60 protein-coding genes (1 of these 60 only partly in view) are annotated in these 57,303 nt (G+C 43.2%); 45 read left to right on the top strand and 15 right to left on the bottom strand.

Annotation, left to right across the window (positions count from 1 at the left end; all coding sequences use genetic code 11):
• The 3 genes from BLP85_RS12510 to BLP85_RS12500 all read left to right on the top strand — a co-directional run.
• A protein-coding gene (locus tag BLP85_RS12510) for a glucose/quinate/shikimate family membrane-bound PQQ-dependent dehydrogenase (protein WP_092820406.1) crosses the window boundary here: on the top strand, nucleotides 1-925 show its 3' end. 1,478 nt of this gene lie to the left of the window's left edge; only the last 925 of its 2,403 coding nucleotides appear in the window; its start codon lies beyond the left edge, outside the window; the stop codon is at nucleotides 923-925.
• Between the two features lie 254 nt (nucleotides 926-1,179).
• Complete coding sequence (locus BLP85_RS12505) at nucleotides 1,180-2,823, top strand: nitrite/sulfite reductase (RefSeq protein ID WP_092820405.1); 1,644 nt, start codon at nucleotides 1,180-1,182, stop codon at nucleotides 2,821-2,823.
• Complete coding sequence (locus BLP85_RS12500) at nucleotides 2,816-3,301, top strand: DUF934 domain-containing protein (RefSeq protein ID WP_092820404.1); 486 nt, start codon at nucleotides 2,816-2,818, stop codon at nucleotides 3,299-3,301. Before BLP85_RS12505 ends, BLP85_RS12500 begins: the two co-directional genes overlap by 8 nt.
• Before the next feature lie 74 nt (nucleotides 3,302-3,375).
• On the opposite strand, the gene BLP85_RS12495 is transcribed toward BLP85_RS12500, so the two are convergent.
• The 3 genes from BLP85_RS12495 to BLP85_RS12485 form a co-directional block, all read right to left on the bottom strand.
• Nucleotides 3,376-3,825: a VOC family protein gene (locus BLP85_RS12495; protein WP_092820403.1), complete on the bottom strand. Its 450-nt coding sequence runs from the start codon at nucleotides 3,823-3,825 to the stop codon at nucleotides 3,376-3,378.
• Between the two features lie 169 nt (nucleotides 3,826-3,994).
• The gene (locus BLP85_RS12490; protein ID WP_092820402.1) at nucleotides 3,995-5,170 is read right to left on the bottom strand and encodes a thiolase family protein; all 1,176 of its coding nucleotides are present in this window, start codon (nucleotides 5,168-5,170) and stop codon (nucleotides 3,995-3,997) included.
• Between the two features lie 117 nt (nucleotides 5,171-5,287).
• Nucleotides 5,288-5,809 carry a GspH/FimT family pseudopilin gene (locus BLP85_RS12485; protein WP_092820401.1) on the bottom strand — a complete coding sequence of 174 codons (522 nt, stop codon included), beginning with the start codon at nucleotides 5,807-5,809 and terminating at the stop codon, nucleotides 5,288-5,290.
• Between the two features lie 382 nt (nucleotides 5,810-6,191).
• On the opposite strand from BLP85_RS12485, the gene omp38 reads away from it, so the two are divergent.
• A complete protein-coding gene (gene omp38 / locus BLP85_RS12480) occupies nucleotides 6,192-7,247 on the top strand; it encodes an outer membrane protein Omp38 (protein ID WP_092820400.1) in 1,056 nt (351 codons plus the stop codon).
• A gap of 142 nt (nucleotides 7,248-7,389) precedes the next feature.
• Nucleotides 7,390-8,217, top strand: coding sequence for an alpha/beta fold hydrolase (locus tag BLP85_RS12475; RefSeq protein ID WP_092820399.1), 828 nt, complete (start codon nucleotides 7,390-7,392; stop codon nucleotides 8,215-8,217).
• A gap of 55 nt (nucleotides 8,218-8,272) precedes the next feature.
• Here BLP85_RS12475 and BLP85_RS12470 read toward each other — a convergent pair whose 3' ends face one another.
• The 3 genes from BLP85_RS12470 to BLP85_RS12460 all read right to left on the bottom strand — a co-directional run bounded on the left by BLP85_RS12470 (nucleotide 8,273) and on the right by BLP85_RS12460 (nucleotide 12,205).
• Complete coding sequence (locus BLP85_RS12470; RefSeq protein ID WP_092820398.1) at nucleotides 8,273-9,733, bottom strand: amino acid permease; 1,461 nt, start codon at nucleotides 9,731-9,733, stop codon at nucleotides 8,273-8,275.
• 9 nt (nucleotides 9,734-9,742) lie between these two features.
• Complete coding sequence (locus tag BLP85_RS12465) at nucleotides 9,743-10,768, bottom strand: class I SAM-dependent methyltransferase (RefSeq protein WP_092820397.1); 1,026 nt, start codon at nucleotides 10,766-10,768, stop codon at nucleotides 9,743-9,745.
• Nucleotides 10,769-10,834: 66 nt separating this feature from the next.
• Complete coding sequence (locus BLP85_RS12460) at nucleotides 10,835-12,205, bottom strand: uracil-xanthine permease family protein (protein ID WP_092820396.1); 1,371 nt, start codon at nucleotides 12,203-12,205, stop codon at nucleotides 10,835-10,837.
• Nucleotides 12,206-12,379: 174 nt separating this feature from the next.
• On the opposite strand from BLP85_RS12460, the gene typA reads away from it, so the two are divergent.
• From typA to BLP85_RS12440, 4 genes are all read left to right on the top strand, one after another.
• On the top strand, nucleotides 12,380-14,212 hold the full coding sequence (gene typA / locus BLP85_RS12455; RefSeq protein ID WP_092820395.1) for a translational GTPase TypA: 1,833 nt from the start codon (nucleotides 12,380-12,382) through the stop codon (nucleotides 14,210-14,212).
• Between the two features lie 208 nt (nucleotides 14,213-14,420).
• A complete protein-coding gene (gene mscL, locus BLP85_RS12450; protein WP_092820394.1) occupies nucleotides 14,421-14,858 on the top strand; it encodes a large conductance mechanosensitive channel protein MscL in 438 nt (145 codons plus the stop codon).
• 140 nt (nucleotides 14,859-14,998) lie between these two features.
• Nucleotides 14,999-15,310 (top strand): HAD family hydrolase, encoded by a 312-nt coding sequence (locus tag BLP85_RS12445; RefSeq protein WP_092820393.1) that lies wholly within the window; start codon nucleotides 14,999-15,001, stop codon nucleotides 15,308-15,310.
• 82 nt (nucleotides 15,311-15,392) lie between these two features.
• Nucleotides 15,393-15,698 (top strand): HAD family hydrolase, encoded by a 306-nt coding sequence (locus BLP85_RS12440; protein ID WP_092820392.1) that lies wholly within the window; start codon nucleotides 15,393-15,395, stop codon nucleotides 15,696-15,698.
• Here BLP85_RS12440 and BLP85_RS12435 read toward each other — a convergent pair.
• Both BLP85_RS12435 and mutM read right to left on the bottom strand, forming a co-directional pair.
• The gene (locus BLP85_RS12435; RefSeq protein ID WP_092820391.1) at nucleotides 15,679-15,960 is read right to left on the bottom strand and encodes a peptidylprolyl isomerase; all 282 of its coding nucleotides are present in this window, start codon (nucleotides 15,958-15,960) and stop codon (nucleotides 15,679-15,681) included. The two genes, BLP85_RS12440 and BLP85_RS12435, sit on opposite strands and share 20 nt — an antisense overlap.
• Nucleotides 15,957-16,817, bottom strand: coding sequence for a bifunctional DNA-formamidopyrimidine glycosylase/DNA-(apurinic or apyrimidinic site) lyase (gene mutM, locus BLP85_RS12430; RefSeq protein WP_092820390.1), 861 nt, complete (start codon nucleotides 16,815-16,817; stop codon nucleotides 15,957-15,959). Before mutM ends, BLP85_RS12435 begins: the two co-directional genes overlap by 4 nt.
• A 240-nt stretch (nucleotides 16,818-17,057) precedes the next feature.
• Here mutM and BLP85_RS15135 point away from each other — a divergent pair, with 240 nt between their 5' ends.
• The 5 genes from BLP85_RS15135 to BLP85_RS12415 all read left to right on the top strand — a co-directional run bounded on the left by BLP85_RS15135 (nucleotide 17,058) and on the right by BLP85_RS12415 (nucleotide 21,647).
• The gene (locus BLP85_RS15135) at nucleotides 17,058-17,192 is read left to right on the top strand and encodes a hypothetical protein (protein WP_265733821.1); all 135 of its coding nucleotides are present in this window, start codon (nucleotides 17,058-17,060) and stop codon (nucleotides 17,190-17,192) included.
• Between the two features lie 35 nt (nucleotides 17,193-17,227).
• Complete coding sequence (locus BLP85_RS15090; protein ID WP_228143302.1) at nucleotides 17,228-17,344, top strand: carbohydrate porin; 117 nt, start codon at nucleotides 17,228-17,230, stop codon at nucleotides 17,342-17,344.
• A gap of 46 nt (nucleotides 17,345-17,390) precedes the next feature.
• The gene (locus tag BLP85_RS12425) at nucleotides 17,391-19,496 is read left to right on the top strand and encodes a TonB-dependent receptor (RefSeq protein WP_092820389.1); all 2,106 of its coding nucleotides are present in this window, start codon (nucleotides 17,391-17,393) and stop codon (nucleotides 19,494-19,496) included.
• Nucleotides 19,497-19,511: 15 nt separating this feature from the next.
• Nucleotides 19,512-20,621, top strand: coding sequence for an NADH:flavin oxidoreductase/NADH oxidase (locus BLP85_RS12420; RefSeq protein ID WP_092820388.1), 1,110 nt, complete (start codon nucleotides 19,512-19,514; stop codon nucleotides 20,619-20,621).
• Nucleotides 20,622-20,720: 99 nt separating this feature from the next.
• Complete coding sequence (locus BLP85_RS12415; protein WP_092820387.1) at nucleotides 20,721-21,647, top strand: AEC family transporter; 927 nt, start codon at nucleotides 20,721-20,723, stop codon at nucleotides 21,645-21,647.
• 84 nt (nucleotides 21,648-21,731) lie between these two features.
• Here the strand turns inward: BLP85_RS12415 and BLP85_RS12410 are convergent, their stop codons facing one another.
• Nucleotides 21,732-22,538, bottom strand: a complete 807-nt coding sequence (locus BLP85_RS12410) for a tetratricopeptide repeat protein (RefSeq protein WP_092820386.1) — start codon at nucleotides 22,536-22,538, stop codon at nucleotides 21,732-21,734.
• 363 nt (nucleotides 22,539-22,901) lie between these two features.
• On the opposite strand from BLP85_RS12410, the gene BLP85_RS12405 reads away from it, so the two are divergent.
• Nucleotides 22,902-23,147, top strand: coding sequence for a hypothetical protein (locus BLP85_RS12405; protein ID WP_092820385.1), 246 nt, complete (start codon nucleotides 22,902-22,904; stop codon nucleotides 23,145-23,147).
• Between the two features lie 55 nt (nucleotides 23,148-23,202).
• Here the strand turns inward: BLP85_RS12405 and ygfZ are convergent, their stop codons facing one another.
• On the bottom strand, nucleotides 23,203-23,928 hold the full coding sequence (gene ygfZ, locus BLP85_RS12400; protein ID WP_092820384.1) for a CAF17-like 4Fe-4S cluster assembly/insertion protein YgfZ: 726 nt from the start codon (nucleotides 23,926-23,928) through the stop codon (nucleotides 23,203-23,205).
• A gap of 122 nt (nucleotides 23,929-24,050) precedes the next feature.
• Nucleotides 24,051-26,195, bottom strand: a complete 2,145-nt coding sequence (locus tag BLP85_RS12395) for a multicopper oxidase family protein (protein ID WP_092820383.1) — start codon at nucleotides 26,193-26,195, stop codon at nucleotides 24,051-24,053.
• Between the two features lie 527 nt (nucleotides 26,196-26,722).
• Here BLP85_RS12395 and acnD point away from each other — a divergent pair.
• The 20 genes from acnD (at nucleotide 26,723) to BLP85_RS12295 (ending at nucleotide 43,386) form a co-directional block, all read left to right on the top strand.
• Nucleotides 26,723-29,341 carry a Fe/S-dependent 2-methylisocitrate dehydratase AcnD gene (gene acnD / locus BLP85_RS12390; protein ID WP_092820382.1) on the top strand — a complete coding sequence of 873 codons (2,619 nt, stop codon included), beginning with the start codon at nucleotides 26,723-26,725 and terminating at the stop codon, nucleotides 29,339-29,341.
• A gap of 75 nt (nucleotides 29,342-29,416) precedes the next feature.
• Nucleotides 29,417-30,046, top strand: a complete 630-nt coding sequence (locus tag BLP85_RS12385) for a hypothetical protein (protein WP_092820436.1) — start codon at nucleotides 29,417-29,419, stop codon at nucleotides 30,044-30,046.
• Complete coding sequence (locus BLP85_RS12380; protein ID WP_092820381.1) at nucleotides 30,030-31,019, top strand: DUF262 domain-containing protein; 990 nt, start codon at nucleotides 30,030-30,032, stop codon at nucleotides 31,017-31,019. Before BLP85_RS12385 ends, BLP85_RS12380 begins: the two co-directional genes overlap by 17 nt.
• Nucleotides 31,020-31,127: 108 nt before the next feature.
• Nucleotides 31,128-31,277, top strand: a complete 150-nt coding sequence (locus tag BLP85_RS12375; protein ID WP_086198845.1) for a zinc ribbon-containing protein — start codon at nucleotides 31,128-31,130, stop codon at nucleotides 31,275-31,277.
• Nucleotides 31,278-31,397: 120 nt separating this feature from the next.
• Entirely contained in the window at nucleotides 31,398-31,976 is a 579-nt protein-coding gene (locus BLP85_RS12370; protein WP_092820380.1) for a DUF4126 domain-containing protein, read from the top strand.
• Between the two features lie 316 nt (nucleotides 31,977-32,292).
• A complete protein-coding gene (locus BLP85_RS12365; protein ID WP_092820379.1) occupies nucleotides 32,293-32,499 on the top strand; it encodes a hypothetical protein in 207 nt (68 codons plus the stop codon).
• Nucleotides 32,500-32,752: 253 nt separating this feature from the next.
• The gene (locus BLP85_RS12360; protein ID WP_086198842.1) at nucleotides 32,753-32,974 is read left to right on the top strand and encodes a hypothetical protein; all 222 of its coding nucleotides are present in this window, start codon (nucleotides 32,753-32,755) and stop codon (nucleotides 32,972-32,974) included.
• 271 nt (nucleotides 32,975-33,245) lie between these two features.
• Complete coding sequence (locus BLP85_RS12355; RefSeq protein WP_092820378.1) at nucleotides 33,246-33,947, top strand: DUF1003 domain-containing protein; 702 nt, start codon at nucleotides 33,246-33,248, stop codon at nucleotides 33,945-33,947.
• A gap of 576 nt (nucleotides 33,948-34,523) precedes the next feature.
• On the top strand, nucleotides 34,524-34,772 hold the full coding sequence (locus tag BLP85_RS12350; RefSeq protein ID WP_092820435.1) for a DUF6868 family protein: 249 nt from the start codon (nucleotides 34,524-34,526) through the stop codon (nucleotides 34,770-34,772).
• A 130-nt stretch (nucleotides 34,773-34,902) separates the two neighbouring features.
• Nucleotides 34,903-35,616 (top strand): SIMPL domain-containing protein, encoded by a 714-nt coding sequence (locus BLP85_RS12345; protein ID WP_092820377.1) that lies wholly within the window; start codon nucleotides 34,903-34,905, stop codon nucleotides 35,614-35,616.
• Between the two features lie 602 nt (nucleotides 35,617-36,218).
• Complete coding sequence (locus BLP85_RS12340) at nucleotides 36,219-36,665, top strand: hypothetical protein (RefSeq protein ID WP_092820376.1); 447 nt, start codon at nucleotides 36,219-36,221, stop codon at nucleotides 36,663-36,665.
• 79 nt (nucleotides 36,666-36,744) lie between these two features.
• Complete coding sequence (locus BLP85_RS12335) at nucleotides 36,745-37,410, top strand: RluA family pseudouridine synthase (protein ID WP_092820375.1); 666 nt, start codon at nucleotides 36,745-36,747, stop codon at nucleotides 37,408-37,410.
• A 237-nt stretch (nucleotides 37,411-37,647) separates the two neighbouring features.
• The gene (locus tag BLP85_RS12330; RefSeq protein ID WP_092820374.1) at nucleotides 37,648-38,601 is read left to right on the top strand and encodes a DUF5660 family protein; all 954 of its coding nucleotides are present in this window, start codon (nucleotides 37,648-37,650) and stop codon (nucleotides 38,599-38,601) included.
• A 160-nt stretch (nucleotides 38,602-38,761) separates the two neighbouring features.
• Nucleotides 38,762-39,142: a ribonuclease E inhibitor RraB gene (locus tag BLP85_RS12325; RefSeq protein WP_092820373.1), complete on the top strand. Its 381-nt coding sequence runs from the start codon at nucleotides 38,762-38,764 to the stop codon at nucleotides 39,140-39,142.
• A gap of 439 nt (nucleotides 39,143-39,581) precedes the next feature.
• Entirely contained in the window at nucleotides 39,582-40,682 is a 1,101-nt protein-coding gene (locus BLP85_RS12320) for a catalase family protein (protein WP_092820372.1), read from the top strand.
• 205 nt (nucleotides 40,683-40,887) lie between these two features.
• Nucleotides 40,888-41,340, top strand: a complete 453-nt coding sequence (locus BLP85_RS12315; RefSeq protein ID WP_092820371.1) for an SRPBCC family protein — start codon at nucleotides 40,888-40,890, stop codon at nucleotides 41,338-41,340.
• A gap of 10 nt (nucleotides 41,341-41,350) precedes the next feature.
• Nucleotides 41,351-41,698 carry a DUF488 domain-containing protein gene (locus BLP85_RS12310; protein WP_092820370.1) on the top strand — a complete coding sequence of 116 codons (348 nt, stop codon included), beginning with the start codon at nucleotides 41,351-41,353 and terminating at the stop codon, nucleotides 41,696-41,698.
• Between the two features lie 96 nt (nucleotides 41,699-41,794).
• Nucleotides 41,795-42,136 (top strand): zinc ribbon domain-containing protein YjdM, encoded by a 342-nt coding sequence (locus tag BLP85_RS12305; RefSeq protein ID WP_092820369.1) that lies wholly within the window; start codon nucleotides 41,795-41,797, stop codon nucleotides 42,134-42,136.
• Between the two features lie 190 nt (nucleotides 42,137-42,326).
• Nucleotides 42,327-42,686 carry a 5-carboxymethyl-2-hydroxymuconate Delta-isomerase gene (locus tag BLP85_RS12300; protein ID WP_092820368.1) on the top strand — a complete coding sequence of 120 codons (360 nt, stop codon included), beginning with the start codon at nucleotides 42,327-42,329 and terminating at the stop codon, nucleotides 42,684-42,686.
• Nucleotides 42,687-43,050: 364 nt separating this feature from the next.
• The gene (locus BLP85_RS12295; RefSeq protein ID WP_092820367.1) at nucleotides 43,051-43,386 is read left to right on the top strand and encodes a YegP family protein; all 336 of its coding nucleotides are present in this window, start codon (nucleotides 43,051-43,053) and stop codon (nucleotides 43,384-43,386) included.
• 142 nt (nucleotides 43,387-43,528) lie between these two features.
• On the opposite strand, the gene BLP85_RS12290 is transcribed toward BLP85_RS12295, so the two are convergent.
• Nucleotides 43,529-44,296 carry a hydroxymethylpyrimidine/phosphomethylpyrimidine kinase gene (locus tag BLP85_RS12290; protein ID WP_092820366.1) on the bottom strand — a complete coding sequence of 256 codons (768 nt, stop codon included), beginning with the start codon at nucleotides 44,294-44,296 and terminating at the stop codon, nucleotides 43,529-43,531.
• A gap of 101 nt (nucleotides 44,297-44,397) precedes the next feature.
• On the opposite strand from BLP85_RS12290, the gene BLP85_RS12285 reads away from it, so the two are divergent.
• Entirely contained in the window at nucleotides 44,398-45,042 is a 645-nt protein-coding gene (locus BLP85_RS12285) for an HAD-IA family hydrolase (protein WP_092820365.1), read from the top strand.
• Nucleotides 45,043-45,099: 57 nt separating this feature from the next.
• Here BLP85_RS12285 and BLP85_RS12280 read toward each other — a convergent pair whose 3' ends face one another.
• Entirely contained in the window at nucleotides 45,100-45,564 is a 465-nt protein-coding gene (locus BLP85_RS12280) for an Lrp/AsnC ligand binding domain-containing protein (RefSeq protein WP_086197651.1), read from the bottom strand.
• Nucleotides 45,565-45,701: 137 nt separating this feature from the next.
• Between BLP85_RS12280 and BLP85_RS12275 the strand changes: the two genes are divergently transcribed.
• The 4 genes from BLP85_RS12275 to BLP85_RS12260 all read left to right on the top strand — a co-directional run bounded on the left by BLP85_RS12275 (nucleotide 45,702) and on the right by BLP85_RS12260 (nucleotide 50,103).
• The gene (locus BLP85_RS12275; RefSeq protein WP_092820364.1) at nucleotides 45,702-46,961 is read left to right on the top strand and encodes a D-amino acid dehydrogenase; all 1,260 of its coding nucleotides are present in this window, start codon (nucleotides 45,702-45,704) and stop codon (nucleotides 46,959-46,961) included.
• 36 nt (nucleotides 46,962-46,997) lie between these two features.
• Entirely contained in the window at nucleotides 46,998-48,095 is a 1,098-nt protein-coding gene (gene alr / locus BLP85_RS12270; protein ID WP_092820363.1) for an alanine racemase, read from the top strand.
• A gap of 51 nt (nucleotides 48,096-48,146) precedes the next feature.
• Nucleotides 48,147-48,506 carry a RidA family protein gene (locus tag BLP85_RS12265; RefSeq protein WP_213031974.1) on the top strand — a complete coding sequence of 120 codons (360 nt, stop codon included), beginning with the start codon at nucleotides 48,147-48,149 and terminating at the stop codon, nucleotides 48,504-48,506.
• 136 nt (nucleotides 48,507-48,642) lie between these two features.
• Entirely contained in the window at nucleotides 48,643-50,103 is a 1,461-nt protein-coding gene (locus tag BLP85_RS12260; RefSeq protein ID WP_092820362.1) for an amino acid permease, read from the top strand.
• A 48-nt stretch (nucleotides 50,104-50,151) separates the two neighbouring features.
• Here BLP85_RS12260 and BLP85_RS12255 read toward each other — a convergent pair whose 3' ends face one another.
• Complete coding sequence (locus tag BLP85_RS12255) at nucleotides 50,152-50,604, bottom strand: CopD family protein (RefSeq protein ID WP_092820361.1); 453 nt, start codon at nucleotides 50,602-50,604, stop codon at nucleotides 50,152-50,154.
• A 70-nt stretch (nucleotides 50,605-50,674) separates the two neighbouring features.
• The gene (locus BLP85_RS12250; RefSeq protein ID WP_092820360.1) at nucleotides 50,675-51,904 is read right to left on the bottom strand and encodes a beta-ketoacyl-ACP synthase II; all 1,230 of its coding nucleotides are present in this window, start codon (nucleotides 51,902-51,904) and stop codon (nucleotides 50,675-50,677) included.
• Nucleotides 51,905-52,185: 281 nt separating this feature from the next.
• On the opposite strand from BLP85_RS12250, the gene BLP85_RS12245 reads away from it, so the two are divergent.
• The 5 genes from BLP85_RS12245 to BLP85_RS12225 all read left to right on the top strand — a co-directional run.
• Nucleotides 52,186-53,613, top strand: a complete 1,428-nt coding sequence (locus BLP85_RS12245; protein WP_092820359.1) for an EcsC family protein — start codon at nucleotides 52,186-52,188, stop codon at nucleotides 53,611-53,613.
• 179 nt (nucleotides 53,614-53,792) lie between these two features.
• Nucleotides 53,793-54,167, top strand: a complete 375-nt coding sequence (gene rpsL / locus BLP85_RS12240) for a 30S ribosomal protein S12 (protein WP_004648013.1) — start codon at nucleotides 53,793-53,795, stop codon at nucleotides 54,165-54,167.
• 178 nt (nucleotides 54,168-54,345) lie between these two features.
• Nucleotides 54,346-54,816 carry a 30S ribosomal protein S7 gene (gene rpsG / locus BLP85_RS12235; RefSeq protein ID WP_092820358.1) on the top strand — a complete coding sequence of 157 codons (471 nt, stop codon included), beginning with the start codon at nucleotides 54,346-54,348 and terminating at the stop codon, nucleotides 54,814-54,816.
• Between the two features lie 130 nt (nucleotides 54,817-54,946).
• Nucleotides 54,947-57,082, top strand: coding sequence for an elongation factor G (fusA, locus tag BLP85_RS12230; protein ID WP_092820357.1), 2,136 nt, complete (start codon nucleotides 54,947-54,949; stop codon nucleotides 57,080-57,082).
• A 96-nt stretch (nucleotides 57,083-57,178) separates the two neighbouring features.
• Nucleotides 57,179-57,303 (top strand): GTP-binding protein (locus tag BLP85_RS12225; protein ID WP_227508804.1); only part of this gene is annotated, 125 nt, incomplete at its 3' end.

Raw genomic sequence — 57,303 nt, 5'->3', positions numbered from 1 at the left:
AATTTATGTACTGACGAAAACAGGGAATGCATTTGTGCTAGACCGACGTACCGGTGCGGCTATTATTCCGATTAGGGAAAAACCTGTGCCGCAAAGAGTAAAACGCGGTCCGCAAACCAAAGGCGAACGTTATTCAGCAACTCAACCATTCTCTGACTTTGACCTGGCACCGAAAGACAAATTGACTGACAAACAGATGTGGGGTGCCACCATGTTTGACCAGTTAATGTGCCGAGTAGCGTTCAAGAAATTGAACTACGATGGCATTTATACGCCACCTTCTGAAAATGGCACGCTGGTGTTTCCAGGTAACCTGGGCGTGTTTGAATGGGGAGGTATGTCGGTCAACCCGGACCGTCAAATTGCCTTGATGAACCCGATTGGCTTGCCATTTGTGTCCAGACTGATCCCAGAAGATCCGAACCGTAAGCAGACAGCCAAAGGCGCGGGGACTGAACAGGGTGTTCAGCCCATGTACGGTGTGCCGTATGGTGTGGAAATCAGTGCCTTCCTTTCTCCCTTCGGGCTGCCATGTAAACAGCCGGCTTGGGGCTATGTGGCAGGTGTCGATTTAAATACCCATAAAGTGGTCTGGAAACGCCGGATCGGTACCATTCGAGACAGTATGCCGGGTATTCCATTACCGCCATTTAAAATGGGTGTGCCAATGCTGGGTGGTCCAATCTCTACTGCAGGTAATGTCATGTTTGTGGGTGCAACCCAGGACAATTACATCCGTGCCATTAATGTCACCAATGGGGATGAGCTTTGGAAAGGCCGTTTGCCGGCGGGTGGCCAGGCAACGCCAATGACTTACGAAAGTAACGGTAAACAATATGTAGTCATTATGGCGGGCGGTCATGGTTCATTTGGGACCAAAATGGGCGACTCTTTGGTTGCTTATGCCTTACCCGATAAAAAATAAGCTATCTATTTATTAGGTTAAATTTGAAAAGTCCGATTCGTCGGGCTTTTTTATGAAAATAAATGCTAAAGACTAAATAAATTAAGCAATATCATTGAAAATGAATTAAAAAAGGCTGAAAGGCTTTATATCTGTGCAGGTCGGGCACACTTATCAATAAAATCGCTATGAAATATGTAAAAAACGCATTTTGTTGATAGATCAAATCTCGTTATGCTGTGCACCGTTATAATAGAAACTACTAGCTGTACGCCATGTATTTATATACTGATTTTGACCAGCAACTGGTCAATGAACGTGTTGCACAATTCCGTGACCAAACGGAACGTTATTTAGCCGGTAAATTGACGGAAGATGAATATCGTCCACTCCGTCTGCAAAACGGCCTTTATGTACAACGTTATGCGCCAATGTTGCGTATTGCGGTTCCTTACGGCCTGATGAATTCAAAACAATTACGTAAAATTGCGCAATTGGCTAAAGACTATGACCGTGGTTATGCACACGTATCAACACGTCAAAACATTCAGTTTAACTGGCCTGCACTAGAAAATGTACCGGACATGCTGCAAGAACTGGCTTCTGTACAAATGCATGCCATCCAGACTTCTGGCAACTGTATCCGTAATACTACAACTGACCAGTACGCAGGTGTGGTTGCCGGTGAAGTGGCTGACCCACGTCCAACCTGTGAATTGATCCGTCAGTGGTCTACATTCCACCCAGAATTTGCCTTCTTGCCACGTAAGTTCAAAATTGCAGTTTCTGCATTGGAAGAAACTGACCGTGCGGCGACTTCATTTCATGACATCGGTGTATACATCGTGCGTAATGAAGCAGGCGAGATGGGCTATAAAATCAAAGTGGGTGGTGGCTTGGGCCGTACTCCGGTGATTGGCAGCTTTATCCGTGACTTCCTGCCACGTGAAGACCTGATTGCCTATTTGGAAGCGGTACTGCGTGTCTATAACTTGCATGGTCGCCGTGACAACAAATACAAGGCCCGTATCAAAATTCTTGTTAAAGCACTAACTCCGGAAGTGTTTGCAGAGAAAGTTGAAGCTGAATTTGCGCATACCGTAAAAACTTTAAAAATCGATGCAGACACCTTGGCGAAAATGGATGAGAACTTCACGCCATTTGATTATCAAGACTATGCTGATGAAGACTTTACAGAACAGTTTGCAGCGCATCCGAAGTTCAAGCAGTGGTTCAATATCAATACCAATGCGCATAAAGTCAAAGGTTATCGTATTGTTACCATTTCACTGAAACGTGCGGGTATCGCACCGGGTGACATGACGGTTGAAGAGATGAACCTGATTGCCGATCTGGCAGACAAGTACACCTTCGGCGAGTTCCGTACTACACATGAACAAAATGTGGCCTTGGTTGATGTGCCGCAAAAAGACCTGTTTGAATTGTGGCAGATTCTTGATCAGCATAACCTGGCACGTGCGCACATTGGTTTCTTGACTGACATCATCTGCTGCCCGGGCGGTGACTTCTGTTCGCTTGCCAATGCGAAATCTATTCCGATTTCAGAAGCTATTTCACGCCGTTTTGATGATCTGGATACCATTTATAATCTAGGTAAGCTTGACCTGAACATTTCAGGTTGTATGAATGCCTGCGGTCACCACCATGTCGGTAATATCGGTATTTTGGGTGTTGACAAAAAAGGTGCTGAATTCTACCAAATCACGCTGGGTGGTAATGCAGACCATGATGCATCGATTGGTGACATCTTGGGGCCATCATTTGCAGCAGACCGTATTCCAGATGTAGTGGAAGAAATTTTAAATACCTATCTTGACCTGCGTAATGAGGGTGAAGAGTTTATTGATACCTACCGCCGTGTTGGCATTCAACCATTCAAGGAGCGTGCATATGCTTAATACCGCACTACAAGTGCTCTCTAAAGATGGCACGATTGCAGACAATACCTATCAATTGATTGGTGAAGATGGCGTATTGCCACAAGGTGACGTGGTTTTAACGGTTGACCAGCTCGACCAAATTGCCCAGGTTTCAGGTAAGAAAGCACTTTACATCACTGTAGATGCATCTCCTGAAACGCATGAATTTCCACTTGACCAGTTAGATGCAATTTTTATTGAATTTGCAGGTTTTAACGATGGTCGTGGCTATTCATTCGCTGCACTGTTACGTCGTCAAGGTTTCCAGGGCGAACTGCGTGCGACAGGTGATGTGTTCAAAGACGTGTTGAACTACATGAAGCGTTCTGGTTTCGATACTTTCGTGATTAAAGAAGGGAAAGATATTCAGGAAGCTGCTGCCGGTCTGGGTGATTTTACCAATCCATATCAGGCTTCAACTGCAGTTGAAAAAGCAAGTTATCAAACAGGTGCTTGATTGTTTTAAGCTGATGTTCAAAAGCCGGATAGATTCCGGCTTTTTTTTATGCGTGTTTAAATAAAAAACCGAGATTACATGGCTTCTAACTGGCAATTCACCATCCATTTAATCCCGAACTGATCGGTGAAGGCACCATAGAGTGCACCCCAGAAGGTCTTTTCTAAGGGCATTTCAATTTGTCCATTTACAGATAAAGCATCAAATAAGCGTTTCGCCTCATCTTGCTCATGGGCATTCAGATTAATTGAAATATAGTGATTATTGCCTGGCGTGAAAATGCTATTGTTTTGCGCACAGAATTGATCATTGGTGTCAGATCCCATCAATTCTGTAAACGCATTAATCGGTAAGGATACATGCAGAATAAGATTTTTATCCGCTTCAGATAGCGTGACACCTTCTTGCGCTGGCATTTCACCATAACGGGTCAGATTGGAAAACTCACCACCAAAAACAGATTTATAAAAGTTAAATGCTGCTTCGGTTTCACCTTGGAAATTAAGATAATGATTAAGTTGCATGCAAAGCCTTTGTAGTTGTTATTTTGATGGTTCTAATCTAGCAGGTTTAAGCTCAAATTTTGATGATGAAAACATAAAAAAGTGTAAGCATAAAAAATCTCTCAAGCGAGGGATTTTTTTCTCATCTCTCCCAAAGAGGAGAGATGAGAAGCACTGCTTCGCAAGGAGATTAAAGCAACTCAATCGCCACAGCAGTCGCTTCACCGCCACCGATACACAGTGCCGCAATGCCTTTTTTGCCACCCGTACGTTTTAAGGCATGAATGAGCGTCAAGATAATGCGCGAACCGGTAGAACCGACAGGATGACCGAGTGCACACGCACCGCCGTTAATGTTGACTTTAGCCGGATCAAGCTTGAAATCATCCATCGGACACATGGTCACCATGGCAAAAGCTTCGTTAATTTCCCAAAGATCAACATCTTGAGCATCCCAACCGGTTTTATTTAAAACTTTCTGAATGGCACCGACTGGAGCAATGGTAAATTCTGAGGGATGCTGTGAATTAGAAGCATAAGCCACAATTTTTGCCAGAGGTTTTAAGCCCTTAGCTGAGGCATTTTCACTTGAGGTGAGCACAAGGGCAGAGGCGCCATCTGAAATCGAGCTGGCATTGGCCGCAGTAATCGTACCATCTTTGGCAAATGCAGGACGTAGCGTTGGAATTTTTTCAATATTGGCATTGAAAGGCTGTTCGTCTTTATCTATCACGACATCGCCTTTACGGGTAGATACCGTGACTGGGACGATTTCATCGGCAAAGTAACCTTCATTGACCGCGTTTTGTGCACGTTGTAATGAACGAATCGCAAAGGCATCCATCTGTTCGCGCGTATAGCCACGCGTATTTGCCATGTCTTGTGCAAAAGAACCCATTAAACGGCCTGTTTCTGCATCTTCTAAACCATCCAGGAACATATGGTCTTTGATTTCACCATGTCCCATGCGCAAACCGCTACGCGCTTTAGGCAATACATAAGGGGCATTGGTCATCGATTCCATGCCGCCTGCAACCACGATTTCAGCAGAACCGGCTTTAATCATGTCAGCCGCTTGCATCACCGCTTTCATGCCAGAACCACATAACTTATTAATAGTCACTGCACCAGTTGAATCAGGTAAGCCGGCTTTGCGCATTGCCTGACGGGCTGGTCCCTGCTTCAGGCCAGCAGGGAGTACGCAGCCCATAATGACTTCTTCGACATCGGTTGCTTGTAATCCTGCACGTGCAATCGCTTCCTTAATACATGCTGCGCCAAGTTCTGGGGCTGTTACATTGGCCAAGCTACCTTGAAAGCCGCCCATTGCAGTACGTGCACCATTTACAATTACGATGTCTGTCATTGTTCTTTCTCCGAGATTGATTTTTTTAAGGAATTATTTTTCCAAGTTTAAGCAGTATATTGAAAAATGAGCCGGAATAAAGAGGGGATGGCAGCATGTCTTTAGACTGAGAAGTTTTTAGCAGAGGGAGAGGGTTTCTATCCGCATATGCCCCATGGCACTCAGAACCAGTTTCCGATGATGATCAGAAACATTTGAACAATAATAAAAACTGCCATTTGAACCTATCGGCAGGCCATTTTCAGCTTGAAACGTTAGGCTGGGGGCACTCAATGTCCCTCTCCAGTCTAAATGCCCGTATTTTAAATTGGTTGATTCTGTATAGATAATTTTTTCGCCTGTATCAATTTGTCTATTTTTATTGCTGTCGAGAAAAACCAATAAACCGGCAGCCCATTGATTTGTTTGACAATTCAAGTTATTTTGACTTGGACACAACACCACATTGCTATGATAGAGAAGGGCTTGAGATTTGGCTAAATGAATTGTTGAAATCAGTTTATTCGTAGTGGCGTTGACTTCCTGTTTGGCTCTTATTTCTTGAAAATAAGGTAAAGCGATGGTGGCCAGAATTGCAAAAATAGCCAAAGTAACGATTAGCTCAACCAATGTGAACCCATTTTTTTGTTGAAAAAGCATTTAAAGTAATCCTGCAATGTATTTTTTTTTAATTATGTGTGTTATTAATATTTTGTTTTTTAATTGTTTTTTTGCGATTGATATTTATTTTTCAACTTTATAACAAAGCTGTTAAAATAATTCGCAAGTGACGATAAGCTATTCATAAGAATAAATTGAGTAAAAATTTACCGAATTACAACGGAAATTGTAAGTAATTTTGTCAATAATTTACTTGATTAAAATTATCAAGCACTTGGAAAAAAAATAAAGTGTTTGTATGATTCACTGTGAATAGCTTAAGAATTAAGAAAAAAACTGGGGTATAAGAAAGCCTATCTCAGAATAGCCAAATTCTAGGCTTGAGCTTGAACAACAATTGTTATCTCTGGAGGATAAATCCATGAAAATGAGTCGTATTGCTTTAGCAATGCTCGTTGCTGCACCTTTAGCTGCTGCAAACGCTGGCGTAACTGTTACTCCATTAATGGTCGGTTATACATGGCAAGATACTCAACACAACAATGGCGAAGATCATTTAACAGATGGTCCTGAGCTTCAAGACGATTTATTCGTTGGTGCAGCACTTGGTGTTGAATTAACGCCTTGGTTAGGTTTCGAAGCTGAATACAACCAAGTAAAAGGTGATGTAGAAGGCCTTGGTGTACCTGCAGGTGCAGAGTATAAACAAACTCAAATCAATGGTAACTTCTATGCGACTTCTGATTTGATCACCAAAAACTATGACAGCAAAATCAAACCTTATGTATTGTTAGGTGCTGGTCATTATAAATATGAAGCTACAGGTTCAATTGCAGGTGGTGAGGCTGAAGAAGGTACTCTTGGTAACGCTGGTCTAGGTGCTTTCTGGCGCTTAAATGATGCTTTATCTCTACGTACTGAAGCTCGTGCTACTTATAACATCGACGAAGACTTCTGGAACTATACAGCTTTAGCTGGTCTTAACGTAGTTCTTGGCGGTCACTTGAAGCCTGCTGCTCCTGTAGTAGAAGTTGCTCCAGTTGAGCCTGTAGCTCCAGTTCAACCAGCTCCACAAGAGTTGACTGAAGACCTTAACATGGAACTTCGTGTGTTCTTTGATACAAACAAATCAAACATCAAAGACCAATACAAACCAGAAATCGCTAAAGTTGCCGAGAAGTTGGTTGAATATCCAAACGCTACTGCTCGCATCGAAGGTCACACAGACAACACTGGTCCACGTGCATTGAACGAACGTTTATCTTTAGCTCGTGCTAATTCTGTTAAATCTTCACTTGTAAATGAATACAATGTAGATCCAGCTCGTTTGTCTACTCAAGGTTTCGCTTGGGATCAACCGATTGCTGACAACAACACTAAAGAAGGCCGTGCTATGAACCGTCGTGTATTCGCGACTATTACTGGTAGCCGTACAGTTGTTGCAGAACCTGCTCAACAAGCGCCTGCAGCTCAATAATTTATTATTGAACTGAGTTAAAAAAGCAGCCTTAAGGCTGCTTTTTTTATGTGCTACATAAGCATAACTTGTTTAATACACAGTTTTATTTTGATCTTGTTCTAATAAACACCCATATAGACAATAAAAAGAGGGTGACAAAATGACGCAGATGTTAACGACAACAGATGGAACCTCGATTTATTATAAGGATTGGGGAGAGGGACCGGTTGTGGTCTTTTCTCATGGATGGCCTTTATCCAGTGATGCTTTTGAAGACCAGATGTTATTTCTTGCAGAACATGGCTATCGGGTGATTGCATTCGACCGACGGGGTCATGGACGCTCGAGTCAGCCTTGGGCTGGGCATAATATTGATCAGTATGCACAAGATATGCATCAACTGATTGAGCATCTTGGGTTAACCGAGTTCGCTTTAGTCGGACATTCTACCGGTGGGGCCGTCGTGACCCGTTATACGGCAAAATATGGTCAGCATAAAGTCACTAAACTTGCGCTTATTGCGGCGGTAACACCTCTCATGATTAAACGGGATGATCATCCAGACGGTGTAGATTCAGACGTGTTTGATGAGATGCGCGCCAATTTACTGGCCAACAGGGCGGATTTTTACCTGGATTTTGCTAAATTATTTTATGGCTATGACAAGCTGTTACATAAAACCTCAGAAGGGGTAATACAGAGTTTCTGGCGTATTGCCATGCAGGGTTCAATCAAGGCGCATTACGATTGTATCCACGCATTTTCAGAAACCGACTTACGTGAAGATCTAACCCGGATTACTGTACCGACCTTGGTGCTTTATGGAACAGCAGATGACATTGTTCCGCCAGAAATTTGCAGTCGGCAAACCGTCAAACTTTTAAAGCATGGCGTAGAAGAGCAAATTAAGGGAGCACCGCACGGGTTGTGTACCACCCATAAAAATGAAGTCAGTTTTGCCTTGAAGGAATTTCTGGCACATCATTGATATAAGTTAAATAAAAAAACAGCCTAAAGGCTGTTTTTTTATTTATATATTGCATTTAGTCCTGATCAGGATTCATGGGTTTAACATCCATATCTTGATAAGAAACCAACTTGGTTTTGTTTTTCCATTTATAGCCCAGCCAGATTGCCAGAAATAATGGAATACTGATATAGGTAGATAACACACCGAGCCAATCACCCGTAATAAAGGCCTGATAGTTCTGTCCAAGTACGACAATCGTACAAAGAATAAAGGCAAACCACGGGGCAAATGGGAAAAATTTGGCTTTATACGCTAAATCTTCCAGTTTATAACCCTGTGCCACATAACCTTTACGGAAACGGTAGTGTGAAATGGCAATACCCAGCCATACAATGAATCCGCACATGCCTGACATATTCAGCAACCAGCTAAACACCTGTTGTTCCCCAATGAAAGTCGTGAGGAAGCAAAGAGCGGCAATTGCAGTGGTGGCATACAGTGCATTCATGGGTACACCGCGTGCATCCAGTTTGCCAAAGATTTTTGGTGCACTGCCTTTGCGAGCCATGTCAAACAGCATACGGGTCGATGAATACATGCCTGAGTTACCTGCAGACAAAATTGCAGTTAAGATTACGGCATTCATTAAACCTGCGGCAAAAGCAAAACCGACTTTTTCATACAATAAGGTAAAAGGTGAAAGGGCAATATTTTCACTTGCAGCCGCTTGTAACAGACGTGGATCATCATAGGCTACCAAAGTACCAATGATGAAAATACACACCACATAGAACAATAAAATACGCCAGAAAATTTGCTTGATGGCCACCGGAATGGTCTTTTTAGGGTCTTTCGATTCACCCGCAGCAACCCCCACCATTTCTGTACCCTGGAAGGAGAATCCGGCAATCATGGCGACACCAATCATGGCCTGCAAACCACCAACAAAAGGTGCATCACCTTTGGTCCAGTTGGCAAAGGTCACCATATTTGGCGTCAGCATGATTTTTGCAATCATGGCAATACCAATAATGATAAAGACAATAATGGCAATTACTTTGACCAAGGAGAATAAAAACTCACTTTCACCAAAGCCTTTTACGGAGAGAGAATTAATGGCAAAAATAACGCTAAGAAAAATGGCACTCCAGTAGAATCCGGGAATATCAGGAAACCAGAATTTCATAATAAACTGGACTGCCACCAGTTCAAAAGCAACCGTAATGGCCCAGTTGTACCAATAGTTCCAGCCCAGAGCAAAGCCAAAACCGCCTTCTACATATTTTGTACCGTAGGTAAAGAAGGCACCTGAAGTCGGGTTATGTGTTGCAAGCTCGCCCAGACTGGTCATCAGGAAATAAATCATGATCCCAATCAGGCAGTAAGCCAATAAAGCACCGCCTGGACCTGCATTGGCAATGGTTGCACCAGAAGCCAGGAATAAGCCTGTGCCGATAGAACCACCAATGGCGATCATATTCAAATGACGTGCACCCAGCTTACGCTGTAAATGTGCAGATTGAGTTTCGCTCATCGTTGTTCCTTAAGATTTCTTTTCAGTGCTAGCGAACAGCACTTTAAAGCCTTGTTGATCGGCTTTGGTTGTACATTTGCCAAAGCTTTGTTCAATGAGTAATGGATAATTTAAAAAGCGGTTTGCCACAATCCAGAGTTCACCACCCGATTTCAAATGACGGCGTGAAGTCTTGCACAGGCTTTCGCTGGCATCATAATTGGTCTGAATGCCTTGATGGAAAGGCGGATTGCTGACGATGGCATGCAAGAAAAGCGGCGCATCTTCAATACCGGTCACAGCGGTAATTTCCAGCTGTTCGGGAGAAAGGCCATTTTTTTCAAACGTCATGCGGGTTGAGGCCAAAGCAAAAGCATCGACATCCAGCGCAAAAATACGGTTTTTCGGATTCAGTTTTGCCAGATAGGCACTGATCACACCGGCACCACAGCCAAAGTCGGCAATTTTACCTGAAGTAACCTGTGATAAAAACGGTAAAAATACCGCTGTACCGACATCTAAACGATTTTGGCTGAATACGCCGGGCAGGGCACAAATAGTGAGATCACCTTTCGGTGTTGCTACCGTATATGCTTGAGCCCAGTCTGCCAAAGCCTTTTCTTGAGCCGTCGATTCAACCTTGACCTGCCAGAGCTGGCAATGACGTGCACTGTCCAGTTTAATGGCTTTACCATAAGGCTGGAGCTGTTTGGCTGCGCGTTCAACGCCGCCTTTTTTCTCACCCACCAGGAAAATGGAAGCACCTAAACCTAGACGGCTGACGACATTATGCAGCACATAATTTAGGAGTTCTTTGGACTTCGGTACAAAGATAATGGCCTGGTCAAAACTGCCTTCAGGAAGCTCTACGCCAAAATGGACATTGGCCTGTTGCGACTGAAAATATTGAAATTCATTATAATTCCAGGTCCAGAAACAAGGGCTGATGTCTTTTCCTAGATTGGAAAGTAACTCATCCGTAGGTGCATTGACCAAAAGCACACGTCCAGAAAGATATTCATGCTGCCGAATGACAACTTCACTTCTTGGATCCATTTTTTTATCTCGCCATTGAAAAACTCTGCCCAGACAATGCTGGGCAGAGTTGATGCTGAAATGAAATTATTGCTTCGATTCAGGAAGAATAATATTTAAAAGCAATGCTGCAATACCGCCAGTCGCTACGCCAGAACTGAAGATGTTACGGAATAATTCAGGAAGATGTTCCAAAATTTGTGGGACTTGTGCAACACCCAAACCGAGTCCCAGTGAAATCGCAATAATTAACAGGGCACGACGGTCAAGATGAATCCCTGACAGGATATTAATACCAGACGCCGCTACCGCACCAAACATCACCATCACAGCACCGCCGAGTACGGCTTGAGGGACTGCTTGAATCACGCCGGCAACCGCAGGCAACAAGCCTAAAATCACCAGTAATGCTGCAATCCAGATACCCACATAACGGCTTGCAACCCCGGTAAGCTGAATGACGCCATTATTCTGTGCAAACACCGAACTCGGGAAAGTATTGAATAAGCCGGCAAGCAGAGAGTTGGCACCATTCACCAGTACCCCCCCTTTAATACGTTGCATCCATACCGGGCCATCGACTGGCTGGTTGGAAATCTTTGAAGTGGCGGTAATGTCACCAATGGCTTCCAGTGATGTCACCAGATAAATAAATGCCATTGGAATAAACAAGCTCCAGGAGAAGCTTAAGCCAAAATGCATCGGGGTTGGAATTTGAATCATCGGCGCATCTTTCAGGCCTGAAAAATCAAGATGTCCCATGAAACCGGCAAGAGCATAACCAATAATCAGGGCAATCAGAATGGCTGAGCTTTTGATCCAGGTAATACGGATACGGTTCAGGACAATAATAATTGCCAGTACCGTACAGGACATGATCAGATTGTCGGCATTGGCAAAGGTTTTGTCACCCATGGCCTGATAACCGCCACCCATACTGATTAAACCTTCTTTAATTAAGGTCAAGCCAATCAGCAGCACGACAATACCTGTAACCAGGGGCGTGATCAGCCGTTTTACCCAAGGTAAAATACGTGAAACACCCATTTCAATGAATGAGCCGGCAATTACTACACCAAAAATAGAAGCCATCACTGCTTCAACAGGGGTGCCTGCCGCGACCATCGCTGAACCAATGCCGATAATCGGGCCAATAAAGTTAAAACTGGTGCCCTGTACAATTAAAAGACCTGCGCCAAAAGGACCAACTTTTTTACATTGTAAGAAAGTTGCAATCCCCGAGATCACCAAGGACATGGAAAGAATCATGTTGGTGTCTTCTTTGGATACGCCTAAAGCAAGACAGATCAAAAGACCTGGGGTGACAATCGGGACAATAATCGCAAGTAAATGTTGCAGGGCAGCGAGAAAAGCAATAAGTGGTTTGGGGCGATCGTTTAATCCGTAGACCAAATCAAGACGATCTTGTTGTTTGGGAGAGTTTTCTAAATCAGACATGTAAAAAAAGGTACAGCAGTAATTTGGCGTTATTCTAATCGAGTTACAGTACTTTACAAACCGAAAAAGGGATGAATAGTCAAAAAAACTTGTAACTGTCAATAAACTGTCACTATAAAAAGCTAAGTTTTTTCTGTATAATTTGCCCTCAAATTTAAAGCGTATCGAATTTACATGTCAGATATTAAAACTCTCCGTAATATTGCCATCATCGCGCACGTCGACCATGGTAAAACGACTTTAGTCGACAAACTTTTACAACAATCAGGTGCTTTGGGTGAACGCGCGGGTGAGATCGAGCGTGTTATGGATTCAGGCGCTATTGAAAGTGAACGTGGTATTACCATTCTTGCAAAAAACACTGCAATCAAATGGTTAGATAAACGTACAGATACAGAATACCGTATCAACATCGTGGACACCCCGGGACACGCCGACTTCGGTGGTGAAGTTGAACGTGTAATGTCTATGGTTGACTGTGTACTTCTTCTTGTCGATTCTCAAGAAGGTCCAATGCCACAAACCCGTTTCGTAACGCAAAAAGCGTTCGCACGTGGCTTGAAACCAATCGTGATCATCAACAAAGTCGACAAGCCAAACGCGCGTCCTGACTGGGTAATTGACCAGGTATTTGACCTGTTCGACAACCTGGGTGGTACTGACGAACAGTTAGACTTCCCAGTGGTTTATGCTTCTGGTCTTCGTGGTGTGGCGGGTCCGTCTCCAGAAGAACTTGCTGAAGACATGACACCATTGTTCCAAACAATCGTAGACATCGTTGAACCACCAGCAGTTGACGTTGATGGTCCATTCCAGATGCAAATTTCGTCTTTGGACTATAACAGCTTCGTTGGTGTAATCGGTGTTGGTCGTATCCAACGCGGTTCAGTAAAATTAAACACACCTGTAACTGTTATTGATAAAGAAGGTAAGACACGTAACGGTCGTATCTTAAAAATCATGGGTTACCACGGTCTTGAGCGTATTGACGTTGAATCTGCTTCTGCTGGTGACATCGTATGTGTCACAGGTATGGAAGAGCTTCATATCTCTGATACGATCTGTGATCCTAAGAACGTTGAAGCATTGCCACCGCTTTCTGTTGACGAACCAACAGTTTCGATGACATTCCAGGTCAACAACTCACCGTTTGCCGGTAAAGAAGGTAAGTTCGTAACTTCACGTAACATCCGTGAACGTCTTGACCGCGAATTGATCCACAACGTGGCACTTCGTGTTGAAGATACTGACAGTCCTGACCGTTTCAAAGTGTCTGGTCGTGGTGAACTTCACCTTTCAGTTCTGATTGAAAACATGCGTCGTGAAGGTTTCGAGATGGGTGTATCTCGTCCGCAAGTGATCTTGAAAGAAATCGACGGTCAAATGCAAGAACCGTACGAAAACGTAACTTTTGACGTTGAAGAACAGCACCAAGGCGCTGTGATGGAACAAATGGGTCACCGTAAAGGCGAGATGACCAATATGGAAGTTGACGGTAAAGGCCGTATCCGTATTGAAGCAACTGTTCCTTCACGTGGTTTAATTGGTTTCCGTTCTGAATTCTTGACCATGACTTCTGGTACAGGGATCATGACATCAAGCTTCTCGCACTACGGTCCTATGAAACAAGGTACTGTTGCGAAACGTCAAAACGGTGTATTGATCTCTATGGTTCAAGGTACTTGCCTGGGTTATGCATTGTTCAGCTTGCAAGACCGTGGCCGCCTATTCGCTAAACCTCAGTTAGAAGTTTACGAAGGTATGATCGTGGGTATTAACTCCCGTTCAGACGACATGGTTGTGAACCCGACTAAAGCGAAACAGTTAACCAACGTACGTGCGTCAGGTACTGATGATGCTTTAACACTGGTTCCAGCAATTGAATACACACTTGAACAAGCACTTGAATTCATTGAAGACGACGAGCTGGTTGAAGTTACACCGAAATCAATCCGTATCCGTAAGCGTTGGTTGACTGAAAACGAACGTAAACGTAACCGCTCTTAATGATTTAATTGAATCAGATTTAGAATGTAAAAAATGCTATCACGTCAGTGGTAGCATTTTTTTGTTTATAATTAGAAAATCAATATGTCCAAGATGTTAAATTCCAAGTAAATTATAAGGAATTATGAACTGTTATTCGTGCTTAAAAGGGTAGGACAGTTTTTAAAATACTTTAAAAGAATAGCATCAAGAAAAGCTGGAGAAAGTTATGAGTATTATCCAAGAATTTAAAGAATTTGCCATTAAAGGCAATATGATGGATTTAGCGATTGGTGTCATCATTGGTGGTGCGTTTGGTAAAATCATTGATTCTTTGGTTAAAGACATTATTATGCCTTTAATCACGGTTATTACGGGCGGTGGTGTCGATTTCACCCAGAAATTCTTTGTGCTCGGCAGTAACCCGAATAATTTGCAATCTTTAGCTGAATTGCAAAAAGCGGGTGTGAATGTCTTAACCTATGGTAATTTTTTAACTATCTTCATAAACTTCCTGATTCTTGCCTGGGTGGTTTTCTTGCTGGTTAAACTTATGAACCGTTTGCGTAAACAGGAAGGCCCGGTAGAGGAAACACCGACTACCCCGGCCGACATTGAATTGCTGCGTGAAATTCGTGATGAGTTGAAAAAACGCCCGCAACTTTAATGGCTGAAAAAGAAAAAAACGGCACTCTCTGTGCCGTTTTTTATTTTTACTCATAACTGTTGGCTTGGATTTTAAATTTAGATTTTAAATCTAGTGTCTACCCTTTGTGATGTTCGACCTTCTGTTTTATGGACCAACCCATGCTGAAATTGGTGATTTTTGATCTTGATCATACCTTGTTGGACTGGGATCGGACACAGCGCTTTGCCAGACAGCAGTTGAATGAAAAGATTGTTCAGCACCTGTCTGTAGATGTCTTTTGGCAGGCCTATGAGGTATTGCATGACACTTTGTGGGACGCCTATATGCAGCAGGATTTAACGGTAAGCGAATATCGTCTATATCGTTATCTCAAGCCCTTACAGCAATGTGGTATTGATGATGTGGATTTGGGCGACAACATTAAACCAAAGCTTCATGCAGCATGCTTTACAACATCATCATTTTTGTGAGGGTGCAGAAGAGGCATTAAACCTATGCCAGGCTTTAGGCTTGCAGATGGCAGTACTGACCAATGGACCTGCATAAGGTCAATTGCAAAAAATCCGTCATCTTCATTTAGAGCGTTGGTGTACACATTATTTTATAAGTGATGAGCAGGGTGTTGCCAAACCCCATCCCCAGGCATTTTTAAACGTTTGTCAGGCTTTTAAGCTTCATCCACAGCAATGCTTAATGGATGGAGATGACAATGAAGTGGATATACAAGCAGCACAACAGTTAGGGTTGCACACCTACTGGATCAGTCCTGCCCAGCAGCAAGATACAGAAATTCAGCCCCATACATGGACTGAATTCTTAAGTGATTTAAAACAGATGTTTAGTCCATGCGAAACTTAACTTCAACCAGGTGAAAACCAAACTGACTTTTGACAGGGCCGTGTAAAACACGTTCAGCTGCAGTAAAGACCAGTTTATCAATGACTGGTACCAGTTGTCCTTTCTTGACTTCACCTAGCTCACCTCCTTTTTTGCCCGAAGGGCAGGTGGAATATTGCTTCGCAATTTTTGCAAAGTCAGCACCGGATTGAATACGCTTTTTGAGTTGTTCACAGGTATCTTTATCTTTGACAAGGATGTGACGAACAATCGCAGTTTTCATGAAGTTTTCCCTCGCGACTTGGCAACACGTTGAGGTGTCACTTTGGCTTTTTTTAAAGGTTGGCACTCAGGACAGAACACAGAGGCACGTTGTCCAAGTTTTATATTTTCAAGCGTGGTTTCGCAGTTCACACACATTTCACCGGCACGACCATAAGCAAGCAGGGTTTGCTGAAAATAACCATTTTCACCCATGGCATTGGTATAGTCACGCAAGGTAGAACCCCCTAAATCTATGGCTTGCTGCAAAATACGTTTAATTTCAATCACAAGTTTTTCAATCTGTGCAAAGCTTAAATTTTTTGCAGGTTGTGCCGGGTGAATGCCTAAATTAAACAAACTTTCTGTCGCGTAGATATTGCCCACACCAACCACAACATGGTTATCCATAATTGCAACTTTAGTGCCAACCTGTTTGTTTTTGAGTTTCTCAGCCAGGTAGTTTGCATTGAAATCATCGCTCAAAGGTTCAGGACCTAAAGTGTCAATCAGTTTGCTTTGAGTCGCAGCATTTAACCATAAAATACAGCCAAAACGGCGAGGATCATGATAACGCAGTTCAATATCTTCAAATTGAATGATCAGATGATCGTGTTTACGCAGTTCATCTGTTGTTGCACACAATCTGAAGCTGCCCGACATGCCCAAATGCCAAAGCATGCTGTCCTGTTCAAATTCAGCCAGAATATATTTGGAACGGCGGGTCAGCTGAACTAATTTTTGTCCCACCAATTTCTGTATATTTTCAGGAATAGGCCAACGTAAGCTCGGTTGACGGACTTCTACCTTTAAGACGGTTTGCTCCAACAGTGGCAAAAGACTGGTTTTGGTGGTTTCAACTTCAGGTAATTCGGGCATGGCAGATCAGAGACAGGAGAATATGGCTAATATTGGGCGATTTCAGCTTGATTGCAAGTAAAAATGCGAAAGGAAAACCAGAAAAATGGCCGATTATTTTATTTTGATGCACCTTAAAAATGTCGACATCAGAGATTTATTTCATCAGCCAAAAATGTTCAGGATAAGATTTTTTGTTTCCCGTACCCGAGGTCCTGAACCGGTTTGAAACACTGCACTGTAGGCGACACACATGGACAAATGGCGAGGCACGCTGTGAATGAAGGTGCCGGTTTCACAATGGCTTGCGGTTTAAAATATAGCGGCTGGTTTCGTTTCCATCCCAATGCCATTTCAGGTGTGGCCATTAACCGTGTACATGTCAACGACGTGTAACAAGCCCTGTATTTAATGCCAGTGCGGAATATAATGTGGAATTGAATGACAGTCCTAATCCTACCCAATGGCTGATGATTCGTCCAAACTTGCAAGATGTGATCCATCCAGGATTAACCTACAATGTGAATAATGTATTCGTGTTAGGCTGAGGATCAAGAATCGCGTTCTAACTGAGAAGAAGGCAGGTACAGGCCCATGCAAAGTAACAATCTGATGATGTCCTTCCACACGAGTTTGCTTTGCTTAACAGCATGCATCTGCCAAAATCTATATGCACAAACAGGTTCTGCGGAACCTGTTTTGCTTCCTATCCTAAAAATAGAAGCGACACGTACGGATACTGAATGGCTGCAAACACCGGCTTCTGTATATCGAATCGAACAAGATAGCAAGGCTAATCATCTGGGGGTCAATCTTTCTGAAACCTTACAAGGTGTGCCAGGGCTACAGTTGAATAACCGTGAAAATTACGCCCAGGATTTACAGATTTCCATGCGTGGCTTTGGTGCACGTTCAACTTTTGGGGTGCGTGGTATCCGTTTATATGTTGACGGTATTCCTGCAAGCATGCCGGATGGGCAGGGCCAGACCTCAAATATCGATTTAATCAGCCTGGATCATATTGAAGTGTTGGGTGGGCCATTTTCTGCACTGTATGGCAATTCTTCTGGCGGCACAATTTTGACCACGACCAAACAGGGCGAAGGCCAAGATTCCATTGAACTGGGTTATTCAGGGGGCAGTCAGCATAAAAGCCGTGCCGATGTGGTGTTGCAAGGTGGTGCAGATCAAGCCGGTGAGCCGAGCTATGTGGTCAGTTCATCCTATTTTGATACCGATGGTTATCGTGAGCATAGCGCGGCCAGAAAAGTACTCAGCAATGCCAAACTGACCTGGAACCTGGATGACGGTTCCAGGCTGAACTGGATTGTGAACCATGTCGATATTAATGCGGATGATCCGCAGGGCTTGAATCGAAACCAGTGGAAAAATAATCCCAAACAGGTCAATGATGCTTCCAACCAATACGATGTGCGTAAAGAAATCAATCAGACCCAGACCGGTCTGACCTGGTCAAAACCAGTCAGCGATCAGCATGAACTGTATGCCATGGCTTATCTGGGACATCGTGAAGTCATACAATACCAGTCGATTCCTCGGGCACCGCAAAATAACCCGCGTCATGCCGGTGGGGTAATTGATTTCAGCCGTGATTATTACGGTACGGACTTGCGCTGGACGGGTAAAGATTTGCTGCCCAATACACGGTTGACCGCGGGACTGGCCTTTGACTATATGGATGAAGACCGTCAGGGATATGAAAACTTTAATGCCAATGGGCAGTTTGGCGTAAAAGGTAATCTACGCCGGGATGAGCAGAATATCCTCTGGAATCTGGATCCTTATTTGCAGGCCTCCTGGGATTTCATGCCAAGCTGGACTTTGGATGCAGGGCTGCGTTATAGCAATGTGCATTACGAGTCCAACGATCACTATATTGTCACAGGCAATGGCGATGACAGCGGCAAGACCGACTATGACAAAGTGCTGCCTTCGGCGGCTTTAAGCTGGAAAATCAAGGATCAGCTGAATGCCTATGCCAGCTATGCCAAAGGTTTTGAAACACCGACCTTTACCGAAATGGCCTATTCCGCAAATGAGGGCATAAACTTTAATTTACGCCCTGCCAGCAGCGATAATTATGAGCTGGGTGTAAAAGCGCAAAATGCATGGGGGGCTTTCACGGCTGCAGTTTTCCAAAGCAAAACCCGAGACGATATTGTCTCTGCGGGGACAATAGATGGCCGTGCGACCTATAAGAATGCGGATAAAACGCGACGTGAAGGGATAGAGCTGTCCTGGAACAAAAATCTATGGCGTGATTTAACTGCCCAAGCCAGCTACAGCTATATTGATGCTACATTTGACGCAGCGATTCCGGACAGTACGGTGCAGAAAGGCAACAAGATTCCCGGCATTGCCAGAAATCAGGCTTTTGCCTCTTTGGGCTGGCAGCCGGAAACCGGCTTTAATGCGGGTATTGATGTCCGTTATATGGACAAAATCTATGTAGATGATGCAAATAGCGATGCCGCATCAGGCTATAGCTTGGTTTCGGCCAATGCAGGATATGTCTGGAAACAGGCCGACTGGAAAGTCCGGACTTTTGCTAGAGTTGATAATATTCTGGATGAGGACTATGTCGGTTCAGTGATTGTCAATGATGGCAATGGGCGCTTCTTTGAACCCGCAGATGGTTTGAACTGGAGTGCGGGATTAAGTGTGAGCAAAGTATTCTAACAGAGGGGGCCAAACGTGGCGTTATTATTTCAACCGATTCAGTTTGGTTCATTAAAACTGAGCAATAAAATTGTGATTGCTCCAATGTGCCAGTATTCGGCAACAGAACAGGGCGAAGTGACTTATTGGCATGAACAGCAATGGGCCAATTATGCCTTGTCTGGTGCAGGTTTATGTATTGTTGAAGCAACAGCAGTGCAAGATGAAGGGCGGATCAGTTATGCCGATTTGGGGCTGTGGAATGATACCCAGCGTGATCAGATTAAGGCATTGCTGACAAAAATAAAGACACTTTCGCCTATGCCTTTTGCAGTACAACTGGCACACGCAGGGCGTAAATCTTCTACCGATAAACCCTGGAATGGAAAAGGCCAATTTAAGCCGGAAGAGACTCATGGCTGGCAAACAGTTTCTGCCAGTGATTTGCCGTTTAATCCGACTGATCACCCGCCACATGCGCTGAGTAAAGATGAAATCCGGCAAGTGATTCAAGACTTTGCTAATGCGGCCAAGCGTGCGGTAGATGCCGGGTTTGACCTGATTGAAGTGCATGCAGCCCATGGCTATTTGCTGCATCAATTTATGTCGCCGTTATCGAATCAGCGTCAGGACGAATATGGCGGCAGTTTCGAGAACCGTATTCGCTTAACGCTGGAAGTTTTTCAGGCCATGAAGAATGCAGTTCCTGAAGGTTATCCTATAGGCGTGCGTATTTCTGCAACGGACTGGATGGAGGGGCAGGACAGTTGGGATATCGAATCTTCAATCGGTCTGTCCAAAGCTTTAGAGCAATTGGGCGCCGTATATATTCATGTGTCGAGTGGTGGCTTGCATGCCCAACAGAAAATTGAGCTACAACCAGGGTATCAGGTGCCCTTTGCTGAAGCCATCAAGAAAACAGTCAATATCCCGGTGATTGCCGTGGGTTTGATTACAGAAGCGATGCAGGCCGAAGGGATTTTGCATTATCAGCAAGCTGACGCAATTGCTCTAGCACGTGCTATGCTATATGACCCGCGCTGGCCATGGCATGCTGCAGCAGAATTGGGTGAAAATATTCAAATTGCACCGCAATATTTGCGTTGTCAGCCGCATGGGTTAAAAGCATTGTTTCGTGCTTTTTAATACTCCATCCCGATATTTCGCTTGAACATTTTAATGCTCGGACTCTGATCCATCAGGGTCTGATCAGGTAATTTTATTTATTGAAAGGACAAATTCCATATGGTCTTTTCGGTCATCGTGCCGATCTTTTTCTTATTGGCCTTCGGTTATCTCTCGGTAAAATGGCAACTTTTAAGCAAGGTACAGCTCAATAGCGTTGGTGCTTTTGCCATTAAAATTGCTTTGCCTGCGTTGTTTTTACAGTCGCTTGCGTCAAAAGATTTGCATGAAATCTGGTATCCCCAATACTTCTTTGTCTATAGCGGCGTGACTTTTATTTTATATGTGACGGCTTTTTTTATTGTTTCACATTATTTTAAAAATAACCGTTCACAGTCTTCGGTTCTGTCGCTGGGTGCGGCAATGTCGAATACCGGACTCATTGGTACTGCGGTATTGTCCTTGTTGCTGGGGCAAAAAGCGATGACCTATACCTCGTTGGTCGTGATCATTGAAAGTGTGCTGCTTATTCCGGCAGTGCTGATTCTGGCTGAACTGGGAAGCTCGCAACAGGCTAATTTTGCCCAGATTCTCCAGAGTACAGTGGTCACTTTATTGAAAAATCCTTTATTTATGGGCGTCATGCTGGGGATGGCCTGTGCCATTTTCCAGATTGAAATTCCTCGGCAGCTGGATCAGGTTTTGGCCATGATCGGACAAACCGCGTCGCCTCTGGCCTTGTTCTCGATTGGTGGGGGAATTGTGGGGCTGACGCTGAAGTACGTGAATGTACAAAGCTTTTATCTGGTGATTTCCAGCAACCTGATTATGCCTTTGCTGATGTTTCTGGGGTTGAGTTATTTCACCGATGTGAGTCAGGAGATGGTCTATGCCGGAACCATTATTGCCGCTTTGCCGATGCCGACCATTTTTGCCATGTTAGGTCAGGCTTATGGTTTAAATGAAAAAACTTTAACGCCTTTATTGATGAGCACCATTTTAGGATTCATTGTGGTGAGTGTGTTAATTACTGTCTGGTGGGCTTAAAATTTTTACGCTCAGCATGGATCACAACAAAAGAATCGGTATAAAAAAACCCCGGATTTCGGGGCTTTTAAAACATCTTGGTGCTTAGCTTTTCTTTGCCTCTTTAGGCGGATTTTTGGCCTGTTCGGCAATCATTTTATCCACCACAGCTAAAGATTCTTTGGCTTGCGGAACATTTTCTTTGGCTAAAGCCTCAAAAATCTTTTTCGCTTCAGGCAGATTTTGCGGAACGATTTTACCGTTTGCAAACATGTTGCCCACAGCCATTAAAGCGGGAATATAGCCTTTTTGTGCCAGATCCTGAATGCTCTGTAAGCCTTGCTTGATCGGGGCTTCGTTTTTGTTTTTAAAACCTTGGCTGATGTCATATAAGGCTTTGGCATGAATGGCCTGATAATTGCCTTTTTTGATCAGCGGCTCTAGTTTTTGCAAAGCCAGTTTATCTGATGCGGGTGTACCTTCAGAAAACAGTAATACGGCTAAATCGACACTGGCATCATCGAAGCCTTGCTTAGACGCTTTTTCTAAATACTGTTTGGCTTTTTTAGTGTCCTGAGGAAGGCCTAAAGTCCCGGTGATGTGGTTTTTACCCAATACATAATTTGCTACCGGATAGCCTTTGTTTGCAGATTCCTGATACAGCTTGACGGCTTTTTTCTCATCTTTGGCAGTTCCCTGTCCGGTTTGGGTCAGGTAGGCCAGATTATAAAGTGCCTGGGCATTTCCTGTTTTGGCTAATTTATCCAGTTCCTGATAAGCACCTTTCATATTGTTGGCTTTGACCAGGGTTTCTATTTTGGCAAAGGCTGGATCAACCGAAGTGGTTGCCATTTCAGCCATTGCGAAATTTGAAGACAAAGCAATAAGGCCGGCAAGTATAATTTTTTTCATATTTTTAAAAACCTTTTATAAACATGCACATAATTCCATTTATGTGTTTAAAATGAATGTGGAACACTTCATACAACATCATAAGTTTATTTATGCGAATGTAAATACATGATGTGTGCATTGCAATAAGATTTCATCGATATTTACATAATCATTACTGGAGGAATTCTGTGCGGACAATCTTAAACCCAGCTTAAGCGATTTGAATGCTTTGTATATCAATTGTCTTGTGTCTAAAAAATTGAAAACTTTCAAGCCCAGGCACAGATAAAAACAGATGAAAATATGCCGTGGCGAAACGGTACTTTGTTTTTAAGCCAATCTTTGTTTAAATCGCGACTGAATTAATGTGTGAGTAGATGAATGTTCATTAAAGCGATTAAACGGGCCTATGATCGGGTCAATCTTGACAGTACGATTGCTGAAGAAGAAAAAATTGACGCATTGCTGATGAAACTGGGTGCTGAATATTTGGTCAGCAAAGAGGACCGGGTCTATATCTTTAAAAAAGGTGAACTTGAAGCAAAATTTGATGCCAAGCATGCGCGCGATTATTCATTTAAAGAATATGTCTGCAAAGATATGAACAAACTGTTTCATGGTTTTTAATCAATCAAAAGCCTCCATTGTTGGAGGCTTTTTTATGAAGTTTAATCTTTAGAATTTATTGTGGACGCGCCACATCGCCATTTAAGGCTTCAGGCAAATCTAACACTTGTAGCCCTAATTCAGCCAATGCTTCCGGTTTAGCCACGACCAGGGCCTTATAACCGCCATCAACAGCAATGCTATTGACCACTTCAACATCATTATTCAGTTGGGTTGCAGCGGCAGGGGCATAACCTGTTCCTTGAACCAAATGCAGCCAGTGTTTCGGTTTTGCCTTGAACCAGAGACGCGCAATAATTTCCTGACCCAAATAGCAGCCCTTGTCGTAATGTACGCCTTCACGCTGATGCAAACGCAGTTCTTGCGGCTGGAATTCTTGAGCGGTGGTTGCTTCAATCCAGGCCTGACCGGCTTCAATCGCTTGAAGCTGCCAAGCGGCGATATCGGTTTCGTTGGCGGAAAAGTCAGTACTAGCGCCATTCAGGGTAGGGTAAACTTGGCTGACTTGTTCCAGTTTCATTTTCGAAAAAGCACCAAACTTTTTAATGTGTTTGGCAAATTCTTCGGCCTGATCGGCAGTGACCACAATTTCAAAACTTTCCGGATTGATTTTTTTCAGCCATAAGCCAAACTGGATACGTCCTTTTAAACTACAGATCGCGGTATAGCGAGTCAGGTTTTCTGCCAAAGCTTCAGTATTTAAAGTAACCTGACCTTGAAGGAATTTTTGCGCATCTACACCATTTAAAGTGAATAGCGTAAAAGCAGTAGACGTTGCCATGACCAGCCTCTGGGTAAATTTCACAAATTGTTAATGCAGATATTTTGCAGCAAGCAAGACAGATAGGCAAACAAAAAGCCCATATTGCTATGGGCTCGCAAGATTAAAGAGGATACTTCAGGTCAGTGATGTACTGGTGGTGGAGTATTACAGTCAAACTTGTCACCACAGATGCGGACAAATTCCATCATGCCCTGATCTTCATGATCCAGAATATGGCAGTGCTGAACAAAATCACCTTCAAACTTTTTATAGTGTGATCTAAGGATGATACGATAGCCGCCCGGTTTCACAAAGATGGTGTCTTTGAATACACCTTTTAAACCACGGTACTGGGCATCAACCACGCCACCTGTTTCATCTTTGACCTCATTATCGGCAACACTGACATCAACACCATCAGGATCTAAAATTTTGACAATTTGGAACGGGTTGATGTGAATATGGAATGGATGGCCGCCTACTATACTTCTGAGTTCCCACTCATCTGTTGCTCCAACTTGTAATTGACGCACATAATGGCCATTAATAGAGCCCGGACCTTCAAACAGATCTCCAAAACTAAGAGAGCTGGTTGGGTTGTTTATATCATGGCTGAAGCCAAATTTAGGGCCTCCAGGGGAGCCAAAACCACTGATAATAAATGAATTAAATTGAGTTGGCCTTGCCGCAACCTCTTGATCGATTTCCGGGGTCATCAGTGAGGCGTGATCTGCAAATGCTGAAAGATTCAGTTGTGAGAGCTGAGCTTGAATCTCTTTGTTTAAACCAATTTTTTTCGCCTGTGCTTGCAGGAACTGGGCTGCTGTTTGGGCTGACTGCTTGCTGGCTTTGACATTGACCCATCCAATCAGTTGTGCGTTTAAAGGGTTATTCGGTGCGAGTTGGGGCTGGATTTGGTCGGGTAATGCTGAATTGATTTGGTCATCCACATTTAACACTGTGTCATAAATACAGTATTTATTGCTGGTCGGGAAGGCGACCATGGCATCTTGACGATAACCCGGATGGAATACCGAAAGTGTTCGGGTTTGTACATGATTCATGGTCAAACCATCTTGGGCAATGGTGTTGACCTGTAAACTTTTCAGGCGATCAAACGCCTCTTTCTGGTTTTTTTCTTGATAAGATGAACAGGCCTGAATGGTTTGTTCGGCAGTATAGTTTTTAGATTCAGGAAGTTCTTTAATCATTAAACCGATGGTGTCTCGAACACCGCCATGAATCATGCGCCAACGATTAAATTCATTCTGCTCTACTTTCATCTCGCCTAAAACTTTGCCATTGATGGAGGTGTGATATTTATCCGCTCCCCACGTGGCCGGAGAATTCAGACCGGAATTAACATAATCTTCCAGTATCCCTATCCCTACACAATTATCGGGATTGGTAAGGGTGCCGTCTGAAGCATTGCATCTGTATTGAATTTGTTGAAATAACAGGACTTTTTCATTCGAATCGCTGTTTTTGGCTTTATCTTTCCACAGAATATCCATATCTCCAGTTTCGGTGATTTTGCCTTGTTTATATTTTGGCACTCTGGAACCTTCAACAATGAGTGGGCCGGCCATACCGCTGGAAACTTGAATCGCTGTTGAGCCGTGCACGTGAGCGTGATACCAAAAGGTTCCAGCAGGATGGTTTTTTTCAATTTTATACTGATAGTCAAATTTTTCTTGTGGGGCAATTCTTACGAAGACATTATCACCGTTGCCTTGAGGAGTGACCCAGAACCCATGCGTATGAATGTTGGTGGTATTAAAGCAATTTGGGTTGTTGATATTCTCTACATGATGAGGACAGGTTTCTTCCGATTCGACTGGAAGCTGGTTATTTACGTTCAGGTTCAGAGTTTCACCTTGTTTGATACGAATTTGTGGTCCCACCAAGAGATCATTAACGTAATGCCCCTCTTGTTTTTTATTCAATAAGCTGGGGTTGGTTAAATAGCCTCGCAAGAGAACGGGATTCCATACTTTCGTATTGGGGTTATAGAGCTTATTGAGTTTATAAGTAACAACAAGTTCGTGTTTGCCCTTGGCATTTTTGGGTAATAAGGGCGGGTTGCTAATCACTGAATCAGATGCTTCGGGATTAGGGTGAGAAGGGTGAGAAGGGTGTGACGGGTTGGATGGCTGGGATGGGTTAGAGTGATGTGGTGGATGGGCTGGATGCGATGGGCTGGATGGATGTTGAGCTCCATACCAACTGGAGATCAAAACTGCCAAACCCGCAGTGATGATTCCAATAATGGCTATTTGCAACATTTTATTTCACCTTCTTTGGTTTTTTTGTAATGAGGTTTTTTTTATTGAACAATAATTAAATTCTTAAGAAAGGTTTGATTATAGGGGAATCTGGATGGCTGAAACAGAATAATTGTAAAAATATCTAATAAATATAAGTATTTATGATCAAAGTTTATGTAATTTTTAATGCTTAAGTTTGATAGATAATAGTTTAGAAAAACTTAATTTTTTAAGTGATGACAGACTGTTTAACATCAACATAAATCGCACAATGGACGCTTGTTTTTTATTCGCTTAGGTATATCTAATACTAAAGAATGAGGCCTATTTCCTGCTATTTTTCCAAAAAAAGCACGATTAGAGCAAATATCTTAAAAAATGTGTAACAATATATTTCTAAAACACCTATTTTTATATCTAAGTTTATGAAATATAAAAGATTTGGGAAATGGCTTTTCGGCAGTGTACTATGCCGTTGAACCGATTGTAACTCGTCAACAACAATTACGTAGTCAAGAAAAAGTGATTCAAGAGGCAGGTAAGCTATGAACAACAACTACCGTAAACCGCTGCAAGGTACCCAGCTCGAATATTATGACGTACGCCAAGCCGTAGAAGATATTCAGCCAGGCGCATATGCAAAACTTCCCTATACCTCAAAAGTACTTGCCGAGCAGCTGGTACGCCGTTGTGAGCCTGCCATTCTGGAACAGTCTTTACGTCAGCTGATTGAACGTAAGCAAGACCACGATTTTCCTTGGTATCCGGCACGTGTGGTGTGTCACGACATTTTGGGGCAAACCGCACTGGTGGACCTTGCCGGCCTGCGTGATGCGATTGCCGACCAGGGCGGTGACCCGTCTAAAGTCAATCCGGTCGTTCCAACCCAGCTGATCGTTGACCACTCTTTAGCGGTGGAATATGGAGGTTTTGACCCGGATGCGTTCCGTAAAAACCGCGAAGTGGAAGACCGTCGTAATGAAGACCGTTTCCACTTTATTGAATGGACCAAAACTGCATTTGAAAATGTCGATGTGATTCCTGCGGGTAACGGCATCATGCACCAGATTAATCTGGAGAAAATGTCTCCGGTGATTCAAAAGCGTGACGGCGTGGCATTCCCGGATACCTGTGTCGGTACAGACTCGCATACGCCACATACCGATGCCTTGGGTGTGATTTCAGTGGGCGTAGGTGGCCTGGAAGCAGAAAACGTGATGCTCGGCCGTGCATCGTGGATGCGTCTGCCGGACATTATTGGTGTGGAACTGGTAGGTCAGCGCAAGCCCGGCATTACCGCAACCGATATCGTATTGGCATTAACGGAGTTCCTGCGTAAAGAACGTGTCGTGGGCGCATACCTGGAATTCTTTGGTGAAGGTGCCGACAGCATGTCTGTAGGCGACCGTGCCACCATTTCCAACATGACGCCTGAATATGGCGCAACTGCGGCGATGTTCTATATTGACCAGAACACCATTGATTATCTGACTTTAACCGGTCGTGAAGCAGATCAGGTGAAATTGGTTGAACAATATGCCAAAGAAATTGGTCTTTGGGCTTCAGACATGAAACAGGCGGAATATCCACGTGTACTCCGTTTCGACCTATCGACCGTAACCCGTAACATTGCCGGTCCGTCAAACCCGCATGCACGTGTATCAACGGCTGACCTGAAAGAAAAAGGCATTGCAGGCAATTTAGAAGCCGCTCGTGCGCAAGAAGCAGAAGGCTTAATGCCGGATGGTGCGGTGATTATCGCGGCGATTACTTCTTGTACCAATACCTCTAACCCGCGTAACACGGTAGCTGCAGGTTTATTGGCACGTAAGGCAAACGAGTTGGGCTTAACCCGTAAGCCTTGGGTGAAATCATCATTTGCACCAGGTTCTAAAGCGGCTGCTTTATACCTTGAAGAAGCAGGGGTATTGCACGATTTAGAAAAATTGGGCTTTGGTATTGTGGCTTATGCATGTACCACCTGTAACGGTATGTCGGGTGCGTTAGATCCAAAAATTCAGCAAGAAATTATCGACCGTGACCTGTATGCCACTGCGGTACTTTCAGGCAACCGTAACTTCGATGGCCGTATCCATCCTTATGCCAAACAGGCTTTCCTGGCATCTCCACCTTTAGTTGTTGCTTATGCGATTGCCGGTACCATCCGTTTTGACATCGAAAAAGATGCACTTGGCAACGATAAAGACGGCAATCCAGTCTATTTAAAGGACATCTGGCCATCAGATGAAGAAATTGATGCGCTGGTAAAAGTTGCGGTAAAACCAGAGCAATTTAAGAAAGTTTACATTCCAATGTTTGATTTGGGCGAGCGTGAAAAAGCGGCAAGCCCACTGTATGACTGGCGTCCGCAAAGTACCTATATCCGCCGTCCGCCATATTGGGAAGGGGCTTTGGCTGCACCGCGTACCTTGACCAACATGCGTCCGCTGGCGATTTTGCCGGATAACATCACTACCGACCATTTATCGCCATCGAATGCGATTATTATGGATTCGGCTGCGGGTGAATATCTGCACAAAATGGGCGTACCTGAGGAAGACTTTAACTCCTATGCAACGCACCGTGGTGACCACTTGACTGCACAGCGTGCGACTTTGGCGAATCCTAAACTGTTCAATGAAATGGTGGTGCGTGCTGACGGTACCATCAAGCAGGGTTCAAAAGCGCGTGTCGAGCCGGAAGGTGAAGTGATGCGTATGTGGGAAGCGATAGAAACCTACATGAACCGTAAGCAGCCGCTGATCATTATTGCGGGTGCGGACTATGGTCAGGGTTCTAGCCGTGACTGGGCAGCCAAAGGTGTGCGTCTTGCCGGTGTGGAAGCGATTGTGGCCGAAGGTTTTGAGCGTATTCACCGTACTAACCTGGTGGGTATGGGCGTGTTGCCGCTTGAGTTTAAACCGGGTACGAACCGCAAGACTTTAAAGCTGGATGGTACGGAACTGTATAGCGTAGTGGGTAATATTGCGCCACGTTCGACCTTAACTCTAGTTATTGAGCGCGCAACTGATGATGGTAAAAACCAGATTGTTGAAGTGCCTGTAACTTGTCGTCTGGATACCGAAGAAGAAGTTTCTGTTTATGAAGCGGGCGGTGTATTGCAACGCTTTGCACAGGACTTCCTGGAAGGGAATGTAGCTTAAATTTTGTTCTAAAAGTATTTGATATTATTTGAAAAAGACCCTACTTTAGAGTGGGGTTTTATTTATGATATAGAAATGAATAGTGAAGAGTTTAAACGACAACTTATAAATTCAGAGACTAATGACGAACGAAGTGACTTTTGTAGAAAGTTAGTTTTGCATGGAACACCTTTTATTTTTTATGGAAAAGAGCATGAGTACTACGAATTTAGAAAGAAAATTGCCAATCATTTTAAAGTTTCTTTTCACGAAGTATATATTACAGGGTCAGCTAAATTAGGATTTAGTCCTTATAAAAATAAAGAATTTGATCTGGATTCAGATATTGATGTAGCAATAATTTCAGAAAAACTGTTTGAAGAAATAATGTGGAAAGTAAATAAATTTCAACTTGATTACAGAGGCGCAAGAAAAACTCCACATCAGTCTGAAGTCAGACAATACCATGATTTTTTAGAATATACGGCTCTTGGTTGGATCCGTCCGGATAAACTTCCGATTTCTTTTCAAATGAAAGAATTAAAAGATCAGTGGTTTCAGTTTTTTAATAGTCTATCTTACGGACGTTCAGAAGTCGGTAATTATAAAGTTTCAGCTGGAGTATTTAAAACTTATCAGCATTTTGAAAGTTATATCATCAGTGGGTTAACCCAACTTAGAAATCAAATTAAATTGCAGAGTTTTAATAATGACAAATCAAATTAAGCCTTCCGTAACCAACCCTACTATTGCCGATATATTCCAAAAAATATCAGAGAAGAGATTAGACTTGGCTCCTTCATTTCAGAGACGTTTTGTTTGGACACAAGAACATCAAGAACAATTCATTGACACAATTCTTCAAGGATACCCATTTCCTGAAATTTATGTATGCCAAGGGGAAACAGATATAAAAAGAATAATAACTAAACAAAAGGTTATTGATGGTCAACAACGTTTAACTACTATTATGAATTATATAAATGATAGTTTTGAAAAACCTTTGAAATTAATAAAAAAATTTGATGATTTGGAAAGTGAAGAAAGAAGAAAATTTTTAGAATATCAAATTGTTGTAAGGGATATAGGTCAGGTAGAAGATGCAGTAGTCAAAGAAATTTTTAGGAGAATTAATCTTACTAAATTTAAATTAGATGATATAGAAATTCATAATGCTATTTATGATGGACAATTTATACAAACTGCTAAAAGCCTATCTAATGAAATTAATTTAAATAAATATGAAGTTTTCCATGATTCAGAAATAACACGTATGGTTGATATTCACTTTTTTCTAACAGTATTGTCTACACTTGAAAGAGGAGGATATTTTGCTAGGGATAGTGAAATTGAAAAGTGTGTTGAAGAGTTTAATGAGTCCTTTATAAATTCTCATTTAAGAAAATCAGAAATTTTACGCGCATTTTCTATATTAGATAATTTACAATTACCTTTAGATTCAATATGGTTTAGAAAGTCAAATTTCTTTACGTTAATTGTTGAATTTTCAAAAAATAAAATTGATAACTTATCCGTAATTAAAGAAAAATTACTAAACTTTGAAAAGTTAGTTTTAAATAATAGAAATGACCCAAGCAATATATATGGAGAATATTATCGATATATGTATTCTGGAACGAACGATAGAAAAGCAAGAGTTCGTCGTTCAGAAATTTTAATAAATGATGTCTTGAGCTAAAAAATTCTTCGCCCAAACGACATCATCATTTACAAAAATGGACAATAGACAATCATCACAGCCACGTTATACTAGGTTCACCATTTCTAAAACCTATGGAGAACAAAAATGGTTACTGCTGGCTCTAAACCCGGAACAGGCTTCTATTTTTGTGTCAAATGCGGACACCGCACCTACTTAGAAATTGGTACTGATCGTCTACCACCGTGTACCAAATGCCTTGGCAATCAATTTAACAATAAAATTGCGATTGCCTAAGCAGCACCTATAAAACAGTTATCCTCTGTTTTGAACAAAAGCCCTATTCATCCATAGGGCTTTTTTGTTACTTTCATTTTAAAGCGCCGCAATAAATTCAAGCCATAAAAGGAAATGCACATGGAAACAATACTCGGTTTATGCATAGGCGTGGGCTTAAGTGCTGCCTGCGGTTTTCGTGTCTTTGTGCCACTATTGGTGATGAGTATTGCATCTCTCATGGGCTGGTTTGAGCCAATGCAAGGCTTTGAATGGCTGGCACTGCCATCTGTCTGCATGGCTTTAGGTATTGCAACCCTGAGTGAAATTGCTGCTTATTATATTCCTTGGGTAGACAATGCCCTGGACACGGTGGCAACACCCGCAGCACTGATCGCCGGAACCTTGGCAACCATGGCAGTGAGCAGTGGGGAAATGTCGCAGTTTGCCAGCTGGGCGGCCGCGATTATTGTCGGTGGCGGTACCGCAAGTGCAGTTCAATTAAGTACGGTGGCTGTTCGTGGCGTATCAACTGCAACAACGGGTGGAATCGCCAACCCTGTGGTGTCTACAGGGGAATGGATTGGGGCATTTGTACTGTCCGTTCTGTCCTTGCTTGTACCTGTGCTGGTGGTGATTGTTGTATTGCTGTTGATGGTGTGGGTTGTGCGCTGGGTACGCCGTAAGAAACAGGACAATATCAATAGTCCGGTGCTATGAATGTATGGGGTTTGCATCAGGTTGAGGTCATTTGATTGAGCTGCTCTTTATTCACAATATTTATTTTCCTTAGCCGTACCCGAGTCATAAGCTTGCGGAAAGCTCTGTCTTGATTTTGCCCAGTCAAATAGAATTTAGAAATAAGCCGCTGTTTTATATAAAAATAAAAAAAATAAGAAAAAAAGATGTAGATCATTAAAACTAGTGATTGATTTTTACTCAATAAAGGCATAATTTTAATATGGAATTAAACCCATAAATTTTATATGGGTTTGTTTGTGGTTCAACTTTATAAAAATTATTCGGGGAACTATCAATGATCAAATTTATTGTAGATGAACAGCCTGCAGCTAAAGGCATACACTATATACACAATGCGACACTGGGCTGCGAAGACCTGCCAAAATCGGATGACCAGATTTTGATTGGCTACTTTGCAAATTATGAACTTGCCTATAAACGCGCCAGAATGAACTGGCCAACAGAAAAAGTGGAAGGTTGTAGCAAGTGCTGTACAAAATAATTCAAAGCTGAAACCGAAAAACTCTGCCCGATTGGCAGAGTTTTTTTATTGGGTTGATGATTGATTTCGCTACGAAACACTAAAATGTTTCCATCATAAATCAGTTTTTTGAATAAATATAAATAGATAGGAATAAATAACGAATAAAAATCGCTCCCCATTCATCTACGGACTGATTATTGGGCGTTGTTTGAAAAATGCTCAATACACCCTCATCTTAAACTCTATATTTACTGTGTTTAGGGCGGCTCAATTGCAACATTATCTTGATCTGAACCACGACTCTGGTGTGGCCAACTATGAAATTGGCAATGAGTTTATTCGTGTTCAATTTAAGAAAAATTCAAAAATTTATACCTATAGCTATGCCAGTGCCGGCTATCAGCATATTGAAAACATGAAACAGCTGGCGCAGTATGGCGATGGTCTAAATGCCTATATCAATCACCATGTGAAACAGCTCTATGTCCGGTAAATGGCAGTGGAATTTTAAGCTGGTCTTTGCTTTAAATTTTTGTTTGTTCATCCATAAACGGAATAACGGTTTAACGGCTATAGGCATTAGAGTCTGGCACATGCATCTTAAAAATTGCTGGATGCTTGCTTTAAAATTAATCTAAAAATATGGAACTGAATTAATCTAAAACCAAGCTTTCCCTGGCAAAATGTAAACCAATAAGCGTTGATTAGACTCGGAAATCATCATCACGGCATATTGCATAGAGATAAAACAGAAGGTATGGGGTATGAACGGAAAAACAGAATGTCAAACATGCATGGTCTGCAAGAAAAGCTTTCCTAAAAAAAATCTTATCCCGATCGGAACAATTCGAAAAGTCATTACCGAGGAAATTTCAAAGGATTTTCCACAATGGTCACCTGGCGACTTTATCTGCCAGGTCGATTTAACCAAATACCGCATGCAGTATGTACAGTCCATATTAAAATCTGAACAAGGTGAAGTCACTGATCTGGAATATGAAGTGTTGAACAGTATGCAACAGCATGAGCTGATCAGCAAAAATATAGAGAACAAGCTCGATCAGAATTGGACTTTTGGAGAAAAACTGGCCGATAAAATTGCAAGTTTCGGCGGTAGCTGGACCTTTTTGATCTGCTTTGCCATTTTCTTGGCGCTGTGGATTTTGGTCAATACCGTGGTCATGGTGAAACATCCAGCAGATCCATATCCCTTTATTTTATTAAATTTAATGCTCTCCTGTTTGGCCGCCATTCAGGCACCCGTAATCATGATGAGCCAAAACCGGCAGGAAGCCAAAGACCGCTTGCGTTCGCAAAATGATTATCAGGTCAACTTGAAAGCTGAACTGGAGATTCGGCATTTACATGAAAAACTCGATCATCTTTTAATGCATCAGTGGGATCGTCTGGCTAAAATTCAGGAAATTCAACTGGATTTGCTGGCGGAAATGACCAAGAAGAAATAGCGGCTAGGGAGCTGAAAGGTAAGTTTTAGTACTCCAGTTCATGAAGATGGAGAAAATATTCCGGTTCATGTCAGTTTGGCGCAATAAAAATCGGTATTTTGCATCAATTTGGGAAATTTTTTTATAGATTTGAATAAAGCGGGAAAATATTCCAAAAATAATTAAAAATGCAAAATCTTAGGAAATTAATCCCGCATTTCTTTGGTTATTCTATATCTCAAGGGTGTGAAGGGATCGAAAAGAGTAGATTGCTGCCAGTTGCGTACAACGTGAGTGCAGTACTTACCCACAAGGTCTCGATTCGGCTTAGGACGCTATAGATTATCAATTTATAGGCATAAGGTTATAACTTACAAAGTTATAATGGTTGAAGTAAAACAGTATGTTTTCCCTGACCCCCTAAAAAATTCTCCAGCCAAGACAAGTATTAAAAAACATTATAAAAATTATTAAAAACAAATACATGGTTTTAAATTTAACTGCAAAAAAGCGGATACAAATCAGTTGTTCATTTTCCTTCATAAAATCTGCTAATTTAGAATATATAAGCAAGCATCCGGTCAGGTCATAAAAATGATAAATGATGATTTTTGGAGCCGTTTTTTACTGTGTTCATTACTTATAAATTACATCATCTTAATGATCTGGTTTTTGGTGTTTATTTTTGCCCGTAACTGGATGAAACAGGTGCATGGCAAATGGTTCCAGCTTTCCGATCACACCTTCGATGCCATTCATTATGGGGGTATGGCCGTATATAAAATTGGCATTCTATTGCTTAATCTGGTGCCATTTCTGGCCTTATATCTGATCCGAAATTCCTAGGCCGGATTGGAGGATTGAAATGGTTGATATAGAAAGGTCGATATAGATAGATCGTCTGTAAACAGTGGTTTCGAAGCTGATAAAACAGGACCACTGCTATAAAAAATAAGCAAAAGAGGAATTCGGGAGCATGAATCAATTCAAGTCCGCACTGGTTTTAGGTGCTTTCATTTGTCTGGGGATGATTCTTGCGGGATGGATTCTGGGCAGTAGTGCAGTCAAAATCAAGCAGTATGAACGTATAGTCTCGGTCAAAGGTCTATCTGAACGAGAGGTGAAAGCCGATGTCGCAGTATGGCCGATCCGTTTTAGCTCGGCCAGTCAGGACCTGACCCAGCTGTATGACACTATGGAAATACAAACCCAACAAATTCAGGCGTTTTTAAAAACCGAAGGTTTTAGCGCTCAGGAAATTACTACGGCAGCTCCTGTCACGACCGATAAATATGCCCAGCAATACGGCGGCGATGCCAATGTCGCGCTCCGTTATACCGCGCATCAGACCATTACCGTTTATACCCATAAAATAGATGCAGTGCGGGCGGCACAAAGCCGTCTGGTGGCTTTGGGTAAAAAGGGCATTGCCTTTGGTGGCGATGATTCAGGTCAACGAACCGAATATTTATTTACCAAGTTAAATGACATCAAGCCGGCCATGATTGAGCAGGCAACCCAAAACGCCCGCAGTGTGGCAGAAAAATTTGCCGCAGATTCCAAAAGCCGTCTAGGCAAAATCAAGGCGGCCAATCAGGGATTGTTCAGCATTGAGGATCGCGACAGCAATACCCCGTATTTAAAGAAAGTCCGTGTGGTGTCCACCGTTGATTATTATCTGGCTGATTGAATGGGGCAACAAGGCACAAGAAAAATGTGCTTTGATTTATGGATAAATTCCAATAATCCTGCTTTTTCTGCAATAAAAAACCTTTATTTTAATGTGGATGATAAAAAATTCTTTTAATTATTTATTTAAAGAAAAAAATTACCAAAATTAATGGAAAATTAAAAATCTTAGGAAATTAATCCCAACTGCCTTTGGCTAATATATGTCTCAAGGGTGTGAAGGGATCGAAAAGAGCAGATTGCTGCCAGTTGCGTACAACGTGAGTGCAGTACTTACCCACAAGGTCTCGATTCGGCTTAGGACGCTATAGATTACCAATTTATAGGCATAGGGTTATAATTTACAAAGTTATAATGGTTGAAGTAAACCACAGATGTTTTCCCTGACACCCTCAAAATTTTTATAAACAATAAAAAATAACAATTCTTTTTCTTTTCATTTATTTAACCTGCATCAAATTTTATCCTCCTGAATGTGCATTGCATCATCAAAAATATACTGATCACTTGATATAAAGTAATTTTCCATAAAAAAACAAAATAGTCGGCTGAAAAAACGCTTGCTAGAATGGTATTCGATCATTTCAACATGAGCCAATAACAATGAAAAAATACGAATTGGAAATTCGTCATCCACAGCACTTGAGTGAGCAGGATGCAGAAGCTTTAGGATTATTTGAAAGTACAGAAATATTGAGCCAATTCGATGCAATCAACTGGCGCCGCCAACTGGTTTCACAACTGGAAATGAATGGGGCCATTACCAGTTTTACCGTAACCGATACCGCTACCCAGCAATGCCTGCGCCTCAGTTTAAATGCCTATTCGGCCTCCGATCAGCTGGCATTCAAGCTGGACAGCGATATTGAAATTGTTACTCCGCAAAAGAACCTGTTTGGTTTAATCACTTTAAAAAACAAGGATTATGTGGCTTTTAAACAGCTCAGTCTGGGGCAGGCCAGAGCCTACCTCAACCATTTTCTAGATGGTCAGCTCGACACCCTGAAAGACAGCTATAAAACCACGCTGGAAAAACCGAAGCAGACATAATTTTGGCGGGATGGTCCAGCATTGACAGCTCTGGCAGAGATTGTTATTTTGCGCGCATTCTCCCACGTGCCGTAATGCTATGCCCATCAACGATAACTTCGTGTATATGCCGCCTCAGGAACCGCTTGCCATCGTCTATGAAGATGAAGACCTGGTGGTGATTGAAAAACCGGCAGGGCTGTTGTCCGTTCCGGGACGTTTGCCTGAACATCATGACAGTGCTTATTTTCGGGTATTGGAACGCTATCCCAACGCTAAAATTACTCACCGTTTAGATATGGCAACTTCCGGTATTTTGATGTTTGCCAAACACCGTGAAGCAGAAGTGGCGGTCAGTAAAATGTTTCAGGCACGTACGGTCAAAAAAAACTATATTGCGCTGGTTCAAGGCAAGCTCGAAGCCGAGGGGAGTGTCGAGGTGCCATTAATTACCGACTGGGAAAACCGGCCGCGTCAAATCGTGCATTTTGACTTGGGAAAACCCGCCAGAACGCTGTATCAGGCCTTGGAATATTCTGAAGCGGAAGACATTAGCCGGGTACTGCTGACCCCGATTACCGGACGCTCTCATCAGTTGCGGGTGCATATGCAGTATATCGGCCATCCGATTACCGGCGACAAGCTCTATCATCCAGAGCCCTACCAGAGTCCATTAAAACGTATGGCCTTACATGCCAGCTATCTGGCTTTTAAACAGCCTTTAAGCGGAGCAGATGTTGAAATTAAGGTGAAAATTCCTTTTTAATCAATATCTTTTAATTTTACTTATTCAAAGGCCCATAATTTTAATAATAAGTTACATATATGCTATGAGGGTTGACTTCTTCTTGTCGGCCAACTGATTTATGATGATGAAAATCTAAGAATAATAAAAAAATGCGACCAATCGCACACAATATCCCTTTTTCTAATGATTGAAAAACATATTACTAATAAATAATGTGTCACCTTTCTTCGAAATAATAATTTTGAGATAATAATAATGCTTTATCTATATATCCTGACCACCTTCATTTTGGTGGGATTGCTTTATCGGGCAATCATAAAAATAAGAAAAAAACAGCGCACTCTGGAATCTTTGCAGGTAAATCTGGATCGCACGCGAAATAATCTGGCAGAGCATGAACAGCAAAACGATGCGCTGCACCATCAATTAAATACCTGTCGTATCGAGATCGGCAATCTAAAAAACCGGGTTGAAAAGTTGAGTCAGTATCAAGACGTTTTGGATACTGAGCATTACGTTGCAGAGCGAAAAAACCAGGTCGAGAGCTTTGTCGAAGCCACTAAAACTGAAGCAGAGTTTCTGCTGGAAAAAATGAAGGCAGAGATTGAAAACACTCGACATTATCTGGAAAAACTGGAAAAAAATAGCCGGCTTAACCTGGAAGCCCAGGCCAGAGAACGATTAGGGGCTTTTTATCATCAGGCAGTAGAACAAGAAAAATTGGCCACAATTTCAAAAGCACTGGAAAACAAGATTCAGGGTTATGGCCTTCAATATGTGTATCCTGCACAAATCCTTTTGGATCAATTGATTGAAGGCTATGAGGATATTCATGCCGCGCAGCAGTTAACAGAAGTCCGCCGAAAAATAAAAAATGCCATTGCAGCAAACAAGGTGGGTCAATGTGAGTATGTCGAGGAAAATCGCAGACTTTCTGCCATCGCTCTGGTTACGCATGTGTTTAACAGCAAGGCTGACCTGTATTTATCTCAATTAGAGCATGACACGGTGGGGCTGTTTATTCAGGCGTTGCAAGATGATTTTATCCTGATCAATCATTATGGAGCAGCATTCAGCCATGCCCGAATTCATGAATCATTTTTAAAGTTACGTCTGGAAGAGTTTAAGCTTGCAGCCCTGGTTTCAGCCTTCAAGGCACAGCAACCGAATGAGCCAGGTGAATTGCAGCAGCAGATGGTGGAAGGCTAAGACCAGCGATCTGTGGAAAATAAAATGGCAGGACAAAGGGGACTTATCAGCACAAGTGTTGTAGTTAAGCTAAACAGTGAAATGGCTAAACTGAAACAAACTTGAGCTAATCTGTATGGCATGATATAGCTGATATCTAATTACAATAAGGAAACACTCCATGACACGCGATTTTGACCAATTCCCCGATGATGAAAATGGTAATGTACTTTGGCAAATGGCCGAAGATGGCGACGACCTGACTGAAGCGCATGAAATTGAATTTTCCATAGCTTTTCAGACTGAAGAACAGGCACAAAAATGTGCACTTTATCTGCTCAAAGAAGAACAAAAAATTAGCCTGTTTGAAGATGAAGAAGCCGACACGGTCGAGTGGATTATCACCATTTATGTGTATATGGAACCTGAATATTCAGACATCGTCGATCTGGAAGAATGGTTCACTAAAATCGCGACGCAATATGGCGGTGAATATGATGGCTGGGGCTGTATGGCTTATGTCTATGAAGATGAAGACTGGGAAAATGAAGTCAAAAGTTAATCCCTATTCCTAAAAAATTTTAATGGCTGGGGGATGATCCAGGTTTGAGCCAGTACAGTTAATTGGATCGAACCTGTTAAAAAGGCCTTAAACATTTAGATGCTTAGGGCCATTTTCATATCAAGATTTTATAAGAATCATACCCCATCCACTGAAACTCAGAAGAAGCTGTTCAAGCCGCTTTTGCATTCTATTCCTTTCTATTGATTTTAAACCTTCTAAATTTATTTAATTAAATATTTGATTTTAAAATTAAAAAAATTATGTGATGGACTGATGCTTTGCAGCCACGCCAGTTTAGTTTCATCTTTCTGCTTTATTTACCAAATACCTTCAATGTGTATACCAAGCACTTCCTTTGTAAAACAAACTCCTTGCTAGATTAATACATAAATTTCAAAACAGTTTATTTCTCTTCAAGGCATGAAAGGAGCACGGCATGGCAGTGAATAATTATGTGGCCTATGGTCCAGAAGTCGAACAAAAACAGGAAAATGAAGAAGAAGATATTCAGTATATTGTAGATTATATGACCCAAAGCAATACTGAGGTTTTTGACAAGCATCGTCATGCAGTTCGCGATGCGCATGCTAAATCCCACGGTTTCTTAAAAGGCATTTTAACCATTCCTGAAAACCTGCCCGATCACTTGGCGCAGGGAATTTTTGCCCATCCGGGCTATTATGATGTCATGGTCCGTCTGTCTGCTGCTCCCGGGGATTTGCGTAGCGATAAGACACCGGTGCCGCATGGTTTTGCCCTTAAAATTTTAAATGTGCCGGGCGAGCGCTTATTGCCAGAAGATTCCAGTGAGGGAAAAAATCAGGATTTTCTGATGGTCAATATGCCGGTACTGGTTTTTGGAACGGTACGCAAATATATGCAAATGCTGCCTTTTATGACTGAAGCGGAAAGGGCACCTGAACTGGTCATGCGTGGTTTACGCGGTGTCATGCGTGGGGTCGATCATCTGGTCAGCCGTGCGGGATTGCAGGCATCTGCGACGATCAAGGGACTGGCACGTAGCCAGCATCATATACTCGGGGAAACCTATCACAGCATGGCAGCATTACGTTATGGCAACTATATTGCCAAAATCAGTGTGGCACCTGAATCTGAGTCGGTAAAACAACTGACTGGCATACCGATGCAAATTCAGGAAGATTCCGGTATACGTGATCTGGTCCAGGATTTTTTTAAGCGTAATACGGCTGATTATGTCATTCGTGCTCAGCTATGTACCAACCTGGACCGTATGCCTGTTGAAGATGCCGCCGTGTTGTGGGATGAAGATGAATCACCGCATCAGGTCATCGGGACTTTACATTTTCCAAAACAGCAGACCTTTAGTCCGGCACGTCGGGTCTATTCAGATGACGTGCTGTCTTTCAATCCATGGCATGGGGTAAAAGAACACCAGCCTCTAGGTTCCATCATGCGGGTACGCATGCAGGTGTATGAGCGTTCATCCTGTTTTCGGCACTATATGAATACTCAGCCGCGCACAGAACCTAATCATATTGATGACATGCCAGATTAGATATTCAAAACTGGATTTGATATTTAGATAAAAATATCGGCTTGAATGCTGCTATTCTGGACCTATAATGTTTTGGGACATTGATAAATGTTTTATGAACAAGGAATTGAAAACCCTGTTTCATATCGGACCAAAGCCCTGCAGCATCAGAGAATAACCGCAATCAACTTGCATTTTAAAAATAACAATAAGACGAGGTTCGCAAATGACTGAAAGTAATACAGTGAAACTGCATCGCGTATTTACCGCACCACCTGAACGGGTGTTTAAGGCATTTATTGACCCGGATGCTCTGGTCAAGTGGATGGCACCCCATGGTTTTACCGCTAAGGTTCATCATCTGGATGCCAAAGTCGGTGGGACCTATAAAATGTCGTTTAGCAATTTTTCTACCGGTTCTAGCCATTCCTTTGGTGGCATCTATCATGAAATTATACCCAACCAATTGTTGCGCTATAGCGACCAGTTCGATGATCCCAATTTGCCCGGAAACATTGAAGTGATCATTCAATTCAAAGCAGTGTCCGTGGGAACCGAAGTGCATATTACCCAATCAGGTATTCCTGAAGTTATTCCAGTGGAAGCCTGTTATTTGGGATGGCAGGAGTCATTGCAACTGCTCACTTTACTGGTTACTCCTGAAATTCCAGATCAATAGCTACTGTGCGATGAACATTCAAATTAAACGTGCTTATGCAGAAGTTCTAGCTTCAGACGGCAAACGGATTCTGGTTGACCGGCTGTGGCCCAGGGGCATTACAAAGGCAGATGCCAAAATTGATTGGTGGGCTAAAGAAATCACGCCGTCAACTGAGCTGCGAAAATGGTATGCGCATGACCCCGAACATTGGGACGAATTCCAGCAACGTTACAGGGCTGAACTGCGCTTACAAACAGAGGTGTTGCAGCAAATCAGAGAGATGGCCAGACAAGAAAAAGTCAGCCTCATCACTGCGGCTAAAAGTGAAAACTATAATCATGTGATTGTACTTAAACAGGTTTTGGAAGAAAGCTGAAAAGCATCTGATAAGCGATTTTATTCCATAATATAAATAAGGTTTTAGCAAAAGATTGCTTTATAAAATGTTATAATAAGGCTTTTGAGGTTTTTTATGTCTTTGCCAAATTGCCCCAAATGTAACTCAGAATATGCTTATGAAGATGGCGATTTGCTGATTTGCCCAGAATGCGCTCATGAATGGAAAGAAGGCGAAAGCAGTACTGAGCAGGCTACAATTATTAAAGACGCAAATGGCAATGTGCTTGCTAATGGCGATACGGTTACCCTGATTAAAGATCTGAAAATCAAAGGTTCTTCATCGGTAATTAAAGTGGGAACCAAGGCGAAGAACATTCGTTTATTACCGGACTCAAGCGATGGTCATGATCTGGACTGTAAAGTGGATGGCTTTGGTGCCATGAAATTAAAATCTGAATTTGTGAAAAAAGCTTAATTCACGACATTAAAACCCAAAAAGCTCTGGCGATATGCCGGAGCTTTTTTTTATGAAGTCGTGACTGCATGAATTATCGTACTATTGGTTTTTATCAGAAGCATTATGGCTTAAACATTGACAGAGCCATTTTAGGATTAAAGCACCAGCATGCTATAACCTTAGTCATTCATGTTAAAGAGTTCTTGTTATGCCGCATATCCATCTTGAATATTCCGACAATGTAGAAAACTTTCAACCCAAACCGCTCTTGCTTGCCTTAAACCAGGCCCTGGTTGAGGGTGCTTATGTCGGTGCCGCGAATGATCTCAAAAGCCGTGCCATTTGCCAGCATGATTATGTCATTGGTTTGGGAGATGTTTCACAAGCCTATGTGCATGCCAAAGTTTCTTTATTGACTGGACGTAGTCTGGAGTTACAACAGCAAATTGCTCAAGTGATCCTGCACACCCTTGAACAGCACATTCCTGCGCAAAGCCAGGTCAGTGTACAGATTTGTGTGGAAATACTGGAAATGCAGAAAGCTACTTACGCTAAAAAAATTGTTTAAGGGAGGGCAGGGTGTTAATCAAAAGCTGGGGAGAGAATAGACCGGCAATTTAGTAGACTTCTTTTATAAATTTCCTTTATTTCTCCCAATGGGAAAAAAATAAAAAGGGTGTGAATAATTATGAAAGAAGTCTACTCTCTTGCCTGCAGTTCATGGAACGATGGCTATCAACAGTGTCTGGATCAAAATAGCGCAATGTATTCATTTAAGGCGATAAATCATACCAATCTAGATTTAAATTATGATCATAAAATGTGCTTTCTTTGAAATAAAAAGTCATTTATATTTAATACAAGTAGCATATTATTTAAACAATATAAATTCTATTCTTTTATAACTCTTACAATAACAAGGGGTATTTTATATGGCAGGATGGTATGAAGTCAGTCAGGCGAGCGATGGGCAATATCGCTTTGTTTTGAAAGCGGGCAATGGGGAAGTGATTCTGACCAGCGAATTGTACAAGACCAAAGCTTCTGCACAAAATGGCATTGAATCAGTGCAGAAAAATAGTCCTGAAGATAACCGCTATGAACGTCTGGAAGCAAAAAATGGCAAACCCTATTTCAATTTAAAAGCAGCAAATCATCAAATCATCGGTACCAGCCAATTTTACTCAAGCGAGCAGTCACGCGATAAAGGCATTGAATCGGTGAAAAATAATGGTTCAAGCACCACCATTAAAGACCTGATTACTTAATTCTGATTGCTTAAATCAGGTCAATGTTCAGTTAAAGCATGTATGTATACATGCTTTATTTTTTGAATATAAAAAGTAAAAAAACCAAGATCAAACCCGAATAGCGGGCTGATCATCAGGTTTTTATGCAGCAGATGGATTTTTAAAAACGTTTCGGGATTTTCTGCCCATTCGGCACCGGGGATTCCGCTTTTTTCAGCACGCCAAACAGCCAGGTTTCGGCATGGTTGACCGCCTGTTTTAAGTCGTCACCTTGTGCTAAACGGCCGGCAATAAAGCTGGCCAGCGAACAGCCTGAACCGTGATATTGGCCTTCCAGGCGAGGACATCGGGTTTCAGACACCAGTTCACCCTCTACGTATAGCGCATTGCGGATATAGTCCGGGGTATCTTCGTGTCCACCTTTGACTAAAACGGCTTTGGCACCCATTGCAAAAAGTTTTGCTACAGCCTGGTCGATATCTTCCACGCCAGTTAAGGCTCGGAGTTCAACGGTGTTCGGGGTCAGTACAGTAGCCAGCGGAATCAGTTCCACAAAGGCTTTGACCAGTGTGGCTTGATCGCCCAGTGAACCGCCACTATTGGCCACCAGTACCGGATCAAGCACATACAGATATTCAGGATGTTCACGTAAAAATTCAGCCAAAGCGGCAATATTGTCTGTGGTGCCTAACATACCGGATTTCACACATTTAATCGGTAAATCGCCGACTACAGCATGCGCTTGGGCCAGCAATAATTCTTTGGAGGTTGCTTCAAAATCAAACACCTGCTGCGAGTTTTGAATGGTCAGCGCAGTACAGGCAATTGCTGCATGTGCACCACTTTGGCCAATCGCTTCAATATCTGCCTGCAAGCCAGCACCACCCGATGGGTCTAAACCAGAAAAGCAAAGTACAGTAGGGCGCACAATGATGTCCTTAAATCACAAAATTTGCGTTAGTATAGGCAACTTTGAGCCAAGTCTCGATAGTATTTGTGAAGTAAAAATTTAAGTTGAAGGGTCGGTTGGTGATTAAGAATATTTTGATTGATTTAGACGGAACATTAACTGATCCCAAAGTGGGGATTACCACTTCGGCACGCTATGGTCTGGCTAAAGTGGGCCATCCAATTGCCGATGAGGTCAACATCGACTGGATTATTGGTCCACCTTTGCAGGCCTCTTTGGCGAAAATTTTAAATGTGCCGGTGGATGATGTTCTGGCTGAACAGGCCTTGATGGGCTATCGGGAACGCTTTGCTGTGACCGGCTTATATGAAAATCATGTTTTTGAAGATGTGGCTGCAACTTTGCAAACCTTGCAGCAAAAGGGCTTCCGTTTGTATTTGGCTACGGCAAAACCTCAAATCTATGCCAAGCAGATTTTAGAACATTTTGATCTGCTGCAATATTTTAATTATGCCTATGGCAGTGAGCTGAATGGTGAGCGTACCAACAAGGGCGAGTTGATTGCCTATATCCTTGAAAAGGAAAATTTAAACCCAGCTGAATGTGTGATGGTGGGTGACCGTGAGCACGATATTTTTGGTGCCCGCAGCAATGGGATAGACACCATCGCAGTCGAGTATGGTTATGGCTCTGATCAAGAGTTGACAGCAGCTGCACCTAAAGCGCGGATTAAAACCTTTGCTGAATTACTTCAATTTGTTTAACTCAACATGAGTACGCAACTTCCTCGGTATTTACCCTGAATCAAGCTTTGGGGACTATTAACGCAGATCCAGATAAAAACTTTCCTTCACTTCTTCCATTACAATGTAACTGTGTGAGGAAGCGGAGGAGGGAAGTTTTTTAAGTAAGTCGCCGAGCAGACGTCGATAGGCACTCATTTCCTTTAAGCGCGCTTTCACCAGATAATCAAATTCGCCTGAAATCAGGTGACATTCCAGAACCTCAGGAATTTCCACCAAATCACGTGCCACCTGATCAAACACATCGCCCGATTTTGCAGATAGTTTAATTTCTAAAAATACTAACAGGTTGCGATCGACCAGTTGCGGATTCAGCCGCGCATAATAGCCCATGATGATGCCATCGCGTTCCAGACGTTTGACCCGCTCCGAACAGGGGGTGGTAGACAGGTTGACCCGAGATGCCAATTCACTAATCGCAATCCGTCCATCGCGCTGCAAAATATCCAGAATCTGCTGATCTATACGGTCTAATTTACGCATTATGATTTTCCTTTTTTTAGAATTTTTTCGCGACAAAACTATCAAATTACCTAGATTATAGTGCTTAAAATAGTGAAAAAAACTATCAATCAAAAAATATACTAGTGAAATAAACTAGTATGCGTTAGGGATAAGCAATGCGTGTAATTGTCTTGGGTAGTGGTGTCATCGGGGTTGCCAGTGCGTATTACCTCGCACAACAGGGAGCAACCGTTACTGTCTTGGACCGTCAGTCTGGGCCTGCTGAAGAAACCAGTTTTGCCAATGCAGGTCAGGTTTCGCCGGGTTATTCAACGCCGTGGGCAGCTCCAGGTATTCCATTTAAAGCAGTCAAGTGGATGTTTCAGCATCATGCACCGCTTGCCATCAATATGGATGGCAGCATGTGGCAATTACAGTGGATGGCGCAGATGCTCAAGAACTGCAATCCGCACAGCTATGCCATTAATAAAGAGCGCATGACCCGGGTGGCAGAGTATAGCCGTGACTGTCTCAGAGAGCTGCGTAAAGAAACCGGCATTCACTATGAAAACCGTTCTAAAGGCACCTTGCAAGTTTTTCGTAATGAAGCGCAACTGGACATGGTGCAACGTGACATTCAGGTGCTAAAAGAATGTGGCGTGGAGCATGAACTTTTGCTCAAAGATGATCTGGCCAAAGTGGAACCTGCTTTGGAATTTGCCAAAGATAAACTGGTCGGTGGCCTGCATTTACCGAATGATGAAACTGGCGACTGCTACCTGTTTACCAATGCGCTTGCAAACTTGGCCAAAGAGCTGGGTGTAGAATTTAAATTTAACCAAAACGTTGAAAAACTGGTGCTTGAAGGCGATGACATCAAGGGTGTGCTGGTAAATGGCCAAGTCCTTAGTGCAGACCGTTATGTCCTGGCATTTGGCAGTTATTCACGTGACTTCTTAAAACCACTGCACCTGAATTTGCCGGTTTATCCGGTGAAAGGCTATTCACTTACCATTCCAATTGTTGACCCTGCATTTGCACCGCAGTCTACGGTGCTGGATGAGACTTACAAGATTGCCATTACCCGTTTTGATCAGCGTATCCGGGTGGGTGGCATGGCTGAACTGAGTGGCTTTAACCATGGCCTGAATCAGGACCGTCGTGCGACTCTGGAAATGGTCACCAATGATTTATTCCCGGGTGGAAACCTGGCAGAAGCGACCTTCTGGACAGGCTTGCGTCCAATGACGCCGGATTCCACCCCGATTATTGGTGCAACCCGTTTTAAAAACCTGTTCCTCAACACCGGTCACGGCACGCTGGGATGGACTATGGCCTGCGGCTCGGGCAAGCTCATCAGCGACCTGGTCATGAACCATCAACCGGACATCAGTACCGAAGGTTTATCGATCCAACGTTACCCTTCAGCAGCCTAATCTGTTTTAGGTCATATTGATTCAAGGAAGAACAACATGCCACGTCCGATTACTGCAGTGATTCATCGTCAGTCACTGCAGCACAATCTCTCTATTGCACGTCAAAAAATGCCGAATAGCCAGGTCTATGCAGTGGTGAAAGCCAATGCCTATGGTCATGGCATTGAGCGTGTCTATCAAGCTTTCAAATCTGCCGATGGTTTTGCACTGCTTGATTTGGTAGAGGCGAAACGCATTCGTGCCCTGGGCTGGAAAGGTCCCGTCTTGTTGCTGGAAGGCATCTTTTCCGAGCAAGACCTGTTTGACTGTGAGGAGCTGAATTTGAGTTTCACCATTCATAGCGAATATCAGATTGAATGGTTAGCCCGATTCCCCAGACCCGCCCGGTTTGATGTTTACCTGAAAATGAACAGCGGCATGAACCGTCTGGGTTTCCGTCCTGAACAGTATCGTCAAGTGTGGCAGCAGCTTTCAAACTTGCCTCAAGTTCAACGTCTGACCCATATGATGCATTTCTCGGATGCTGATGGTGAGCGTCTAGGACGCGACGGCATTGAGCATCAGTGTCAAATCTTCGATGCGGTCATTCAGGATCTGCCAGGTGCGCGTTCCGTATGTAACAGTGCCGCCATCTTACGCCATCCGCAGTTGCAATCGGATGTGATCCGTAGCGGCATTATGCTGTACGGCAGTTCTCCGGATTATCCAAGCCATTCTATTCAAGACTGGAACCTGCAACCTGCGATGAGCCTGCGTAGTGAAATTATTGCGGTTCAACAGCTCAAAGCGGGGGATAGTGTCGGGTATGGCTCCAGATTTGTTGCTGAACGCGAGATGCGTATTGGTATTGTAGCTTGCGGTTATGCCGATGGTTATCAGCGTATTACCGCAACAGGTACGCCGATTTTAGTCGATGGTCAACGCAGCAGTTTGGTTGGTCGTGTCAGCATGGACATGCTGGCGGTCGATTTGTCTCATCTCCCAAGTGCCCAAGTCAGCAGTGAAGTGGTGCTGTGGGGTACATCGAAACACGGCACTGTGCTCAGTATTGATGAAGTGGCGGCAGGTTCAGGCACCATTGGCTATGAGCTGATGTGTGCTGTCACTGCACGCGTCAATTTTATTCAAGATTAAATTTTAAAAAATCAGATTATTCATTCAAGTCATTGATACAAGGAAATGTAGATGTCCCATAGCGATATTGAAAAGTTTAATAGCAACGCCGTCATGAGCGCCGTGACGGTGTTTAATCAGGTGGTTTATCTTTCCGGACAGGTACCGAAAAACACCGGCAATGATATCGCAGGTCAGACCCGTGAAATTTTGGCCACCATTGATGAACTGCTGGCTTTGGCCGGAACCGATAAATCCCGACTGCTGTCTGCACAGCTTTATATAAAAAATCTCGCTGACTTTTCAACCGTCAATGCCATTTGGATTGACTGGATGAAAGGTTGTACTCCACCTTCGCGTGCCACCATTCAGGCAGATCTGGTCAATCCGGACTGGCTGATTGAAATTGCTGTAACGGCGGCACAGCCTTGACCTAAAAATCTCCCGCAGGGCAGCAAAGCGGTTGCGACCGATGTGCTGCCTGGCGTGTAAATGTCGCTGGTTGGGATGACTGGCAATGTAAAGCACATGGTTTACACGCAATCGTATGTTAAAAGGATGTTCAGTTATGACCACTACACCACGAGCAGACGATGCCCAGGCATCATCGCATGAACTACAACGAAAACTGTCCAACCGTCACCTGCAACTGATTGCCATTGGTGGCGCGATTGGGACAGGCCTTTTTATGGGCTCAGGCAAAACCATCTCCCTGGCTGGGCCTTCAATTTTATTGATCTATATGATCATTGGTACCATGTTCTTTTTCCTGATGCGCGCATTGGGTGAAATTTTACTCTCTAACCTGCACTACAAATCCTTTATCGACATGGCGCATGACCTGATTGGTCCGGGTGCAGGCTATTATATTGGCTGGTCATACTGGCTCGGTTGGGTGCTGGTCGGCATTGCAGATCTGGCTGCCATCATCAACTATCTTGGCTTTTGGCTGCCTGAAGGTATGGCCTTTACCCCATCCGGACAGGCCATGATCAGCGTGGCCTGCGTGTTGCTGGTGCTCGGCATTAATATGCTCGCCGTACGTCTGTTTGGCGAGATTGAATTCTGGTTTGCGCTCATCAAGATTTTGGCCATTTTGGGGTTGATTGGTATTGGCGGATTTATGGTGTTTAACCATTTTCATGCACCGGGTGGCTCGCTGGCCAGCTTTAGCAATGTCTGGTCGCATGGCGGCATGTTCCCGCAAGGTGGCAGCGGTTTCCTGGCAGGTTTCCAGATTGCCTTGTTTGCTTTTGTGGGTGTGGAACTGATCGGAACCATGGCGGCAGAAACCCAAGACCCTGAAAAGAACTTGCCAAAGGCAGTGAATGCCATTCCGACCCGGATTATTCTGTTTTATGTATTGTCGCTGTTCATTGTGATGTCGGTGACCCCATGGAACCAGATTCCTGCGGATCAAAGTCCCTTTGTGTCGCTGTTCATGCATGCAGGCATTGGTGCAGCAGCGATTATCATGAACCTGGTGGTGCTGTCATCGGTCATGTCCTCCATGAACAGCGGTGTATTTTCAACGTCGCGTATGCTGTTTGGCTTGGCGCGGGAAGGGCAGGCTCCGCAAAACCTGGCGCAATTGTCCAAGCGTGCCGTACCTGCCAAAGGTTTATTGTTCTCTTGCGCCTTTATTATGGCGGGTGCAGCATTACAATACTTTGTACCGAATACGGTTGAAGCCTTTACCTTAGCAAGCTCGCTGTGCGTGATTTTGTTTATCAGTATCTGGAGCATCATCATGGTGTGCTATATCCGTTACCGTAAACTGCGTCCAGAACTGCATGCCAAGTCCACTTTTAAAATGCCGGGCGGAATATGGATGTCGTATGTGGTACTGGTGTTTTTATTCTTTACTTTGATTATTTTAAGTCTGGAAGCCGATACCTTGCGTGCCCTGATGATCAGTCCGCTTTGGCTGATTATTTTGGCCGTGACCTATCAGCTCCTGTATAAACCGCGGATGCGTAAACGTCATCAGGAGATGCTGATGAAACGCAATCAGGAAATGTTGAACTAAGTTTTTGTCAGATGTAAAAAAGCCCTCGATTGAGGGCTTTTTTGATGCTTAGAAGATGGGTTTCACCACCACTAGAATGACTACGGCAAATAAAATCAGCGTTGGCATTTCATTAAAGAAGCGCCAGAACTTGTGTGATTTGTAATGCGCATTGCCGATCAGTTTTTTACGGTAATAACCACAAACAAAGTGGTAAATCACCAATAATCCGACCAGTCCGACTTTCAGGTAAAACCACAGTGCATCATGGTAATGACGCGTTGCATCACCCCAATCGACCAGAAAGTGCGCGGTGATGAGTGTTGCAACCATTGAGGGCCACATGATGCCGCGGTACAGCTTACGTTCCATGACTTCAAAACGCTGGTGACTCAACACATCTTCACTCATGGCATGATAAACGTACAAACGTGGCAGGTAGAACAATGCCGCAAACCAGCAAACAACTGCAATAATATGTAATGCTTTTACCCACAAGAAAGCATCAGAAGGAGCATCCATCCATTCACCCTTTTAAGGGCAGTGTGGCAGAAGTTGATCATCCATGGCTGAATGATCAACACTTCTTAGCTTAGCCTTCCCATTTTTTGAAAACAAGACAGGCATTTACACCGCCAAAACCAAAACTGTTACTCATTACAGTATTCAATTTTGCGTCACGTTTTTCAAGTACGATATCAAACGGTTTTGCACCTTCATCCAGTTCAGTCACGTTGATGTTTGGCGCAATAAAGTCGTTTTGCATCATCAAGACAGAGTAAATGGCTTCATGCACACCCGCAGCACCCAGGCTGTGACCGGTCATAGACTTGGTTGAGCTGATAGGCGGAACCTGACCTTCACCGAATGCGCGTTCCATCGCTTTCAGTTCAGTCACGTCGCCTGCTGGCGTTGACGTACCATGCGTGTTCACATAGTCAATCTTGTCCACGCCATGCTGTTTCGCTTCTTCAAGGGCCATCAGGATACAGCGTGTTGCGCCTTCACCGCTTGGAGCCACCATGTCTGCACCATCAGAGTTGGCAGCATAACCCACCACTTCAGCTAAAATTTTCGCACCGCGAGCTTGTGCATGTTCCAGTGACTCAAGCACCACAAAACCGCCACCACCGGCAATCACAAAACCGTCACGGTCAGCTGAATATGGGCGAGACGCTGTTTCTGGTGTGTCATTGTATTTAGAGCAAAGTGCACCCATGGCATCAAACAGCAAGCTTTGAGACCAGTGATCTTCTTCACCACCACCGGCAAGCATTAAATCCTGTTTGCCCAACTGAATCAGGTTATAAGCATAACCAATGGCATCGGCAGAAGTTGCACATGCGCTGGTAATTGTATGCGCCACACCCTGTAATTTGAATGCCACACCTACGTTTGCGGTAATGGTGTTGGTCATGTTACGTGGAACAAAGAAAGGACCGACTTTACGCGCACCTTTGGTGTGCAATAATTCGTTCATTTCAATCACGGAAGCAGTTGAACCGCCACCTGAGCCGCCAGAAATCCCGTAACGCGGGTTGCCGGCCAAATCTTCAACGCTTAAACCTGCATGTTCTACTGCAGCAAGCGCCGAGTTGTAGGCATACATGGCACATACGCCCATGAAGCGTTTCAATTTGCGGTCAATATGGTCAAAATCTTGATCAGCAGCTGCACTGACATGGCTCTTAAAGTTTAATTCTGCATAAGTCGGGTTAAAACGTGTTCCAGAAATCCCGTTTTGTAAAGAATGAGTGACATCTTCTAAAGAATTACCAATGCATGAGTTGATACCCATACCAGTGATTACAACACGCTTCATCTACAGATCCCTTATATGGTGATATTTTGAGTAAAGGCAGCTGATTCAGGAAGAAAAGTAAAAACCTTAATCCAGCGCATTACTCATGTCTTTCGGTTGCATTCATGATAGCAGAAAGGTTTTTGAATTCTTATGGCAAATATTATGCCTATTTCGGCAGTATGTATCTGTAATGTTTACGCGGAATAATTAACTAAAAGATACACATTCGTATTGAGATAAACTTAGACTACACCTAGTATTTATCAATAATTGTAAGAATAGAAGATGAGGGTAAAAGAATGGCAAATACCAATAATAAACATTCAGGTGGATTCTTCTCGAATGCTTTGGGAGTGGCTAAAAAGATCAGTGCAACAGGAATGAATGTACTGAGTCATGCAGCTGCCGAGCATGCAGGCAAGGCCTCAGGAGGCTTGAGCAATGGCCATGTCATTGAGGGAAGTGCCCGTTCTCAAAGCGTATTTGAATCCAGAAAATATGATAATCCTCAACAAGTGATACGTGAGTATTTACCCAATGTCTCAAGGCAATTGCTGGGTCGTCAGTACAGCAAGGTCAATCGTGTGGCGAATTTTGTTTCGCCAGATTTTTCAGACAAGGTTTCGGACTATTTTTTTGACCATTTAAATCAGTTCACTTCAAATCTGAGTTCTGTAGATACTGTATTGGATCAGGCCGGAGCAAAAGATTTACAGGAACTGACTCAAGATGTCGACCGTTCCAAACGGCTGAGTCAGGCATTGGCAGAACAAAACAAATGGCTTGCTTCTATACAGGGTGCAGTTACGGGTGCCACAGGCGTAGTCGGTTCAGCGATTGACGTGCCTTTGTCGCTGCTGATGTCCTTGCGCATGATTTATCAGGTCGGGCGTGCTTATGGCTTTGAACTGAATAAAGACACCGAACAGGATATTGTCCAGTTTGTGTTTAAACAAATCGACTTGGGTCAGATTGCTGAAAAACAAAGTGTATTGATGGCACTCAAAATCGTGTCCAATATGCTGCAAACCAATGATACCGCCCAATTGCAAAACATGCTGGGTTCCAGCAATGACAGTGAGCCACTAAAAAAATGGCTGGTCAATGAAAATGGCGAAATGAAATGGAACTGGTTGAATCATCTTCCAAAAGTTTCTTTGATCAGTAAATTGACGCCGGTTGCCGGAGCAGGTATAGGTGCAGCCTATAGCTGGAAACTGGTGGAAGATGTCAACCAGAAAGCCCAGCAAATCTTTTCCCATGCCAGAAGCTATTTGCAGCAGCATCAAGGAGCGGAATTGTCTCCTATTGCGGCTTATGAAAAATCCCTGGAGCTGTTGGCACAGGCAGCGCCAAGGTTACTAAACCCCTTTACTAAAGACGAGTTGAATTCCGGCGAGCTTAAACTGAATCAGGACATTGAAGTGGAAGGGCATGGTTCTATTGCCAAAGTGACCATTAAAAAGAAAGCCGAGGATGCCATCGCGGATGACGAGCGTAAAAGTGAGCGAGTAGAACAGGGATTAGAATATTTGGCTGAACACATGGTTGAACCGCATGCTCAGGTTGAGCCGCAAAAACCGGCCATTACGCTAGATGAACCGGAAACAGGTGACTATGCTCAGGCAGATGTTCAAGAAATTGACGCGGGCAGTGAACAGCTTGCCGCTTCCCAATCTGAACAAAATGAAGCACCTAAGCCCGTCAAGAAAAAAGTTACAAAATAGAAGGTGTAAAAGCCTGGGCTAGAGTCTTTAAAAAACGCATCTACTGACCTATATATAAGGAAGTGGTTAATATTTGACATGGCCTCGAATATTGACCATTTTTCTATCTTCGCTTACAATTGTGTGCCCTCAAAAAGTGGTATTTTTTTGAGGCTTTTTATTAACGGGAGAATTGCCAAATGGCAACAACAAATCAGTTGATCCGTAAGGGTCGTACGACTTTGATTGAAAAATCAAAAGTTCCTGCGTTGAAGGCTTGTCCACAACGTCGTGGTGTTTGTACACGTGTTTACACAACTACACCTAAAAAACCTAACTCAGCAATGCGTAAAGTTTGCCGTGTTCGCTTAACTTCTGGTTTTGAAGTATCAAGCTACATCGGTGGTGAAGGCCATAACCTGCAAGAGCACAGCGTTGTGCTTATCCGTGGTGGTCGTGTTAAAGACTTACCAGGTGTACGTTACCATACCGTTCGTGGTTCTTTAGACTGCGCTGGTGTTAAAGATCGTAACCAGTCTCGTTCTAAATACGGTACTAAACGTCCTAAGAAATAATCTTTTTAGATTAGCTTTTTAAGAACGTAGAACCGCAATCCTTTATCGTCTCGCTTGTCTGATTTCTGCATTTAAATTTGTGAAATTCAAGCGACGTGTAGTAAGGCCAGCGAATGTACATGACACTTTGTACTCATGCTGGATAAACCTGAAGTGTCATATTTATAGGTGTATTAAAATGCCAAGACGTCGCGTAGTCGCTGCCCGTGAAATCCTTCCGGATCCTAAGTTCGGCAGTCAAACAATCGCTAAATTCATGAACCACGTAATGCAAGATGGTAAAAAATCTATTGCTGAAAGTATCGTTTACGGTGCTTTAGACCGCGTTCAAGAAAAATCTAAAGTAGACCCAGTTGAATTTTTCGAGACTACTCTTGAAAAAGTTCGTCCTATGGTCGAAGTAAAAGCACGCCGTGTTGGTGGTGCTACTTATCAAGTGCCTATGGAAGTACGCCCATCCCGTCGTACTGCCCTAGCTATGCGTTGGTTGGTAGATGCTGCTGCTAAGCGTTCTGAAAAAACTATGGCTTTACGTCTTGCTGGCGAGTTGCTTGATGCATCTGAAGGTAAAGGCGCTGCAGTCAAAAAACGTGAAGATGTGCACCGTATGGCTGAAGCCAACAAAGCCTTCTCTCACTATCGCTTCTAAGCGGTTAAAACAGCCCCTATTCAGGAGGGTGATGAGCCAGTTTTCACTGCTTTGTCATCGAATCGCTTTAAGCTGCCAAGCGGCTTAAAGCGTCCTGTTTTAAACAACAAATTTAGGAATGCAAGAAATCATGGCTCGTCAAACCCCAATTTCTCGTTATCGTAATATTGGTATTTCTGCGCACATTGATGCGGGTAAAACCACAACTACAGAACGTATCTTGTTCTACACAGGTGTATCTCACAAAATTGGTGAAGTACATGATGGTGCAGCAACAATGGACTGGATGGAACAAGAGCAGGAACGTGGTATTACCATCACTTCAGCTGCGACTACTACATTCTGGTCAGGTATGTCTAAGCAGTTCCCTGAACACCGTATCAACGTAATTGATACCCCGGGACACGTTGACTTCACAATCGAAGTTGAACGTTCTATGCGTGTTCTTGATGGTGCATGTATGGTTTACTGTGCTGTAGGTGGTGTACAACCTCAGTCTGAAACTGTATGGCGTCAAGCGAACAAATACCAAGTTCCTCGTTTAGCATTCGTGAACAAGATGGACCGTACTGGTGCCAACTTCTTCCGTGTTGTTGAACAAATGAAAACTCGTCTGGGTGCACACCCTGTACCAGTTGTAATCCCTGTTGGCGCTGAAGAAAACTTCCAAGGCGTAATTGACTTGATCGAAATGAAAGCGATCATCTGGGATGAAGCTTCTCAAGGTATGAAGTTCGAGTACGGTGAAATCCCTGCTGACCTTCTTGATACTGCCGAAGAATGGCGTACCAACATGGTTGAAGCTGCGGCTGAAGCATCTGAAGAGTTGATGGACAAATACCTGGAGAACGGTGATCTTTCTAAAGAAGATATCGTTGCTGGTTTACGTACTCAAACTTTGGCTTGTGAAATTCAACCAATGCTTTGCGGTACAGCGTTCAAAAACAAAGGTGTTCAACGTATGTTGGACGCAGTAATTGAATTCTTGCCATCTCCGACTGAAGTTAAAGCGATCGAAGGTATCCTTGACGACAAAGACGAGACTAAAGCAACTCGTGAAGCGTCTGACGATGCTCCGTTCTCTGCTCTTGCGTTCAAAATCATGAACGACAAATTCGTAGGTAACTTGACATTCGTACGTGTATATTCTGGTGTGCTTAAACAAGGCGACCCGGTATATAACCCAGTGAAATCTAAACGTGAACGTATCGGTCGTATCGTGCAAATGCACGCTAACGAACGTCAAGACGTTGATGAAATCCGCGCGGGTGATATCGCTGCATGTGTAGGTCTTAAAGACGTTACTACTGGTGATACACTATGTGATGAAAAAGCAATCATCACTCTTGAACGTATGGAATTCCCTGAGCCAGTAATTTCTTTAGCTGTAGAGCCTAAGACTAAAGCTGACCAAGAGAAAATGTCTATCGCTCTTGGCCGTTTGGCAAAAGAAGATCCATCGTTCCGTGTACGCACAGATGAAGAATCTGGTCAAACCATTATTGCTGGTATGGGTGAGCTTCACCTTGACATCATCGTTGACCGTATGAAACGTGAATTCAACGTTGAAGCAAACATTGGTAAACCAATGGTAGCTTACCGCGAAACAATCAAGAAGACTGTTGAGCAAGAAGGTAAGTTCGTACGTCAAACTGGTGGTAAAGGTAAATTCGGTCACGTATATGTACGTTTAGAGCCGATGGATACTGACGCTGGTAAAGAATACGAATTCGCTGAAGAAGTTGTAGGTGGTGTAGTACCTAAAGAATTCTTCGGTGCGGTTGATAAAGGTATTCAAGAACGTATGAAGAATGGTGTCTTGGCTGGTTACCCAGTTGTGGGCATTAAAGCTACATTGTTCGACGGTTCTTACCACGATGTCGACTCTGACGAATTATCGTTCAAAATGGCAGGTTCTTATGCCTTCCGTGACGGTTTCATGAAAGCAGATCCTGTTCTTCTTGAACCAATCATGAAAGTTGAAGTAGAAACTCCAGAAGACTACATGGGCGATATCATGGGTGACTTAAACCGTCGTCGTGGTATGGTTCAGGGTATGGACGATTTACCTGGTGGTACTAAAGCAATCCGTGCTGAAGTTCCATTGGCTGAGATGTTTGGTTACGCGACTCAAATGCGTTCTATGTCTCAAGGTCGTGCGACTTACTCTATGGAATTCTCTAAATATGCTGAGACTCCACGTAACGTGGCTGAAGGCATCATTTCTAAATTCCAAACTGGTGGTAAAAAAGGTGACGACGAGTAATCTTTCGATTACTATAAGCCCAAACTAATTCATAGTTAAAAACCAAAATCACTTATGGAGCTAACCCTCCATAAGTATTTTAATAAGGAAGATCTCATGGCTAAGGCTAAGTTCGAACGTAACAAACCACACGTAAACGTGGGCACAATTGGTCACGTCGACCATGGTAAAACTACTTTAACTGCTGCAATTGCAACTATCTGTGCAAAAACTTACGGCGG

This window comes from Acinetobacter kookii, assembly GCF_900096895.1.
Lineage (GTDB): Bacteria > Pseudomonadota > Gammaproteobacteria > Pseudomonadales > Moraxellaceae > Acinetobacter > Acinetobacter kookii.
This window is presented reverse-complemented; position numbering and strand designations above follow the sequence as displayed.

Excerpts from the sequence above, each read along its gene's own strand:
- BLP85_RS12335 (WP_092820375.1), top strand. The coding sequence starts at position 36,745 with ATGCCCATCAACGATAACTTCGTGTATATGCCGCCTCAGGAACCGCTT.
- BLP85_RS15135 (WP_265733821.1), top strand. The coding sequence starts at position 17,058 with ATGGCGAGGCACGCTGTGAATGAAGGTGCCGGTTTCACAATGGCTTGC.
- BLP85_RS12295 (WP_092820367.1), top strand. The coding sequence starts at position 43,051 with ATGGCAGGATGGTATGAAGTCAGTCAGGCGAGCGATGGGCAATATCGC.
- BLP85_RS12380 (WP_092820381.1), top strand. The coding sequence starts at position 30,030 with ATGACAAATCAAATTAAGCCTTCCGTAACCAACCCTACTATTGCCGAT.
- rpsL (WP_004648013.1), top strand. The coding sequence starts at position 53,793 with ATGGCAACAACAAATCAGTTGATCCGTAAGGGTCGTACGACTTTGATT.
- BLP85_RS12490 (WP_092820402.1), bottom strand. The coding sequence starts at position 5,170 with ATGACAGACATCGTAATTGTAAATGGTGCACGTACTGCAATGGGCGGC.
- BLP85_RS12275 (WP_092820364.1), top strand. The coding sequence starts at position 45,702 with ATGCGTGTAATTGTCTTGGGTAGTGGTGTCATCGGGGTTGCCAGTGCG.
- BLP85_RS12365 (WP_092820379.1), top strand. The coding sequence starts at position 32,293 with ATGATCAAATTTATTGTAGATGAACAGCCTGCAGCTAAAGGCATACAC.
- BLP85_RS12445 (WP_092820393.1), top strand. The coding sequence starts at position 14,999 with ATGCTGAAATTGGTGATTTTTGATCTTGATCATACCTTGTTGGACTGG.
- BLP85_RS12315 (WP_092820371.1), top strand. The coding sequence starts at position 40,888 with ATGACTGAAAGTAATACAGTGAAACTGCATCGCGTATTTACCGCACCA.
- BLP85_RS12405 (WP_092820385.1), top strand. The coding sequence starts at position 22,902 with ATGTTCATTAAAGCGATTAAACGGGCCTATGATCGGGTCAATCTTGAC.
- BLP85_RS12250 (WP_092820360.1), bottom strand. The coding sequence starts at position 51,904 with ATGAAGCGTGTTGTAATCACTGGTATGGGTATCAACTCATGCATTGGT.
- fusA (WP_092820357.1), top strand. The coding sequence starts at position 54,947 with ATGGCTCGTCAAACCCCAATTTCTCGTTATCGTAATATTGGTATTTCT.
- BLP85_RS12495 (WP_092820403.1), bottom strand. The coding sequence starts at position 3,825 with ATGCAACTTAATCATTATCTTAATTTCCAAGGTGAAACCGAAGCAGCA.
- BLP85_RS12305 (WP_092820369.1), top strand. The coding sequence starts at position 41,795 with ATGTCTTTGCCAAATTGCCCCAAATGTAACTCAGAATATGCTTATGAA.
- BLP85_RS12505 (WP_092820405.1), top strand. The coding sequence starts at position 1,180 with ATGTATTTATATACTGATTTTGACCAGCAACTGGTCAATGAACGTGTT.
- rpsG (WP_092820358.1), top strand. The coding sequence starts at position 54,346 with ATGCCAAGACGTCGCGTAGTCGCTGCCCGTGAAATCCTTCCGGATCCT.
- BLP85_RS12415 (WP_092820387.1), top strand. The coding sequence starts at position 20,721 with ATGGTCTTTTCGGTCATCGTGCCGATCTTTTTCTTATTGGCCTTCGGT.
- BLP85_RS12475 (WP_092820399.1), top strand. The coding sequence starts at position 7,390 with ATGACGCAGATGTTAACGACAACAGATGGAACCTCGATTTATTATAAG.
- BLP85_RS12320 (WP_092820372.1), top strand. The coding sequence starts at position 39,582 with ATGGCAGTGAATAATTATGTGGCCTATGGTCCAGAAGTCGAACAAAAA.
- mscL (WP_092820394.1), top strand. The coding sequence starts at position 14,421 with ATGAGTATTATCCAAGAATTTAAAGAATTTGCCATTAAAGGCAATATG.
- BLP85_RS12470 (WP_092820398.1), bottom strand. The coding sequence starts at position 9,733 with ATGAGCGAAACTCAATCTGCACATTTACAGCGTAAGCTGGGTGCACGT.
- BLP85_RS12325 (WP_092820373.1), top strand. The coding sequence starts at position 38,762 with ATGACACGCGATTTTGACCAATTCCCCGATGATGAAAATGGTAATGTA.
- mutM (WP_092820390.1), bottom strand. The coding sequence starts at position 16,817 with ATGCCCGAATTACCTGAAGTTGAAACCACCAAAACCAGTCTTTTGCCA.
- typA (WP_092820395.1), top strand. The coding sequence starts at position 12,380 with ATGTCAGATATTAAAACTCTCCGTAATATTGCCATCATCGCGCACGTC.
- BLP85_RS12265 (WP_213031974.1), top strand. The coding sequence starts at position 48,147 with ATGTCCCATAGCGATATTGAAAAGTTTAATAGCAACGCCGTCATGAGC.
- BLP85_RS12300 (WP_092820368.1), top strand. The coding sequence starts at position 42,327 with ATGCCGCATATCCATCTTGAATATTCCGACAATGTAGAAAACTTTCAA.
- BLP85_RS12465 (WP_092820397.1), bottom strand. The coding sequence starts at position 10,768 with ATGGATCCAAGAAGTGAAGTTGTCATTCGGCAGCATGAATATCTTTCT.
- BLP85_RS12310 (WP_092820370.1), top strand. The coding sequence starts at position 41,351 with ATGAACATTCAAATTAAACGTGCTTATGCAGAAGTTCTAGCTTCAGAC.
- BLP85_RS12355 (WP_092820378.1), top strand. The coding sequence starts at position 33,246 with ATGAACGGAAAAACAGAATGTCAAACATGCATGGTCTGCAAGAAAAGC.
- BLP85_RS12500 (WP_092820404.1), top strand. The coding sequence starts at position 2,816 with ATGCTTAATACCGCACTACAAGTGCTCTCTAAAGATGGCACGATTGCA.
- BLP85_RS12385 (WP_092820436.1), top strand. The coding sequence starts at position 29,417 with ATGAATAGTGAAGAGTTTAAACGACAACTTATAAATTCAGAGACTAAT.
- BLP85_RS12345 (WP_092820377.1), top strand. The coding sequence starts at position 34,903 with ATGAATCAATTCAAGTCCGCACTGGTTTTAGGTGCTTTCATTTGTCTG.
- BLP85_RS12245 (WP_092820359.1), top strand. The coding sequence starts at position 52,186 with ATGGCAAATACCAATAATAAACATTCAGGTGGATTCTTCTCGAATGCT.
- BLP85_RS12340 (WP_092820376.1), top strand. The coding sequence starts at position 36,219 with ATGAAAAAATACGAATTGGAAATTCGTCATCCACAGCACTTGAGTGAG.
- BLP85_RS12425 (WP_092820389.1), top strand. The coding sequence starts at position 17,391 with ATGCAAAGTAACAATCTGATGATGTCCTTCCACACGAGTTTGCTTTGC.
- BLP85_RS12460 (WP_092820396.1), bottom strand. The coding sequence starts at position 12,205 with ATGTCTGATTTAGAAAACTCTCCCAAACAACAAGATCGTCTTGATTTG.
- BLP85_RS12410 (WP_092820386.1), bottom strand. The coding sequence starts at position 22,538 with ATGAAAAAAATTATACTTGCCGGCCTTATTGCTTTGTCTTCAAATTTC.
- BLP85_RS12485 (WP_092820401.1), bottom strand. The coding sequence starts at position 5,809 with ATGCTTTTTCAACAAAAAAATGGGTTCACATTGGTTGAGCTAATCGTT.
- BLP85_RS12395 (WP_092820383.1), bottom strand. The coding sequence starts at position 26,195 with ATGTTGCAAATAGCCATTATTGGAATCATCACTGCGGGTTTGGCAGTT.
- BLP85_RS12255 (WP_092820361.1), bottom strand. The coding sequence starts at position 50,604 with ATGGATGCTCCTTCTGATGCTTTCTTGTGGGTAAAAGCATTACATATT.
- BLP85_RS12280 (WP_086197651.1), bottom strand. The coding sequence starts at position 45,564 with ATGCGTAAATTAGACCGTATAGATCAGCAGATTCTGGATATTTTGCAG.
- BLP85_RS12330 (WP_092820374.1), top strand. The coding sequence starts at position 37,648 with ATGCTTTATCTATATATCCTGACCACCTTCATTTTGGTGGGATTGCTT.
- ygfZ (WP_092820384.1), bottom strand. The coding sequence starts at position 23,928 with ATGGCAACGTCTACTGCTTTTACGCTATTCACTTTAAATGGTGTAGAT.
- BLP85_RS12260 (WP_092820362.1), top strand. The coding sequence starts at position 48,643 with ATGACCACTACACCACGAGCAGACGATGCCCAGGCATCATCGCATGAA.
- BLP85_RS12435 (WP_092820391.1), bottom strand. The coding sequence starts at position 15,960 with ATGAAAACTGCGATTGTTCGTCACATCCTTGTCAAAGATAAAGATACC.
- acnD (WP_092820382.1), top strand. The coding sequence starts at position 26,723 with ATGAACAACAACTACCGTAAACCGCTGCAAGGTACCCAGCTCGAATAT.
- BLP85_RS12375 (WP_086198845.1), top strand. The coding sequence starts at position 31,128 with ATGGTTACTGCTGGCTCTAAACCCGGAACAGGCTTCTATTTTTGTGTC.
- omp38 (WP_092820400.1), top strand. The coding sequence starts at position 6,192 with ATGAAAATGAGTCGTATTGCTTTAGCAATGCTCGTTGCTGCACCTTTA.
- BLP85_RS12370 (WP_092820380.1), top strand. The coding sequence starts at position 31,398 with ATGGAAACAATACTCGGTTTATGCATAGGCGTGGGCTTAAGTGCTGCC.
- alr (WP_092820363.1), top strand. The coding sequence starts at position 46,998 with ATGCCACGTCCGATTACTGCAGTGATTCATCGTCAGTCACTGCAGCAC.